At 69.4% G+C, this 57,671-nt stretch carries 51 protein-coding genes, 2 tRNA genes and 1 pseudogene (2 of these 54 running past the window's edge); 34 read left to right on the forward strand and 20 right to left on the reverse strand.

Annotation, left to right across the window (positions count from 1 at the left end; genetic code table 11):
• Positions 1-706 carry the 3' portion of an MATE family efflux transporter gene (locus tag ACGF4C_RS02155; RefSeq protein ID WP_393562534.1) on the forward strand. Its footprint begins 632 nt before the window's first position, so 706 of the gene's 1,338 nt are visible here — the last part of the coding sequence; its start codon lies off the left edge, out of view; the stop codon is at positions 704-706.
• A 74-nt stretch (positions 707-780) separates the two neighbouring features.
• Positions 781-1,614, forward strand: a complete 834-nt coding sequence (locus tag ACGF4C_RS02160) for a trypsin-like serine peptidase (protein ID WP_393562536.1) — start codon at positions 781-783, stop codon at positions 1,612-1,614.
• 92 nt (positions 1,615-1,706) lie between these two features.
• Here the strand turns inward: ACGF4C_RS02160 and rplI are convergent, their stop codons facing one another.
• The 4 genes from rplI to rpsF all read right to left on the reverse strand — a co-directional run bounded on the left by rplI (position 1,707) and on the right by rpsF (position 3,474).
• Positions 1,707-2,153: a 50S ribosomal protein L9 gene (rplI, locus tag ACGF4C_RS02165; protein ID WP_030412253.1), complete on the reverse strand. Its 447-nt coding sequence runs from the start codon at positions 2,151-2,153 to the stop codon at positions 1,707-1,709.
• Between the two features lie 18 nt (positions 2,154-2,171).
• Positions 2,172-2,408 carry a 30S ribosomal protein S18 gene (rpsR, locus tag ACGF4C_RS02170; protein WP_003978893.1) on the reverse strand — a complete coding sequence of 79 codons (237 nt, stop codon included), beginning with the start codon at positions 2,406-2,408 and terminating at the stop codon, positions 2,172-2,174.
• 108 nt (positions 2,409-2,516) lie between these two features.
• Complete coding sequence (locus ACGF4C_RS02175) at positions 2,517-3,101, reverse strand: single-stranded DNA-binding protein (RefSeq protein WP_261956679.1); 585 nt, start codon at positions 3,099-3,101, stop codon at positions 2,517-2,519.
• Between the two features lie 82 nt (positions 3,102-3,183).
• Entirely contained in the window at positions 3,184-3,474 is a 291-nt protein-coding gene (rpsF, locus tag ACGF4C_RS02180) for a 30S ribosomal protein S6 (protein WP_006604399.1), read from the reverse strand.
• A gap of 228 nt (positions 3,475-3,702) precedes the next feature.
• Here rpsF and ACGF4C_RS02185 point away from each other — a divergent pair, with 228 nt between their 5' ends.
• The 3 genes from ACGF4C_RS02185 to ACGF4C_RS02195 all read left to right on the forward strand — a co-directional run bounded on the left by ACGF4C_RS02185 (position 3,703) and on the right by ACGF4C_RS02195 (position 6,375).
• Positions 3,703-4,020: a hypothetical protein gene (locus tag ACGF4C_RS02185; RefSeq protein ID WP_362137719.1), complete on the forward strand. Its 318-nt coding sequence runs from the start codon at positions 3,703-3,705 to the stop codon at positions 4,018-4,020.
• A gap of 139 nt (positions 4,021-4,159) precedes the next feature.
• Positions 4,160-5,278: a peptidoglycan bridge formation glycyltransferase FemA/FemB family protein gene (locus ACGF4C_RS02190; RefSeq protein ID WP_030798344.1), complete on the forward strand. Its 1,119-nt coding sequence runs from the start codon at positions 4,160-4,162 to the stop codon at positions 5,276-5,278.
• A 65-nt stretch (positions 5,279-5,343) separates the two neighbouring features.
• On the forward strand, positions 5,344-6,375 hold the full coding sequence (locus tag ACGF4C_RS02195) for an alanine racemase (RefSeq protein WP_393562539.1): 1,032 nt from the start codon (positions 5,344-5,346) through the stop codon (positions 6,373-6,375).
• Between the two features lie 90 nt (positions 6,376-6,465).
• On the opposite strand, the gene ACGF4C_RS02200 is transcribed toward ACGF4C_RS02195, so the two are convergent.
• Together ACGF4C_RS02200 and ACGF4C_RS02205 are read right to left on the reverse strand one after the other, a co-directional pair.
• Complete coding sequence (locus ACGF4C_RS02200; RefSeq protein ID WP_393562541.1) at positions 6,466-7,947, reverse strand: glycosyltransferase family 87 protein; 1,482 nt, start codon at positions 7,945-7,947, stop codon at positions 6,466-6,468.
• A gap of 131 nt (positions 7,948-8,078) precedes the next feature.
• Positions 8,079-10,736, reverse strand: coding sequence for a transglycosylase domain-containing protein (locus tag ACGF4C_RS02205; RefSeq protein WP_393562543.1), 2,658 nt, complete (start codon positions 10,734-10,736; stop codon positions 8,079-8,081).
• Between the two features lie 361 nt (positions 10,737-11,097).
• On the opposite strand from ACGF4C_RS02205, the gene ACGF4C_RS02210 reads away from it, so the two are divergent.
• The 4 genes from ACGF4C_RS02210 (at position 11,098) to ACGF4C_RS02225 (ending at position 14,927) form a co-directional block, all read left to right on the forward strand.
• Entirely contained in the window at positions 11,098-11,778 is a 681-nt protein-coding gene (locus ACGF4C_RS02210; RefSeq protein ID WP_393562544.1) for a helix-turn-helix transcriptional regulator, read from the forward strand.
• A gap of 46 nt (positions 11,779-11,824) precedes the next feature.
• A complete protein-coding gene (locus tag ACGF4C_RS02215) occupies positions 11,825-12,907 on the forward strand; it encodes an inositol-3-phosphate synthase (RefSeq protein ID WP_201805662.1) in 1,083 nt (360 codons plus the stop codon).
• Positions 12,908-12,984: 77 nt separating this feature from the next.
• A complete protein-coding gene (locus ACGF4C_RS02220; RefSeq protein WP_393562545.1) occupies positions 12,985-14,244 on the forward strand; it encodes an MFS transporter in 1,260 nt (419 codons plus the stop codon).
• A gap of 110 nt (positions 14,245-14,354) precedes the next feature.
• On the forward strand, positions 14,355-14,927 hold the full coding sequence (locus ACGF4C_RS02225) for a hypothetical protein (protein ID WP_199816325.1): 573 nt from the start codon (positions 14,355-14,357) through the stop codon (positions 14,925-14,927).
• Positions 14,928-15,091: 164 nt separating this feature from the next.
• Here the strand turns inward: ACGF4C_RS02225 and ACGF4C_RS02230 are convergent, their stop codons facing one another.
• The gene (locus tag ACGF4C_RS02230) at positions 15,092-16,570 is read right to left on the reverse strand and encodes a CCA tRNA nucleotidyltransferase (RefSeq protein ID WP_393562548.1); all 1,479 of its coding nucleotides are present in this window, start codon (positions 16,568-16,570) and stop codon (positions 15,092-15,094) included.
• A gap of 282 nt (positions 16,571-16,852) precedes the next feature.
• Between ACGF4C_RS02230 and ACGF4C_RS02235 the strand changes: the two genes are divergently transcribed.
• From ACGF4C_RS02235 to trxA, 7 genes are all read left to right on the forward strand, one after another.
• Positions 16,853-19,087, forward strand: a complete 2,235-nt coding sequence (locus ACGF4C_RS02235) for a DUF6049 family protein (RefSeq protein WP_393562550.1) — start codon at positions 16,853-16,855, stop codon at positions 19,085-19,087.
• 46 nt (positions 19,088-19,133) lie between these two features.
• On the forward strand, positions 19,134-21,353 hold the full coding sequence (gene murJ / locus ACGF4C_RS02240; protein ID WP_393562551.1) for a murein biosynthesis integral membrane protein MurJ: 2,220 nt from the start codon (positions 19,134-19,136) through the stop codon (positions 21,351-21,353).
• A gap of 107 nt (positions 21,354-21,460) precedes the next feature.
• The gene (locus ACGF4C_RS02245; RefSeq protein ID WP_393562552.1) at positions 21,461-23,173 is read left to right on the forward strand and encodes a protein kinase family protein; all 1,713 of its coding nucleotides are present in this window, start codon (positions 21,461-21,463) and stop codon (positions 23,171-23,173) included.
• Between the two features lie 125 nt (positions 23,174-23,298).
• The gene (gene sigM / locus ACGF4C_RS02250; RefSeq protein WP_393562553.1) at positions 23,299-23,994 is read left to right on the forward strand and encodes an RNA polymerase sigma factor SigM; all 696 of its coding nucleotides are present in this window, start codon (positions 23,299-23,301) and stop codon (positions 23,992-23,994) included.
• A complete protein-coding gene (locus tag ACGF4C_RS02255) occupies positions 23,991-24,962 on the forward strand; it encodes a zf-HC2 domain-containing protein (protein WP_393562554.1) in 972 nt (323 codons plus the stop codon). The genes sigM and ACGF4C_RS02255 overlap by 4 nt, the downstream gene beginning before the upstream one ends.
• 115 nt (positions 24,963-25,077) lie before the next feature.
• A complete protein-coding gene (gene trxB / locus ACGF4C_RS02260) occupies positions 25,078-26,052 on the forward strand; it encodes a thioredoxin-disulfide reductase (RefSeq protein ID WP_030412270.1) in 975 nt (324 codons plus the stop codon).
• A gap of 46 nt (positions 26,053-26,098) precedes the next feature.
• Entirely contained in the window at positions 26,099-26,425 is a 327-nt protein-coding gene (gene trxA, locus ACGF4C_RS02265; RefSeq protein ID WP_030412271.1) for a thioredoxin, read from the forward strand.
• Positions 26,426-26,533: 108 nt separating this feature from the next.
• Here trxA and ACGF4C_RS02270 read toward each other — a convergent pair whose 3' ends face one another.
• The 9 genes and pseudogenes from ACGF4C_RS02270 to rpmH form a co-directional block, all read right to left on the reverse strand.
• On the reverse strand, positions 26,534-27,151 hold the full coding sequence (locus ACGF4C_RS02270; protein ID WP_393562556.1) for a GNAT family N-acetyltransferase: 618 nt from the start codon (positions 27,149-27,151) through the stop codon (positions 26,534-26,536).
• A 308-nt stretch (positions 27,152-27,459) separates the two neighbouring features.
• Positions 27,460-28,572: a ParB/RepB/Spo0J family partition protein gene (locus tag ACGF4C_RS02275; protein WP_393562558.1), complete on the reverse strand. Its 1,113-nt coding sequence runs from the start codon at positions 28,570-28,572 to the stop codon at positions 27,460-27,462.
• Complete coding sequence (locus ACGF4C_RS02280) at positions 28,569-29,639, reverse strand: AAA family ATPase (protein WP_078871841.1); 1,071 nt, start codon at positions 29,637-29,639, stop codon at positions 28,569-28,571. The genes ACGF4C_RS02275 and ACGF4C_RS02280 overlap by 4 nt, the downstream gene beginning before the upstream one ends.
• 302 nt (positions 29,640-29,941) lie before the next feature.
• Positions 29,942-30,667, reverse strand: a complete 726-nt coding sequence (rsmG, locus tag ACGF4C_RS02285) for a 16S rRNA (guanine(527)-N(7))-methyltransferase RsmG (RefSeq protein ID WP_201805639.1) — start codon at positions 30,665-30,667, stop codon at positions 29,942-29,944.
• A gap of 136 nt (positions 30,668-30,803) precedes the next feature.
• A complete protein-coding gene (locus tag ACGF4C_RS02290; protein ID WP_030412276.1) occupies positions 30,804-31,310 on the reverse strand; it encodes a R3H domain-containing nucleic acid-binding protein in 507 nt (168 codons plus the stop codon).
• A 14-nt stretch (positions 31,311-31,324) separates the two neighbouring features.
• The gene (gene yidC, locus ACGF4C_RS02295; RefSeq protein WP_393562561.1) at positions 31,325-32,491 is read right to left on the reverse strand and encodes a membrane protein insertase YidC; all 1,167 of its coding nucleotides are present in this window, start codon (positions 32,489-32,491) and stop codon (positions 31,325-31,327) included.
• Between the two features lie 3 nt (positions 32,492-32,494).
• On the reverse strand, positions 32,495-32,812 hold the full coding sequence (gene yidD / locus ACGF4C_RS02300; protein ID WP_030412278.1) for a membrane protein insertion efficiency factor YidD: 318 nt from the start codon (positions 32,810-32,812) through the stop codon (positions 32,495-32,497).
• Positions 32,813-32,898: 86 nt separating this feature from the next.
• Positions 32,899-33,267: pseudogene (rnpA, locus tag ACGF4C_RS02305) on the reverse strand (ribonuclease P protein component); the annotation flags it as partial.
• 23 nt (positions 33,268-33,290) lie between these two features.
• Positions 33,291-33,428, reverse strand: coding sequence for a 50S ribosomal protein L34 (gene rpmH / locus ACGF4C_RS02310; protein ID WP_003956500.1), 138 nt, complete (start codon positions 33,426-33,428; stop codon positions 33,291-33,293).
• A gap of 418 nt (positions 33,429-33,846) precedes the next feature.
• On the opposite strand from rpmH, the gene dnaA reads away from it, so the two are divergent.
• The 12 genes from dnaA to ACGF4C_RS02370 all read left to right on the forward strand — a co-directional run bounded on the left by dnaA (position 33,847) and on the right by ACGF4C_RS02370 (position 50,254).
• Entirely contained in the window at positions 33,847-35,691 is a 1,845-nt protein-coding gene (gene dnaA, locus ACGF4C_RS02315; RefSeq protein WP_393562564.1) for a chromosomal replication initiator protein DnaA, read from the forward strand.
• Positions 35,692-36,609: 918 nt separating this feature from the next.
• Complete coding sequence (gene dnaN / locus ACGF4C_RS02320; RefSeq protein WP_030412281.1) at positions 36,610-37,740, forward strand: DNA polymerase III subunit beta; 1,131 nt, start codon at positions 36,610-36,612, stop codon at positions 37,738-37,740.
• 148 nt (positions 37,741-37,888) lie between these two features.
• Positions 37,889-38,767, forward strand: a complete 879-nt coding sequence (gene gnd, locus ACGF4C_RS02325; protein WP_030798389.1) for a phosphogluconate dehydrogenase (NAD(+)-dependent, decarboxylating) — start codon at positions 37,889-37,891, stop codon at positions 38,765-38,767.
• 52 nt (positions 38,768-38,819) lie between these two features.
• A complete protein-coding gene (recF, locus tag ACGF4C_RS02330) occupies positions 38,820-39,956 on the forward strand; it encodes a DNA replication/repair protein RecF (protein ID WP_393562566.1) in 1,137 nt (378 codons plus the stop codon).
• Positions 39,953-40,486, forward strand: coding sequence for a DUF721 domain-containing protein (locus ACGF4C_RS02335; protein WP_030412284.1), 534 nt, complete (start codon positions 39,953-39,955; stop codon positions 40,484-40,486). Before recF ends, ACGF4C_RS02335 begins: the two co-directional genes overlap by 4 nt.
• A 309-nt stretch (positions 40,487-40,795) precedes the next feature.
• Entirely contained in the window at positions 40,796-42,850 is a 2,055-nt protein-coding gene (gyrB, locus tag ACGF4C_RS02340) for a DNA topoisomerase (ATP-hydrolyzing) subunit B (protein ID WP_393562568.1), read from the forward strand.
• 50 nt (positions 42,851-42,900) lie between these two features.
• The gene (gyrA, locus tag ACGF4C_RS02345) at positions 42,901-45,504 is read left to right on the forward strand and encodes a DNA gyrase subunit A (RefSeq protein WP_393562570.1); all 2,604 of its coding nucleotides are present in this window, start codon (positions 42,901-42,903) and stop codon (positions 45,502-45,504) included.
• Positions 45,505-45,519: 15 nt separating this feature from the next.
• Complete coding sequence (locus tag ACGF4C_RS02350) at positions 45,520-46,218, forward strand: DUF3566 domain-containing protein (RefSeq protein ID WP_393562571.1); 699 nt, start codon at positions 45,520-45,522, stop codon at positions 46,216-46,218.
• 88 nt (positions 46,219-46,306) lie between these two features.
• Positions 46,307-46,380: transfer RNA gene (locus ACGF4C_RS02355), tRNA-Ile, on the forward strand.
• A 189-nt stretch (positions 46,381-46,569) separates the two neighbouring features.
• A complete protein-coding gene (locus ACGF4C_RS02360) occupies positions 46,570-46,704 on the forward strand; it encodes a DLW-39 family protein (RefSeq protein WP_003958712.1) in 135 nt (44 codons plus the stop codon).
• A 242-nt stretch (positions 46,705-46,946) separates the two neighbouring features.
• Positions 46,947-48,884, forward strand: coding sequence for a VWA domain-containing protein (locus ACGF4C_RS02365; protein ID WP_393562573.1), 1,938 nt, complete (start codon positions 46,947-46,949; stop codon positions 48,882-48,884).
• Positions 48,885-48,916: 32 nt separating this feature from the next.
• Complete coding sequence (locus ACGF4C_RS02370) at positions 48,917-50,254, forward strand: hypothetical protein (RefSeq protein ID WP_393562574.1); 1,338 nt, start codon at positions 48,917-48,919, stop codon at positions 50,252-50,254.
• Positions 50,255-50,283: 29 nt separating this feature from the next.
• On the opposite strand, the gene ACGF4C_RS02375 is transcribed toward ACGF4C_RS02370, so the two are convergent.
• Both ACGF4C_RS02375 and ACGF4C_RS02380 read right to left on the reverse strand, forming a co-directional pair.
• Entirely contained in the window at positions 50,284-51,693 is a 1,410-nt protein-coding gene (locus tag ACGF4C_RS02375) for a serine/threonine-protein kinase (RefSeq protein WP_393562576.1), read from the reverse strand.
• Positions 51,694-51,734: 41 nt separating this feature from the next.
• Positions 51,735-52,283 (reverse strand): helix-turn-helix domain-containing protein, encoded by a 549-nt coding sequence (locus ACGF4C_RS02380; protein WP_393562577.1) that lies wholly within the window; start codon positions 52,281-52,283, stop codon positions 51,735-51,737.
• A gap of 127 nt (positions 52,284-52,410) precedes the next feature.
• Here ACGF4C_RS02380 and ACGF4C_RS02385 point away from each other — a divergent pair.
• Positions 52,411-52,483 (forward strand) — tRNA-Ala (locus ACGF4C_RS02385).
• A 184-nt stretch (positions 52,484-52,667) separates the two neighbouring features.
• On the opposite strand, the gene ACGF4C_RS02390 is transcribed toward ACGF4C_RS02385, so the two are convergent.
• Complete coding sequence (locus tag ACGF4C_RS02390; protein WP_393562579.1) at positions 52,668-53,393, reverse strand: DUF5324 family protein; 726 nt, start codon at positions 53,391-53,393, stop codon at positions 52,668-52,670.
• Between the two features lie 301 nt (positions 53,394-53,694).
• Between ACGF4C_RS02390 and ACGF4C_RS02395 the strand changes: the two genes are divergently transcribed.
• Together ACGF4C_RS02395 and ACGF4C_RS02400 are read left to right on the forward strand one after the other, a co-directional pair.
• Positions 53,695-54,222, forward strand: a complete 528-nt coding sequence (locus tag ACGF4C_RS02395) for a peptidylprolyl isomerase (RefSeq protein ID WP_030412293.1) — start codon at positions 53,695-53,697, stop codon at positions 54,220-54,222.
• 189 nt (positions 54,223-54,411) lie between these two features.
• Positions 54,412-55,329 carry a rhomboid family intramembrane serine protease gene (locus ACGF4C_RS02400; RefSeq protein ID WP_393562581.1) on the forward strand — a complete coding sequence of 306 codons (918 nt, stop codon included), beginning with the start codon at positions 54,412-54,414 and terminating at the stop codon, positions 55,327-55,329.
• 235 nt (positions 55,330-55,564) lie between these two features.
• On the opposite strand, the gene crgA is transcribed toward ACGF4C_RS02400, so the two are convergent.
• Positions 55,565-55,819 (reverse strand): cell division protein CrgA, encoded by a 255-nt coding sequence (crgA, locus tag ACGF4C_RS02405; protein WP_393562583.1) that lies wholly within the window; start codon positions 55,817-55,819, stop codon positions 55,565-55,567.
• A gap of 121 nt (positions 55,820-55,940) precedes the next feature.
• Between crgA and ACGF4C_RS02410 the strand changes: the two genes are divergently transcribed.
• The 3 genes from ACGF4C_RS02410 to ACGF4C_RS02420 form a co-directional block, all read left to right on the forward strand.
• On the forward strand, positions 55,941-56,711 hold the full coding sequence (locus ACGF4C_RS02410) for a DUF881 domain-containing protein (protein ID WP_362137755.1): 771 nt from the start codon (positions 55,941-55,943) through the stop codon (positions 56,709-56,711).
• A 34-nt stretch (positions 56,712-56,745) separates the two neighbouring features.
• The gene (locus tag ACGF4C_RS02415; protein ID WP_393562586.1) at positions 56,746-57,468 is read left to right on the forward strand and encodes a class E sortase; all 723 of its coding nucleotides are present in this window, start codon (positions 56,746-56,748) and stop codon (positions 57,466-57,468) included.
• Between the two features lie 81 nt (positions 57,469-57,549).
• Positions 57,550-57,671 carry the 5' portion of a hypothetical protein gene (locus ACGF4C_RS02420; RefSeq protein ID WP_030412298.1) on the forward strand. It continues 52 nt past the right edge of the window, so 122 of the gene's 174 nt are visible here — the first part of the coding sequence; the start codon lies at positions 57,550-57,552; its stop codon lies off the right edge, out of view.

Here is a 57,671-nt window from a genome sequence, read left to right on the forward strand (position 1 = left end):
CTACCTCACCGTCGTCGTCCGCGGCGCGCGCCGGCACGGCGCCTCGCTGCGCCCCGACGCGGCGGGCATCCGCGCCTCCGCCCAGGCCGGCGTCCCGCTGCTGGTCCGTACGCTGTCGCTGCGCGCGGTGCTGATGATCGCCACCGCCATCGCCGCCCGGCTGGGCGACGCCGAGGTCGCCGCCCATCAGGTCGTGATCACGCTGTGGAACCTGCTGGCCTTCGCGCTGGACGCGATAGCCATCGCCGGGCAGGCCATCATAGGCCGCCACCTCGGCGCCGGGGACCGGGCCGGCGCCCGGGCCGCCTGCCGCCGCATGGTGCAGTGGGGCATCGCCGCCGGCCTGGTCCTCGGGCTCCTGGTCGTGCTCTCCCGACCACTGTTCATCCCGATGTTCACCTCCGACCCCGCCGTACGGGACCCGCTGCTCACCACGCTCCTGGTGGTGGCCGTGACCCAGCCGGTCTCCGGCGTCGTCTTCATCCTCGACGGCGTCCTGATGGGCGCGGGGGACGGTCCGTATCTCGCCTGGGCGATGGTCCTGACGCTGGCCCTGTTCGCTCCGGCCGCGCTCGCCGTGCCCGCCTTCGGCGGCGGCCTGGTCACCTTGTGGTGGACCATGGCCCTGATGATGACCGTCCGCATGGTCACGCTCTTGCTGCGCACCCGGTCCGGCCGGTGGATTGTGACCGGAGCCTCTCGCTGAGACATCTCCCGCAACACTCCGCGCTTGTCAATAATGACGGGGTGCGCCCGCTTGCCAGGAAGTCCTTGCTGCCCATGACGTTCGTCCTCGTCATGGCAGCTGCCGTGGCGGGATACGCCTCGGACGAGTCGGACACCAGCACCAGAGCCAGCGGGCGGAGCAGCTTCGGCAAGTCCGGCGAGTCCGGCCAGGACCCGCAGGACCAGGATCCCGCCGCGACCGCACCGGCCGATGACGGCAACGCCTACACCCCGCGCCGGACCGAGCAGAACGCCCGGGTCGGTGTGGTCTTCGAGAAGAACGACTCCGGCGACCACTTCTGTACCGCGAGCGTGGTGCAGAGCCCGGGCCGGAACATGCTGATCACGGCCGCGCACTGCGCCTTCGACGCCGAGGCCGGAAGCACGGTCGACGACCTCGTCTTCGCCCCCGACTACCGCGACGGCGACGAGCCCACCGGCCTGTGGAAGGTCAACAAGGTGATCCTCGACGACCGCTGGGCCAAGTCGCAGGACGAGGACCTCGACGTCGCCTTCCTCATCCTGGACAAGAAGGACGGCAAGAACATCCAGGATGTCCTGGGCGGCAATACCCTCGGCATCGACCGCGGCTTCGACAACGAAGTCAAGATCACCGGCTATCCCACCAGCCGCGACACCCCGATCTCCTGCCAGAACCGCACCACGAAGTACAGCGACACCCAGATGCGCATCCAGTGCACCGACTTCGAAGGCGGTACGAGCGGAAGCCCCTGGCTGGCCGACTACGACCCCAAGAGCCACACCGGCACGGTCATCGGTGTCCTCGGCGGCCACGAAGGCGGCGGCGACCAGGACGACGTCTCGTACGCGGCGTACTTCGACGACGACATCGCCGCGCTCTACCGGCGGGCCCAGGACGACGACTGAGCCCGCCCGTCGTCGGCCACGGCGACCGCGGACCGGCACGGCGAAGGGCCGCACCCCAGGACGGGGTGCGGCCCTTCGGCTCGGTGCTGCGATTACGCGGCGACGACCTCGACGCCCAGCTTCGCGACGACCTCGGCGTGCAGACGCACGGAGACCTGGTGCGCGCCCAGGGTCTTGATCGGCGAGCCCAGCTCGACGCGGCGCTTGTCGACGTCCGGACCACCGGCAGCCTTGATCGCCGCAGCGACGTCGGCCGGGGTGACGGAACCGAACAGGCGGCCCGCGTCGCCGGCACGCACGGCCAGCTTCACGTTGACGCCCTCGAGCTGGCCCTTGACCTCGTTGGCCTGCTCGATCGTCGCGATCTCGCGGATCTTGCGACCGCGGCGGATCTGCGCGACGTCCTTCTCGCCACCCTTGGTCCAGCGGATCGCGAAACCACGCGGAACCAGGTAGTTACGGGCGTACCCGTCCTTGACGTCAACGACGTCACCGGCGGTGCCGAGGCCGGAGACCTCGTGGGTGAGGATGATCTTCATTTGTCGGTCACCCTTCCCTTATCGCGCGGTGGACGTGTAGGGCAGCAGCGCCATCTCACGGCTGTTCTTCACGGCCGTGGCGACGTCACGCTGGTGCTGCGTGCAGTTGCCGGTCACTCGACGGGCACGGATCTTGCCGCGGTCGGAGATGAACTTCCGCAGCAGGTTCGTGTCCTTGTAGTCGACGTAGGAGATCTTCTCCTTGCAGAACACGCAAACCTTCTTCTTAGGCTTGCGAGCAGGCGGCTTCGCCATTGTCTCTCTCCAGTGAGTTCAAGAAGTTTGTGCTGACGCCCTCAAGGCCGTCGCCCGTTTCACGGCGCTGTTTCACGTGAAACAACGCAGTGCCGAGCCGATACGGACTTAGAAGGGCGGCTCGTCCGAGTAGCCACCGCCGGAGCCGCCGCCCCAGCCACCGCCGCCGCCACCCTGCTGGCCGCCGCCAGAAGGTCCGCCGGTCGCCCACGGGTCGTCGGCGGGAGCGCCGCCGCCCTGCTGGCCGCCGCCGGGGCCACCGCCCCAGCCGCCGCCACCCTGGCCACCGCCCTGACCGCCACCGAAGCCGCCGCCCTGGCCACCGCGACCGCTGGTCTTGGTGATCTTGGCCGTGGCGTTCTTGAGGCTCGCGCCCACTTCCTCGACGTCGAGCTCGTAGACCGTGCGCTTCACGCCCTCGCGGTCCTCGTACGACCGCTGCTTGAGGCGGCCCTGGACGACCACGCGGGTACCCCGCGTAAGGGACTCGGCGACGTTCTCGGCCGCCTGGCGCCACACCGAGCAGGTCAGGAACAGGCTCTCGCCGTCCTTCCACTCATTGGTCTGACGGTCGAAGGTGCGGGGAGTGGACGCGACGCGGAACTTCGCGACCGCCGCACCGGACGGGGTGAAGCGCAGCTCGGGGTCGTCGACAAGATTGCCGACAACCGTGATGACGGTCTCGCCTGCCATTAGGGGAACCTCTCGGCGGGTGTGCTGCTGGCTGCTGGTGTTGCTGCTACTCGGACCCGGTTACCGCTGGACGCTGACGCGTTCAGTGGGTCTCGGGACGGAGAACCTTGGTCCGGAGGACCGACTCGTTCAGGTTCATCTGACGGTCGAGCTCCTTGACGACCGCAGGCTCGGCCTGCAGGTCGATGACCGAGTAGATGCCCTCGGGCTTCTTCTTGATCTCGTACGAGAGACGACGACGGCCCCAGGTGTCGACCTTCTCGACCTTTCCGTTGCCCTCACGGACGACGGAGAGGAAGTTCTCGATCAGCGGGGAGACAGCGCGCTCCTCGAGATCGGGGTCGAGGATGACCATCACCTCGTAGTGACGCATGGTGAACCCACCTCCTTTGGACTCAGCGGCCACGGTCGTTCCGTGGCAGGAGGGTCATATGCGTTCCGCGCCGAGCCGGGCCGGTCATCGGACAGACATGGGCGCAGACGGTACACAGTACCTGCCTGAAGTCTTCCGGTTGAAATCCGCCCGGTACACCCCCCAATCTGGAACACAACGGGTGTGAGCGGCGTTACAGTGCGCCGCCCCTGTCATCGGAGGTGCCGCATGGCACAGGCAGCCAGGATCCAGCACAGTCTGCTCTCGCTCCTCAACAGCGACGGCAAGGACCATCCCGTAGAGAACACCTTCGCCCTTGTCACCGTGGTGCTCGGCGCGATCGCCGCCTTCACCACTCTCTCTCCCAGTCTGTATCTGGTCAGTTCCTGGGTTGGCCTGGTCGGAATCGGCACCGGCCTGTGGGGTCAGTTCATCTCGTCGACGACGGGTGAGCGCTTCCTGTTGATCATCGGTCTCGGAGCCTCAGGCTTCGGCTTCTACCTCGGCATGGCGCACGGCGGCCTCTTCGGAGGCCTCATCGGATAGCCGCCCGGCCCCGGTGCCACTGCGGCATACGGGGCCCCGGCGCGTATGGCCCAGACGGGGCGCTCCCCGGCCACAGTAGGCTTCGGCGCGAGAGCCGGAGCCCCGAACAAGGGGACACACCTGCCGAGGAGCGCCCCGCATGAGCCTGACCCTGAGGACCATCAGTCGAGAGCAGCATCTGGCATACATCCAGAGCCTGCCCGCGGCGAGCCACATGCAGGTTCCGGCCTGGGCGGATGTGAAGGCCGAATGGCGTTCGGAGAGCCTGGGCTGGTTCGACGCGAGCGGTGAGCTGGTCGGCGCTGGTTTGGTGCTCTACCGCCAGCTGCCCAAGATCAAGCGCTACCTCGCGTACCTGCCCGAGGGGCCGGTCATCAACTGGTACGCGCCGAATCTGGAGGACTGGCTGCAGCCCATGCTCAGCCACCTCAAGCAGCAGGGCGCCTTCTCCGTGAAGATGGGCCCGCCGGTGATCATCCGCCGCTGGGACGCCGCCGCGATCAAGTCGGGCATCCAGAACCCGGACGTCAAGCGGCTCCGCGACGTCGAGGCGACGCACATCGAACCGCGCGCCTTCGAGGTGGCCGACCGGCTGCGGCGCATGGGCTGGCAGCAGGGCGAGGACGGCGGCGCCGGCTTCGGTGACGTCCAGCCCCGCTACGTCTTCCAGGTGCCGCTGGCCGACCGCTCGCTGGAGGAGGTCCACAAGGGCTTCAACCAGCTGTGGCGCCGCAACATCAAGAAGGCCGAGAAGGCCGGCGTCGAGGTCGTCCAGGGCGGCTACGACGACCTGGCCGAATGGCAGCGGCTCTACGAGATCACCGCGGAGCGCGACCGTTTCCGCCCGCGGCCGCTCGGCTACTTCCAGCGCATGTGGACGGCCCTCAACTCCGAGGACCCCAACCGCATGAAGCTGTACTTCGCCCGCCACAACGGCGTGAACCTCTCCGCGGCGACCATGCTCGTCGTCGGCGGGCACGTCTGGTACTCCTACGGCGCCTCGGACAACATCGGCCGCGAGGTCCGGCCCTCCAACGCCATGCAGTGGAAGATGCTGCAGGACTCCTACGCGCTCGGCGCCACGGTCTACGACCTGCGCGGCATCAGCGACTCGCTGGACGAGAACGACCACCTCTTCGGCCTGATCCAGTTCAAGGTCGGCACGGGCGGGCAGGCAGCTGAGTACCTCGGTGAGTGGGACTTCCCGCTCAACAAGCTGCTGCACAAGGCGCTCGACATCTACATGTCGCGCCGCTGACCGCTCCACCGCACCGTCCGTACTCCTGACACACCCCAGCCACGAGAAAGGTTCCGGGCCCGGCCATGGCGCTCACCCTCTACGTCGACACCGCGCGCTGGCGGGCGCATCAGCAGAGCGTTCTCCAGCAGTTCCCCGGGCTGGTCCCGGTCTGCAAAGGCAACGGTTACGGCTTCGGCCATGAGCGGCTCGCCGAGGAGGCCACCCGCCTGGGTGCCGACATTCTCGCGGTCGGGACGACCTACGAAGCGGCCCACATCAAGGACTACTTCAGTGGGGACCTGCTCGTCCTGACGCCGTTCCGGCACGGCGAGGAGCCGGTGCCGCTGCCCGACCGGGCGATCCGCTCGGTCTCCTCGGTCGAGGGCGTGGGCGGGCTGGTCGGCGCCCGGGTCGTGATCGAGGTCATGAGCAGCATGAAGCGGCACGGCGTCCGGCCGGAGGACCTGCCGAAGCTGGCCACGGCCATCGAGGACGTCCGGCTCGAAGGCTTCGCGATCCACCTGCCGCTGGACCGCGCCGACGGGTCCGACGCCGTCGACGAGGTCATCGGCTGGATGGACCGGCTGCGGGCCGCCCGCCTCCCGCTGCACACCATGTTCGTCAGCCATCTCAAGGCCGATGAACTCGCCCGCCTCCAGCAGCAGTTCCCGCAGACCCGGTTCCGCGCCCGGATCGGGACCCGGCTCTGGCTCGGCGACCACGACGCCACCGAGTACCGCGGCTCGGTGCTGGACGTCACCCGGGTCGCCAAGGGCGAGCGCTTCGGCTATCGCCAGCAGAAGGCGGCCTCCGACGGCTACCTGGTCGTGGTGGCCGGCGGCACCTCGCACGGCGTCGGACTGGAAGCGCCCAAGGCGCTGCACGGCGTGATGCCGCGCGCCAAGGGAGTCGCCCGGGCCGGCCTGGCGACCGTCAACCGCAACCTCGCGCCGTACCTCTGGGCCGGCAAGCAGCGGTGGTTCGCCGAGCCGCCGCACATGCAGGTCTCGATCCTGTTCGTGCCGGCCGACGCGCCGCAGCCGCAGGTCGGCGAGGAGCTGGTGGCCCATCTGCGGCACACCACCACGCAGTACGACCGCCTCGTGGACCGCTGAGCCGTACGCGGGCGCCTCGGACGAAGAGAACGGGCCCGGGGCCGCAGATCACCTCTGCGGCCCCGGGCCCGTCGCATGCGGCCGGCCGGTTCAGTCGCGGGCCACACCCCAGCGCACCGGTGGCACCTTCTCGAAGTGCACCGCATGGCGCGGCGGGTGGTACGCCCGCCCGAGCACGAACACATCGGGGCTGCGGTCCAGGACACCGCCCGACGGGTCGTCGTCACCGTCCCTGCGGACCACGTCGCGCTCCGGCATCAGGATGTCCCGGACGACCAGGGCGCACAGGTAGAGGGTGCCCAGGAGGTGCAGCGCGATGGCCAGCTGGTAGCCCTCCGGCGGCAGCCCCTGGTGCTTGTCGCCGTTGCCGGTGTACGCGAGGTACATCCAGATCCCGAGGAAGTACATGACCTCGCAGGCCTGCCAGACCAGGAAGTCGCGCCAGCGCGGCCGGGCCAGCACGGCCAGCGGGGTCAGCCAGAGGACGTACTGCGGGGAGTAGACCTTGTTGGTGAGGATGAACAGCGCCACGACGAGGAAGGCGAGCTGGGCGAAGCGCGGCCGGCGCGGCGCGTAGAGCGTCAACAGGCCGATGGCGCCGCAGCCCAGGATCATCAGCAGCGTGGCGTAGGTGTTGGCGTTCTCCAGCGGGGCCCCGGTGCGCTGGGAGATCAGCAACCAGACGGAACCGAAGTCGATGGGTCGCTGCTGGCTGAAGACGTAGAACTTCGCCCAGCCCTCGCGGATGTGGAAGCCGGTCGCATCGTGCGTGATCATCACCGGCAGGTTCACCACCAGCCATGACGCCACGGCGCCCGCCACCGCCTTGCCGTACGCGCGCCAGGCGCCCGCCCGCCAGCACAGCACCAGCAGCGGCCCCAGCAGGAGCACGGGGTACAGCTTCGCCGCGGTCGCCAGACCGATCAGGACACCGGCGGCCAGCGGGCGGCTGCGGGACCACATCAGCATCCCGGCGGCCGTCAGGGCGATCGCCAGCAGGTCCCAGTTGATGGTGGCGGTGAGCGCGAAGGCGGGCGCCAGCGCCACCAGCAGTCCGTCCCAGGGACGCCGCCGGTGGGTACGTGTCACGCACACCGCGATGACGGCGGCGCAGATCATCAGTATCCCGGCGTTGACCAGCCAGTAGATCTGCTCACGGAACTGAAGGTCCCCGCCGTGCGGCGTCATCCAGGAGGCGACCTCCATGAAGACACCTGTCAGCACGGGGTATTCCAGATACTCCATGTCGCCGGGCAGCCGGTCGAAGTACGGGATCAGCCCGTCGGCGAAGCCACGGCCGGCGTAGAGGTGGGGGATGTCGGAGTAGCAGGCATGGGTGTACTGGCTCGTGGCGCCGAAGAACCAGCCGCCGTTGTAGCAGGGCAGCTTCTGCACCATGCCGAGCGCGAACATCCCGATCGCGACCAGCGCGATGACGCGTACCGGCGTCAGCCAGTTCGTGCCGAGCAGTGCGTGCCGGCCGATAGGCCCTCCGATCAGCTCGCTGCCGGCCGCCGCCACCTCGTCCCGCTTCGTCGGCCGCACCGGCTCGTCCTGTCGCACGCTCGTCATGGGCCCATCCTGCCGTACGAGCAGGGGCAGAACATGGCGAAGCCCCCGCCCGGTCGAGCCGGGCAGGGGCTTCGTCAGCACCTCCGTTTCACGTGAAACATCGCGCTGTTTCACGTGAAACGGTCGCGGGGTCAGCCTTGGGGGCCGCCGAAGATGCCGCCGCCTCCGTTGGCATCCGTGGGATCCGGTGTCGGAGTCGTGCCTCCGGTACTGCCGCCGGGTCCGCCGGTGCCGCCGCCCTTTCCGCCACCGTTGGCGTTACCGCCGGTGTTCCTGCAGGTGGGGTCGAACGGCGAGCAGGTGTCGGTCGGCGACGGGCTCGGGCTGTCGCTCGGGGGAGCGGACTCGGTGGGCTTGTCCGACGGGGTCGCCGACGGGGTGTCGGACGGCGTGGGCGTCGGCGTCGGGGCCGGCATCCCCGCCTCGTCCGCCTTCTGCCCGATGGGTGTCGCCGGGGGGAAGTCCTCCGGGGTGACACCGTTCATCGCCTGCAGCATGTACTCGGTCCACACCTCGGTGGGCAGCGCGCCACCGTGGATCGAGTCGAAGCCGCCGACACCGTTCATGGACAGCTGACGCGGGTTCTGGGCGTCCTCACGGAACATCGTGATGGCCGTCGAGAGTTGCTTGGTGTAGCCGACGAACCAGGCCGACTTGTTCTCGTCGGTGGTACCGGTCTTGCCGGCGGCCGGCATGTTCAGTCGGCGGGCTGCCTTACCCGTGCCGTTCTGAATGACGTTCTTCAGGACCTTGGTGACGTTGTTGGCGATGTTGGAGTCCATCGCCGTCTCCTGCTTGGGCTTCTCGAAGCCCGGCACGTCAATGCCCTGCGAGGTCACCTTGGTCACCGAGTACGGCTCCACCTTGGTGCCCGACTCGGCGAACGTCGCATAGGCATCGGCCATGCGGATCGCACTCGGCGTGGAGGTGCCCAGCGCGAACGACGGGTTGAGGTGCTTGTCGAAGCTGGCATCCGAGATGCCACAGGCCCGCGCCATGTCCCGGACCTTGTCCATACCGACGTCCATGCCCAGCTGGACGAAGGGTGTGTTGACGGACTGTTCCATCGCCTTGACCAGCGAGATGTAGCCCCAGGGATGGTTGCTCTCGTTCTCCTGGTAGAAGGGCGAGTTGTCCCTCTTCAGGACAAAGTTGCCTTGTGCGTCCTTCACCTTGAGGTGATCGTTGCCGTTGTAGAGGCTGTCCGGCGAGAGCCCCTCGGGCCGGGTCTTGGGGACGCCGTACTTCATCGACGCCGCGAGCACGAACGGCTTCCAGGTCGAGCCGACCGGCACACCGAAGGTGTCGGCGTTGTTGCTGAAGTGACCCTTGTCGTAGCCCTCACCGCCGTACAGGGCGACGATCTTGCCGTCTCCCGGCACCACGGATGCGCCACCGAACTGGACGAACTTGTCCTTCTCCCGCTTCTTCGGGTCGATGTAGCGCTTGTCGACCTTCTTGACCGCGGCCTCCAGCTCCCGGGTCTTCTTCTCGTCGAAGGTCGTCCGGATCGTGTAGCCGCCCTTGTCGAACCGGGCCTCGGGGATGTCCGCGTGCCTCAGGACGTACTTCTTGGCGACGTCCATCAGATAGCCGATCTGACCGGTCTTGCTGGCCACCGGCTTCGGCCGAATGGGCTTCGGGAACCGGTCCATCGTGTACTTGGCCCGCTCTGTCTTGGGCATGAGGCCGTTGGCCACCTCGCGGTCCAGGATCCACGACCAGCGGGCCTTGACGCGCTTGGTGTTCTCCGCCGCCGTCGCCCCCGGCCCGGTGCCGCCCGCCGGGTCGTAGAGGTTGGCGCCCTTGAGGACGGCCGCGAGGAACGCCCCCTCGTCCGGCGTCAGCTTCTTCGCGTCCTTGCCGTAGTACGCCTGCGCCGCCGCCTGGATTCCGTACGCGCCGCGGCCGTAGTAGCTGGTGTTCAGGTAGCCCTGCAGGATCTGGGGCTTGCCCATCTTCCAGCCGACCTTGATCGCGATGAACAGCTCCTTGAACTTGCGGTCAAGGGTCTGCTCCTGGCTCAGCATCGCGTTCTTCACGTACTGCTGCGTAATGGTCGAGCCACCCTGGGTCTCACCACCCCTGGCCATGTTCAGCACGGCGCGGGCGATACCCATCGGGTCGACACCGGAGTCCGTCCGGAAGGACGCGTTCTCCGCCGAAATCGCGGCATCCTGCATCGATTTCGGGATCTCGTCTATCGTCACGTTCTGACGGTTCGTCTCACCGTCGCGGGCCATGACCTTGCCGTTGGCCCAGAGATAGACGTTGTTCTGCGACTGGGCCGCTTTGCTCTCATCCGGCACATGGACCATCGCCAGCGCCACACCAGCCGCGCCGACGATCAGGCCCAGGAAGCCCACACACAGACTGGCGACCTGTTTCCAGGACGGGACGAACCGCCGCCAGCCGATCTTGTTGGCACGCGGATAGTCGATGAACCGCTTCTTGGCAGGCGGGCCGCCGCCGTCCCGACCGCGGCCGCGACCGCCCTCGGGGCCACCGCCGCCACCGCCACGACGGCCTCCGCGACCACCGCCACCGGCACCCATCGCGGCAGTGTCGGGCGCCCGTCGGCGGCCGCCGCGCTGGGCGGCCCTGCGGGCTTCGGCACGCCCGCCCGGCCTCGGGTCCTGCCCGGGCGGGCCGGAAGGGGGCGTGGGGCCGGCAGCGGAGCCATGCGGAGGGGCGGCACGACGCCCTGCCCCTGACTGCTGTGCGGCGCGTCGGGCCGCGGCACGTCCGCCACTCTGCGGCTGTGGCGGTTTGCGACGGTGCTCGCTCATGGAACGGATACTCCTCGGGCAGGCGCGCTATCTCGTCGCCTGAAGGCGGCAGTTGTCTTCAGGTCCCCCCGATGCGCGGCCCGTCCCTGAGGCGCGAGCCGCACTACACCGAGGACGGGGACGTCTGATATCGGCCCGCGGTTCCCGGCAGTCTGCATGCCGCACAGACTACGCACGGCCAAAACCTGCCCAGTGTTGAAATTCACTCCAAATCAGTCAGGTTGGATGGCACGAATCAGTGATGTGACGCCGTTCACCGTCCCCCCTCTTGTTCCGCCCCAGGGCCCGTTCTATCGTCTGGATGTATCGAGTCGATACATCAGGACGGCATAAAGAACGCACCGGGCCGAGGAGGCGGAGGATGAGCAGACGTTCCGGCATCCTTGAGTTCGCCGTCCTCGGCCTGCTCCGTGAATCCCCGATGCACGGCTATGAGCTGCGTAAACGGCTCAATACGTCGCTCGGGGTGTTCCGTGCGTTCAGCTATGGCACCCTCTACCCCTGCCTCAAGGCGCTGGTCGCGAACGGCTGGCTCACCGAAGAGACGGACGGTGGCGCGGAGGGTGTTCCCGCCGCGGCGCTGACCGGGCGGCGGGCCAAGATCGTCTACCGATTGACCGCAGAGGGCAAAGAACACTTCGAAGAACTGCTCGCCCACTCCGGTCCGGATGCGTGGGAGGACGAGCACTTCGGCGTCCGCTTCGCATTTTTCGGCCAGACGTCGCGGGACGTACGGATGCGTGTGCTGGAAGGCCGCCGCAGCCGGCTGGAGGAACGCCTCGAAAAGATGCGGACGTCCTTGGCCCGGTCCCACGAGCGGCTGGACGACTACACCCTCGAGCTGCAACGCCACGGCATGGAGTCCGTGGAGCGTGAGGTCCGTTGGCTGAACGGACTGATCGAGAGTGAGCGTGCCGGGCGCGACCAGCGCGCACCGGACCCCGCAGCGCAGAACAAGAAGAACCAGTCAGGAGATGCGGGCGGCCTGCCCCGGCACCGGGGTGGATCCCGGCCGGATCCGTCCGATGACACCACCACATGAGGCACTGCGGTGCAGTGCCTCATCGAGAACACAGGGAGCAACCGGAATGGGTTCGGTTCGCGTAGCCATCGTCGGCGTGGGCAACTGCGCCGCCTCGCTGGTACAAGGCGTCGAGTACTACAAGGACGCCGACCCGGACAGCCGCGTGCCCGGCCTCATGCACGTGCAGTTCGGCGACTACCACGTACGTGACATCGAGTTCGTGGCCGCCTTCGACGTCGACGCCAAGAAGGTCGGCCTCGACCTCGCGGACGCCATCGGCGCGAGCGAGAACAACACCATCAAGATCTGCGACGTGCCGAACGCCGGCGTGCAGGTCCAGCGCGGCCACACCCTCGACGGCCTGGGCAAGTACTACCGCCAGACCATCGAGGAGTCCGCCGAGGCTCCGGTGGACATCGTCCAGGTCCTCAAGGACACCCAGGCGGACGTGCTGGTCTGCTACCTCCCGGTGGGCTCCGAGGACGCCGCGAAGTACTACGCCCAGTGCGCCATCGACGCCAAGGTCGCCTTCGTCAACGCCCTCCCGGTCTTCATCGCCGGCACCAAGGAGTGGGCTGACAAGTTCACCGAGGCCGGTGTCCCGATCGTCGGTGACGACATCAAGTCGCAGGTCGGCGCCACCATCACGCACCGTGTGATGGCCAAGCTCTTCGAGGACCGGGGCGTCATCCTGGACCGCACGATGCAGCTGAACGTCGGCGGCAACATGGACTTCAAGAACATGCTGGAGCGGGAGCGGCTGGAGTCCAAGAAGATCTCCAAGACCCAGGCCGTCACCTCCCAGATCCGCGACCGCGAAATGGGCGAGGACAACGTCCACATCGGCCCCTCGGACTTCGTGGCCTGGCTGGACGACCGCAAGTGGGCCTACGTCCGTCTCGAAGGCCGCGCCTTCGGCGACGTTCCGCTCAACCTGGAGTACAAGCTCGAGGTCTGGGACTCCCCGAACTCCGCGGGCGTCATCATCGACGCGCTGCGTGCCGCGAAGATCGCCAAGGACCGCGGCATCGGCGGCCCGATCCTCTCCGCCTCCTCGTACTTCATGAAGTCCCCGCCGGTCCAGTACTTCGACGACGAGGCCCGCGAGAACGTCGAGAAGTTCATCAAGGGTGAGGTCGAGCGCTGAGGCGCCGGTCGCAACCGCCGTTCGCAGGCCCCGGGTATTCCACCCGGGGGCCTGCGGGCTGTGTGAGGCTGTGCCTCATGCATGCTGTGCGCGCCCTCCGCGTATTACTCCGGCTACGCGACTTCCGCTCGCTGCTCGCCGCACGGCTGCTCTCCCAAGCGGCCGACGGCGTGTACCAGGTCGCACTCGCCACCTACGTCGTCTTCTCACCGGAGAAGCAGGCCTCGCCGGCGGCCATCGCCTCCGCCATGGCCATCCTGCTGCTCCCGTACTCGCTCCTCGGGCCGTTCACCGGTGTGCTGCTCGACCGCTGGCGACGCCGTCAGGTCCTGCTGTACGGGAACCTGCTGCGGACGCTGCTCGCCATGGCCACCGCAGCGCTGATCGTGTCGAAGGTCCCCGACTGGCTCTTCTACGCCTCGGCCCTGTCGGTGACGGCGGTCAACCGCTTCGTCCTGGCCGGGCTCTCGGCCGCGCTGCCCCGCGTGGTCGACGGTGAACAGCAACTGGTCATGGCCAACTCGCTCGCCCCGACGGCCGGTACGCTCGCCGCGACGGCCGGCGGCGGGCTGGCCTTCGCGGTCCGGCTGGCCGGCCCCGACGTGGATGCGTACGTCGTGCTGCTCGCCGCGGCCTTCTATTTCCTTTCGGCGCTCACCGCCCTACGTATGACGCCGCAGTTGCTGGGCCCCGACCCGGTGCAGCTCCAACCGGGCCTGGGCGAGGCCCTGTTGAGCACCGTGCGCGGCCTTGCGGCGGGCCTGCGCCATCTCGCCCAGCGGCGTGTGCCGGCCCGGGCCCTGGCCGCGATGACCCTGGTCCGCTTCTGCTACGGGGCGCTGACGGTCATGGTGCTGATGCTGTGCCGGTATTCCTGGTCGGACACCGAGTCCGAGGGACTGGCGCTGCTCGGCATCGCCGTCGTGGTGTCGGGGGCGGGATTCTTCACCGCCGCCCTCGTCACTCCCTGGGCGGTGGGACGGCTCACCGCGTTCGGCTGGATCGCCTGCTGTGCCCTCGGGGGTGCGGTGCTGGTGCCGGCGTTGGGCCTCTTCTTCACCCCTGGGCCGATGCTGGCCGCCGCGTTCGTGCTCGGTCTCGGCACCCAGGGCACGAAGATTTCCACGGACACGGTCGTCCAGTCCTCGGTCGACGACGCCTTCCGCGGGCGCATCTTCGCCCTGTACGACGTGCTCTTCAACGTCGCCTTCGTCGGCGCCGCCGCGGTCGCGGCCCTCATGCTGCCGCCGGACGGCAGATCGGCCGCACTCATCGGGATGGTGACGGTCCTCTACGCCCTGGTCGCCGCGGCGATGGCCCGCTTTCGGCACAGTTAGGCACCGCCCTCCCCGGCCCGCAGGGAACCGTGCCTGCGGCGGTGCGCCGGGACCCGGTACCTTACGGGCGTCCCACACAAGCCTGTACACAACAAAATCGGGGGAGTTCCATGACCATGCCGCCGCCGGGGCCCAATCCATACGGCCAGGCGCCGTACGGGCAGCAGCCTTACGGCCAGAACCCGTATCCGCAGGCACCACCGGCTCCCCAGGCCCCGTACGGCCAGCCTCAGGGCGGGTACGCCTATCCCCAGCAGCCGCAGGCGCCCTATGGACAGCCTCAGCCCGGGTACCCGGCACAGCCGCAGCAGCCCTACGTCCAGCCCGGCGCACCCATACCGCCGCCCCGCCCCGGCAAGACCCGTTCCGCCAAGTCGATTCTTCGGGGCATCGGGATCGTCTTCGTCCTGGTGGCCTTCGCGTTCTTCTGGTTCACCAGCCGGGACGACGCCAGCAACGCCGAGGCCGGCGACTGCGTGAAGAAGTCCAGCAGTTCGCTCGACGACGGGCTCGCCGTGGTCGACTGCAGCAGCGGGGAGGCCCAGTACAAGGTGTCCAAGGTGCACGACGGCACCTCGGACCCGACCGTGTGCTCCGCCGGTGAGGACGCCTACATCAAGACGGTGCACCGCCGTCGGCGGGCCGACACCGCCATGGTGCTCTGCCTGACCCCCACGAAGTAGCGCACTCCGTCTCCTGAAGACGGCTCTGGGGCGGTGTTTCACGTGAAACACCGCCCCAGTCGTCTACGCCACGTTTCACGTGAAACATGGCAGCGGGCCACCGTCCGCCTCGTTTCACGTGAAACATCGCATCGGCCCACCGCCGGGCCGTTTCACGTGAAACATCAGCCCTGCTGTGTAGCCCACCAGTCCTTCAGCGCCGCGATCGCCGCATCGCGCTCCATGGGCCCGTGCTCCAGCCGGAACTCCAGCATCTGCTTGTATGCCCTGCCGACCTCGGGCCCCGGCTGCAGACCCAGGATCTCCATGATGTCGTTGCCGTCCAGGTCCGGACGGATCGCATCGAGCTCTTCCTGCTCCTGCAGCCGCGCGATGCGCTCCTCCAGCCCGTCGTAGGCGCGGGACAGCGCACCGGCCTTGCGCTTGTTACGGGTCGTGCAGTCCGAACGCGTCAGCTTGTGCAGCCGCTCCAGCTGCGGCCCGGCGTCCCGGACATAGCGGCGGACCGCCGAGTCGGTCCATTCGCCCGTCCCGTAGCCGTGGAAGCGCAGATGTAGCTCCACCAGCCGCGAGACGTCCTTGATCATGTCGTTGGAGTACTTCAGCGCGGTCATCCGCTTCTTGGTCATCTTCGCGCCCACCACCTCGTGGTGGTGGAAGGAGACCCGGCCGTCCTTCTCGAAGCGGCGCGTCCGCGGCTTGCCGATGTCGTGCAGCAGGGCCGACAGGCGCAGCACCAGATCGGGACCGTCCTCTTCGAGGTCGATCGCCTGCTCCAGCACCGTGAGCGAGTGTTCGTAGACGTCCTTGTGACGGTGATGCTCGTCACTTTCCAGGCGCAGCGCGGGCAGCTCGGGCAGGATCCGGTCCGCGAGGCCGGAGTCGACGAGCAGCCGCAGTCCCTTGCGCGGGTGCGGCGCGAGGATCAGCTTGTTCAGCTCGTCCCGGACCCGCTCCGCGGAGACGATGTCGATGCGGTCGGACATCGCCTTCATCGCGGCGACGACCTCGGGCGCGACCTCGAAGTCCAGCTGGGCGGCGAACCGGGCCGCCCGCATCATCCGCAGCGGATCGTCCGAGAACGAGTCCTCCGGCGCACCCGGCGTCCGCAGCACACGGGCGGCCAGGTCCTCCAGGCCGTTGTGCGGGTCGACGAACTCCTTCTGCGGCAGGAAGACCGCCATCGCGTTCACTGTGAAGTCCCGGCGCACCAGGTCGTCCTCGATGGAGTCGCCGTAGGACACCTCGGGCTTGCGGGAGGTGCGGTCGTACGCCTCGGAGCGGTAGGTCGTGACCTCGATGTCGAACGAGTCCTTCTTGCAGCCGACCGTGCCGAAGGCGATCCCGACCTCCCAGAGCGCGTCCGCCCACGGCCGGACGATCTTCAGGACGTCCTCGGGGCGTGCGTCGGTGGTGAAGTCCAGGTCGTTGCCGAGCCGGCCGAGCAGTGCGTCCCGGACCGAGCCGCCGACCAGGGCAAGTGTGAACCCGGCCTCCTGGAATCGGCGGGCCAGGTCATCCGCGACGGGGGACACCCGCAGCAGCTCGCTCACGGCGCGGCGCTGCACGTGATTCAACGCATTCGTCGACTGCGGGGTCCGCTCGGCGTGCGGGGCAGGGAGGTCATTGTTGGCGTTCGGCACAACAGAACAGGGTACGTGGCCGGACCGCGCGAAGCGCCACGTAATAAAGGCGCAGGTAATAAAGGGGACAGGCCGGCCGGGCGGCCGTCCGCTCCGCGATCATGTGGAGCAGTCCGCGGCACTCGCGCCCGGCGGGTCTCGTTACCATTCGTGGACGCACATTCCGACGACCACTGACGACGACGAGGGACGGGCGAGCGCGTGGCCGAGGCGGCAGGGTTCCAGGGGACTGAACGGCCGCGTGGTCGATGGCTGCGCAGGACCGTGACACTCGTCACTGGAGTGCCCCTGCTCGTGGGCCTGCTCCAGACCCCGCACGCCCCCTCCGCCCAGGCCGCCCCGGCCGGGTCGCACACCGTCGACGTGTCCATCGACGCCATGTCGCCGTCGGCCCCCGGCAAGGGCGACACCGTCACCGTCTCCGGCACCCTGACCAACGACAGCAGCAGCACGATCACCGACGCGCACGTCGGCATGCACCGCGGCGATGCGCTGGGCAACCGCAGTTCGATCGAGGCAGCCTCCCGTCGCACCGGCTATCTGCCCAGCGTGGACGGCGAGGAGATCAAGGGCCACACGGAGAAGATCGCCAAGCTGGAGGCCGGTGCCAGCCGACCCTTCAGCCTCAGCGTCCCGGTCAAGGACCTCGATCTCAACGATGACGGCGTGTACCAGATCGGTGTCTCTCTGTCCGGGCACTCCCAGACCTCGCCGTACGACCAGCTCCTGGGTATCGACCGGACCTTCCTGCCCTGGCAGTCCGCGGACGCCGACAAGAAGACGCAGCTCACCTACATGTGGCCGCTGATCTCGTCCACGCACCTCACCGCGGAGACCGACGCCGACACCCAGCAGACCCCGGTCTTCCGCAATGACGATCTCGCCGCCGAGCTCGCCCCCGGCGGCCGGCTGCAGCAGATGGTCGCGCTCGGCAAGAACCTCCCGGTGACCTTCGTCATCGACCCCGACCTGCTCGCGACCGTCGACGCGATGACCAAGTCGTACCGCGTGAACGGCCCGGACGGCCCCATGGGGAAGAACCAGGCGGTCGCCAAGCAGTGGCTCCACCAGCTCGAAGAGGCGGTCAAGTCGCACCAGGTGGTCGCGCTGCCCTTCGCCGACCCCGACCTGGCCTCGCTGGCCCACCACGGCAAGGGCGTGCCGAGTGCGCTCAGCCACCTCGGGCCGGCCACCGACCTCGCCGACAAGACCGTGGACACGATCCTCGGGGTCAAGCCGCGTACGGACTTCGCCTGGCCCGTCGACGGCGCCCTCGACCGCTCGATCGTCGATGTCGCGACCTCGGCCGGCGCGCACAACGTGATCACCCGCAGCGACAGCCTCCGGGACGCCGGCCGGCTGTCCTACACCCCGACGGCGGCCCGTCCCATCGGCGGCGGCAACACCGCCATCGTGGCGGACACACAGCTCTCCCGGGCCTTCGAGGGCGACATGTCGAAGGCGACGAACGCGACGCACGCGGTCCAGGAATTCCTCGCCCAGACCCAGATGATCGGCCTCCAGGACCCGGAGCGGCAGCGCAGCGTCGTCGTCGCACCGCAGCGGATGCCGTCGGCCAGCCAGGCGCATGCCATGGCCACCGCCCTGCGTGAGCTGGACGAGTCCGGCCGCTGGACCCAGGCACAGAACCTCGGCGCCGCGGCCAAGGCCAAGCCCGACCCCGCGGCCACCCGCCAGGTGCCGAGCGTCACCTCCTACCCGTCCTCGCTGCGCCGGCAGGAGCTCCCCACCGATGCGTTCCGGCAGATCCAGGGCACGCAGTCGGCGCTGGAGGACTTCCAGCCGATCCTGGCCCAGCCGGAGCGGGTGGTGACCCCGTTCGGCAACGCGATAATGCGGGAGATGTCGACGCAGTGGCGCGGCGACCGCTCCGGTGCCGCCGGCTTCCGTCACTCCGTGCGCAACTACCTCGACGGCCTGACCACGAAGGTGCACCTGATCCAGAAGTCGGGGGCCACGCTTTCCGGGCGCAGCGCCACGATTCCGGTGACGGTCCAGAACAACCTCTTCCAGGGCGTCAAGGACATGACGCTGCGGCTCACGTCCTCCCAGCCCAACCGGCTCGACGTGGGTAAATCGCAGCAGATCTCGGTGGACGGCGGGCACAGCCAGTCGTTCAAGTTCGACACCACCGCCAACGCCAACGGCCGGGCCTGGGTGACCGCCCAGCTCTACACCTCGGACGGCAAGCCCTACGGTGAGCCCATGACGTTCCAGGTGAACGTCACGGAGATCACCGCCACGGTGATGCTCGTCATCGCGGGCGGCGTGCTGCTGCTCGTGCTCGCCGGCGTACGGATCTACCTCCAGCGCAAGCGGGCGGGCAGCCGGCCCGAGGAGGACGGCCCCGATGACGGCTCCGAAGGCACGGCGGGCACGGACGGCAACGACGGCGGCACGGACGGGGACGAGCCCGAGCAGCCGAGTGACCCCGCGCCGGACACCGGTTCGGAAAAGTCCGAGCCCTCCGGCTCAGGTGAGAAAGTGGACCGTTGATAGATGGCGGGGCCGGATGGCCGGCGACTGATGAGGTGGGGCAGCGATGAATGCGCCGTACGACGGTGACCGGAGCCGGGGCGCCAATGGCGACCCCATGGGGCCGGTCCCTCCGACGCCCCCGTTCCCCGCGGACCAGGACTCGTACGTCCGGGACGCCTACCGCAACGACCCCCACCACGCCCAGGACCCGATGGCCCAGGATCCGGTGACCGACGCGCGCTACGACCGCGCCGCGCACCCGCCGCCGTCCCCGGGGCAGCCCACCCAGCCGCTCTATCCGCAGCCCGCACCCGGGCGGCAGGCGCCTGACCCACAGGCCTGGGCCGCACCCCGGACGCCCGCCCCGCAGCGCCCGGACCGGGCCGCTCCGTACGGTGACGACGCCGCGACGACGCAGTTCATGGGTGTCGATCCCCTGGCCAACCAGGCCGGCAGCGAGCGTCCGGAGTCCGACGCCTTCGCGCACCTCTACCGGGACCAGCATCCCTACGAGCCCCAGCGCTCCGCCCCGGCCGGCCCGCCTGTCGGGGCGCCGGTGACCAGCGCGGTGCCCGGGCCTGAGGCCGTTCCGCAGCAGGCCGCGCCGGAGCCGGAGCCCGCTCCCGTGCCGGCGGCCGGCAAGCCCTCCGGCGGGCGGGCCTCCGGCCTGCTCAAGTCCAGTGCGGTGATGGCCGCCGGCACGATGGTGTCCCGGCTGACGGGCTTCGTCCGCTCGGCCCTGATCGTCGCCGCGCTCGGCGGTGCGGTGCTCGGTGACTCCTGGCAGGTCGCCTACCAGCTCCCGACGATGATCTTCATCCTGACCATCGGCGGCGGTCTGAACTCCGTCTTCGTGCCGCAGCTGGTGCGCGCGATGAAGGAGGACGACGACGGTGGCGAGGCCTATGCCAACCGGCTGCTGACCCTGGTCATCGTGGTGCTCGGGGTGCTGACGGTGCTGGCGGTGGTCGCGGCGCCCCTCCTGGTGAAACTGGTCTCGTTCGACATCTCCCGGGACCCGGCGGCCAACGAGGTCGCGGTGGCGTTCACCCGCTACTGCGTCCCCACGATCTTCTTCATGGGCCTGCACGTGGTCATGGGGCAGATCCTCAACGCCCGCGGCCGCTTCGGCGCGATGATGTGGACCCCGGTCCTCAACAACATCGTCATGATCGCCACCTTCGGCCTCTTCATCTGGGTCTACGGCACGGCGAAGACCTCGCACATCGGCGTCACGACCATCCCCGACGAGGGCATCCGCCTGCTCGGCATCGGTACCCTCCTCGGGCTCGTCGTGCAGGCGCTGGCGATGATCCCGTACCTGCGCGACGCCGATTTCAAGCTCCGGCTGCGGTTCGACTGGCGCGGTCACGGCCTGGGCAAGGCCGCCAAGCTCGCCAAGTGGACCGTGCTCTTCGTGCTCGCCAACCAGGCCGGTGTGCTCGTCGTCACCCAGCTCTCCACCTGGGCCGGCAACACCGCAGACCAGCAGGGGCACCCGGGCACCGGCTTCATCTCCTACGCCAGCGCCCAGCTGATCTGGAACATGCCGCAGGCGATCATCACCGTCTCCGTCATGGCGGCGCTGCTGCCGCGGCTGGCCCGGTCCGCACACGACGGCGACACCGGCGCCGTCCGGGACGACATGTCGCAGGGCCTGCGCACCTCCGCCGTCGCCATCGTCCCGATCGCGTTCGGCTTCCTGTCCCTCGGCGTCCCGCTGTGCACCCTGGTCTACGGCTCGTCCGGCGCCGGCGTCCCGATGGGCTACATGCTGATGGGCTTCGGCATCGGCCTGATCCCGTTCTCGGTGCAGTACGTCGTCCTGCGCGCCTTCTACGCGTACGAGGACACCCGCACCCCCTTCTACAACACGGTGATCGTCGCTGCCGTCAACGCCGCCGCCTCCGGGCTCTGCTTCCTGGTCCTGCCGGCCCGCTGGGCCGTGGTGGGTATGGCGGCCTCCTACGGCCTGGCGTACATCATCGGCGTCGGGGTGGCCTGGCAGCGGCTGAGCAGGCGGATGGACGGTGACCTCGACACGGCGCACGTCGTGCGGACCTACGCGCGGCTGGCCGGCGCCAGCATCCCGGCCACGATCGTCTCCGGCGCCTTGGTGTACGCGATCATGCAGACGCTGGGCAGCGGGTTCATCGGCTCCCTGGCCGCGCTGATCGCCGGCGCCGCCGCCCTTCTGGGCGTGTTCTACGTCGCCGCACGCAAAATGCGCATCGAGGAAATGAACGCCCTGGTCGGCATGGTCCGGTCAAAGCTTGGGCGTTGATTGAGCACAACCATCGACTGCCACCGTGTGTCGTGCATAGTGGCGGACTGTGGGCACAATTGTCTTGGCTCATTGAGCCTGCAACGGATGGGGAGGCAGGAACGACGGTGGCGGAACGGAGCACGGCTGCCGTCGACGTGGCCGACACGAGCGGCGAAGAGCCGCTGACCGCCAAGGCGGGCAAGGCCACGGACGACGGTGCTAAGGCCGAGAAGGTATCCGGCAGGGACACGGACGTCGCACGCACCGACGAGACGCGTGCGGCGGACGAGGCCCAGCCACCGGAACTGCACAGCGGCCACAAGCTCGCCAGACGCTACCGCCTCGAAGAGTGCGTCACCCGTCTGGACGGATTCAGCAGCTGGCGTGCGGTCGACGAGAAGCTGCGCCGCGCCGTCGGCGTACACATCCTGCCCGCCGACCATCCGAGGGCCCGGCCGGTGCTCTCCGCGGCCCGTTCCTCGGCGCTGCTCGGCGACCCCCGGTTCGTCCAGGTCCTGGACGCCGTCGAGGAGAACGACCTCGTCTACGTCGTCCACGAGTGGCTTCCGGACGCCACCGAGCTGGCCACCCACCTCGCCAACGGCCCCCTGGAGCCGCACGAGGCGTACCAGCTCGTCAGCCAGGTCTCCCAGGCCATGGCCGCCGCACACCGCGAGGGCCTGGCCCACCTCCGCATCACCCCCAGCTCGGTGCTGCGGACGGAATCCGGGCAGTACCGCATCCGCGGCCTGGCCGTCATGGCCGCGCTCCGCGGCATCACCTGCGAGCACCCGCAGCGCACGGACACCGAGGCGATCGGGGCGCTGCTGTACGCCGCGCTCACCCAGCGCTGGCCGTACGAGAACGACGCGCACGGCCTGACCGGGCTGCCGAAGGGCGTCGGCCTGATCGCGCCCGATCAGGTGCGCGCCGGTGTCCACCGCGGCCTCTCCGAACTCGCCATGCGCGCGCTGATCAACGACGGCGCCACGGCCTCCCGCCAGGAGCAGCCGTGCACCACGCCCGAGGAGCTGTCCAAGGCGGTCGCGGCAATGCCCCGCATCCGGCCCCCGGAGACCGCGTTCGCCACGCCCCCGCCGTACCAGCGCACGGGCTACCAGCAGGGCAGCTACCGGCAGGCGGCATCCCACAACGCCCAGCCCGGCCGGCCAACCCAAGCGATCCCCACGCCGCCGCCCCCGCTCCAGAGCCGTACCGGCCGGGCCCTGAAGTGGTCCGTCTCCGCGCTGCTCATCGCGGCGCTGGGCCTGGGCAGCTGGCAGCTCGCGGACACCCTGCTGAAGCGCGAGAAGGACCAGGAGGGTCCGGGGAACTCGCAGTCGCAGGGCGGCAGCAAGAAGAAGAAGCCTTCGGGTCCCCTGGCGATCCAAAGTGCCACGGAGTTCTCTCCGCTGGCATCTGCGTTCTCCGGAAATCAAGCGTCGAACGCGACGGACGGCAATCCCTCGACGGCGTGGGTGACCGGCCGTTTCCAGGGCTGGGCAAATTTCGGGAACCTGCCGGCTCGTAAGGACGGCAGCGGCATCGTCATAGACCTCGGAAGCGCCAAGGACGTCTCCGGCGTAGAGGTCACCATGTACCGTCCGGGCCAGACGGTGGAGGTTCTGGCAGCGGAACCGTCCGCGTCGGACCCGACGGCGCTCAGTGACTTTTCGCGGCGACTCTCCAAGCCGGCGAAGGCCGGTGAGAAGCTGACGGTGAAGCTGGACAAGGCCGTCAAGGCACGCTACGTGCTGGTACACATCACCGAGCTGCCGAGCGACGGCGTCTCGGACTGGTTCCGCGGCGGAATCTCCGAGATCAAGGTGACGGGCTGAACAGCAGCGGGCGAGCGGCCGAAACGGGGCGCTCGCCCGCTGATCAACGCCCCTCGGCACATTTACTTTCCCCATCCGGCGGGCTTCAATGGGACCGTGATCAGGCAGCTACGGCCGGGGGGCCCGTGTCCACCGACAGCGACAAGGCTTCGACACCAACCGACGCCGATCTCCTTGCGCTGCATGTGAAGGGCGACCCCGATGCGTTCGGGGAGATCGTCCGACGCCATCGCGACCGGCTCTGGGCGGTGGCGCTGCGCACTCTCGGTGATCGTGAGGAAGCCGCGGACGCCGTACAGGACGCCCTGGTCTCCGCCTACCGTGCGGCCCACACCTTTCGAGGTCAGTCCGCCGTGACGACCTGGCTGCACCGCATCACGGTCAACGCCTGCCTGGACCGGGCCCGCAAAGCCGCCTCCCGGCGCACCTCACCGGTCGCCGACACCGAGCGGCTGGAGCAGCTCCTCGAACCCGAGGAGTCCGCCGCGATCCCCGCCGAGCGCCAGGACCTCTACCGCGAGCTGCTCCGCGCCCTGCGCACCCTCCCCGAGGAACAGCGCGCCGCCCTGGTCCTCGTCGACATGCAGGGCTACCCCGTCGCCGAGGCAGCCGCGATCCTCGACATCCCGACCGGAACGGTGAAGAGCCGCTGCGCACGCGGCCGTGCCCGCCTCCTCCCCTTGGTCACCCATCTGCGGGCTGACGGCGGGGGTAGCAACCCGGCGAGCGGGGGAAGGAACCGGGCGCAGGGGACATCCGTCCCACCGACGGCAGGACCGAAGGACACAGGTGCCGTGAAGGGCGGAGGTGGGCGAGCGTGACGTCGACGACCGGCACAGGTGAGCACCCGGAGGTCTCCGAGATCTCCGACCTCACGGACGGGCTGCTCTCTCCCTCGCGCAGCGCCGATCTGCGCGCCCACCTTGCCGGCTGCGCGCTGTGCGAGGACGTCTACGTCTCCCTGGAGGAGATCCGCCGGATGCTCGGCCGGCTCCCCGGCCCGACGTGCATGCCGACTGAGGTAGCAGGGCGTATCGATGCCGCCCTCGCGGCCGAGGCACTTCTCAATGCCACCGTTCCGGGCTCCGCGACGCATGTTTCACGTGAAACAGCGACCCGTGAAACGGCGGGCCGTGCCACAACCCGGGAATCGACCGCCCGCCCCGCTTCTGTTTCACGTGAAACAGAGCCCGAAGTACCTACCCTCAGCACACCGATCAGCCGCCCCGCCGGGCGTCCCGCTGGTTCCTCCGGGCCGGGCCGACCCACACGCGGCGGCCGGGCCTCCCGGGCACGTCGCTGGCCGCGGGTGCTGCTCGGCACCGCGGCGGCCGCGGCCGTCCTCAGCGTCGGCGGACTGCTCCTGCAGAACGCCGCCATGGACGGTACGCAGGCCGGGCCCAGCCGGACCACGGCCACCCCCGAGAAGGGGGCGGGCGCTACGGCCGGCCTGACCGCCACCAATCTCGGCTCCCACGTCCACGCCCTGCTGGCGACCAAGGGCTCGCACAAATCGCCGGACATCGGTGCCCGCAGCTCTCCCGAGACCCCACTGCGGGGCAGCGCCGACACCATCCCGTCCTGCGTCCGCCACGGCATCGGCCGCCCGGAGGCCCCGATCGCCTCCAGCCACACCCGCTACCAGGGTAAGGACGCCTTTCTGGTCGTTCTGCCGGACCCGGCGGACGCCAAGCGTGTCTCGGCGTACGTGGTCTCGTCCTCCTGTGTCTCCGCCACGCCGCCGGCGCCCGGAAAGGTCCTGCTGGCGCACTCGTACCCGCGAGATTGAAACGACGAGTAGTGCGCTGTGACACTCCGGGAATGCACGCCCCGTAGGATCCGTTGGGTGGGGTGAGAGTTCCGAGAGCCCCAGCAAGCAGTCGGCAGAGACAAGGAAGACACCCGTGAGCGACGTCCGCAACGTGATCATCATCGGCTCCGGGCCCGCGGGCTACACCGCAGCGCTCTACACCGCCCGCGCGTCCCTGAAGCCGCTGGTCTTCGAAGGTGCCGTCACCGCCGGAGGCGCGCTGATGAACACCACCGACGTGGAGAACTTCCCCGGTTTCCGCGACGGCATCATGGGGCCGGACCTCATGGACAACATGCGCGCCCAGGCCGAGCGCTTCGGCGCCGAGCTCGTGCCCGACGACATCGTCTCGGTCGACCTCAGCGAGGACATCAAGACGGTCACCGACACCGCCGGCAATGTGCACCGCGCGAAGGCGGTCATCGTCAGCACCGGCTCGCAGCACCGCAAGCTCGGCCTGCCCCGTGAGGACGAGCTCTCCGGTCGTGGCGTGTCCTGGTGCGCCACCTGTGACGGGTTCTTCTTCAAGGACCAGGACATCGCCGTCATCGGCGGCGGCGACACCGCGATGGAGGAGGCCACCTTCCTCTCGCGGTTCGCCAAGTCGGTCACGGTCGTCCACCGCCGCGACACCCTTCGGGCCAGCAAGGCGATGCAGGAGCGTGCCTTCGCCGACCCGAAGATCAAGTTCGTCTGGGACAGCGAGGTCGCCGAGATCCACGGCGAGAGCAAGCTCTCCGGCCTGACTCTGCGCAACCTCAAGAGCGGCGAGACCTCGGAGCTCCCCGTCACCGGTCTCTTCATCGCGATCGGTCACGACCCGCGCACCGAGCTCTTCAAGGGCCAGCTGAACCTCGACGACGAGGGCTACCTCAAGGTCGACGCGCCCAGCACCCGCACCAACCTGACGGGCGTCTTCGCCGCCGGCGACGTGGTCGACCACACCTACCGCCAGGCGATCACCGCAGCCGGCACGGGCTGCTCCGCCGCCCTCGACGCCGAGCGGTACCTCGCGGCGCTGGCGGACGGGGAGTCGACCCCCGAGCCCGAGAAGACCCCCGCCGCCTGACCCGCGGCCCCCGCTTTCCCACCACCCACCCAATAAGGAGATTGCCATGGCCGGCGCCACGGTGACCGTCACGGACGCCAACTTCGAAGAGGTCGTCCTCAAGAGCGACAAGCCCGTCCTCGTGGACTTCTGGGCCACCTGGTGCGGCCCGTGCCGCCAGGTCGCCCCGTCCCTGGAGGCCATTGCCGCGGAGCACGACGAGATCGTCATCGCCAAGCTGAACACCGACGAGAACCCGGCGACCACCGCCAAGTACGGCGTCATGTCGATCCCGACGATGAACGTCTACAAGGACGGCGAGGTTGTGAAGACCATCGTCGGCGCCAAGCCGAAGGCCGCGATCGAGCGCGACCTGGCGGACTACCTCGCCTGAGTCAGCTCATCGTCTGTTTCACGTGAAACGGGCCCGTTCCTCACCGAGGACGGGCCCGTTCTCTGTTTCACGTGAAACAGAGCTCGGTTTCACGTGAAACATCGTGCGCTACAACGGCCGCAGGGCGGGCTCCTTCTGGACGGCGCCCAGCAGGCGGTCGAGCGCCATCTCCACGTCTTCCTTCCACGAGATCGTGGTCCTCAGCTCAAGGCGCAGCCGAGGAAAGCGGGGATGGGGTCGTACGGTCTTGAAGCCCACCGCGAGGAGATGGTTGGCGGGGAGCACACAGGCCGGCTCGGTCCAGCGGGCATCGCCGAACGCCTCGATCGCCTTGAACCCTCTCCGGGTGAGGTCCTTGGCGACCGTTTGGACCATCACGCGCCCCAGTCCCTGGCCCTGGTATCCGGGCGTCAGCCATGCGGTGAGCAGCTGCACCGCGTCCGGCGATACGGGACTGGTCGGGAAGGCGGTCGAGCGCGGCACATAGGCCGGCGGGGCGTACATCACGAACCCCACCGGCACCTCATCGACATAGGCGACCCGCCCGCAGGATCCCCACTCCAGCAGTACCGCCGAGATCCAGGCTTCCTTCTCCAGCTCGGGACGTCCCGCCTTTACCGCGGCCTCGCCGCTGACGGGGTCGAGCTCCCAGAAGACACAGGAGCGGCAGCGCTTGGGGATATCCGGAAGGTTGTCCAGCGTGAGCGGTACGAGCCGACGGCCCATGGAACCAGGTCCTCACTTCTCTCGCCTGCCGCACCACGCAGTGCCGTCAGCACGGCCGGCTCCCTGAGCAGACCTCCAACGAACCCTCCGACGGCTGCCAGGCCGAAGCCCGCTGCCAGCAGTCCGGTGCGGCTCACCGATCGCATGGCCCTCTCCTCGATGTGAGGCGTCTCCACGTGGATGCGTGCCATACCCGAACGCATCGTATCCACCCTTTACGGGCACGGGTAGCGCGAGAGAGCAAAGGGCGGACCGTGTTCCGGTATGGGCTCCGGAACACGGCCCGCCCTGGAGCCGTAGGTATCAGCTCACTGCTTTTCGCCGGTCTCCTCGTCGTTCTCCTCGGCCAGGGACTGGCCCAGGACGGGACCTTCGCCCGGGGCGAGGGTCCCGAGGATGCGCTCCAGATCGTCCATCGAGGCGAACTCGACGACGATCTTTCCCTTCTTCTGGCCCAGGTCGACCTTCACCCGGGTTTCGAAGCGGTCGGAGAGCCGGGAGGCGAGTCCGGTGAGCGCAGGGGAGACCCGAGTGCCCGCGCGGGGGCCCTTCGCCTTGCTCGGGCTCGTGGGGGTCGACCCCATGAGCGTCACGATCTCCTCGACCGAACGCACCGAGAGCCCCTCGGCGACGATGCGGCGCGCAAGATGGTCCTGCTCCTCCGAGTCCTCCACGGAGAGCAACGCCCGGGCGTGACCCGCCGAGAGCACCCCTGCGGCCAGCCGCTTCTGCACGGACGGGGAGAGCTTCAGCAGGCGCAGCGTGTTGGACACCTGCGGACGCGAGCGCCCGATCCGGTCGGCCAGCTCGTCATGCGTGCACTGGAAGTCCTTGAGCAGCTGGTCATAGGCGGCTGCCTCTTCCAGCGGGTTGAGCTGAGCCCGGTGCAGGTTCTCCAGCAGCGCGTCGAGGAGGAGCTTCTCGTCCTCCGTCGCCCGCACGATCGCCGGAATCTTCTCCAGCCCCGCCGCCCGGCAGGCACGCCAGCGGCGCTCCCCCATGATGAGCTCGTACCGTCCGGGCTCGGTCTGACGGACCACCACCGGCTGGAGCAGGCCCACCTCCTTGATGGAAGTGATCAGTTCGGCGAGGGCGTCCTCGTCGAAGACCTCTCTCGGCTGGCGTGGGTTCGGGGTGATGGCATCGAGCGGCACCTCCGCGAAGTGCGCACCCGCTACCTCCGATACACCGTCCGCCGACGGCTCCGCCGCTACCGGTGCTTCCGTTTCACGTGAAACACCGTGCGTCGGCAGCGAGGTCACCTTGGCGGCGGCCACCCCTCGCTCCGGCGTCAGGACCGGTACGGACGAGGGTGATGTCGCTCCCTGCCCCACCGCGGGCCCGGCATGGTCCGTGCTCTGCGGTGCCGCGGGGATCAGCGCCCCGAGCCCACGGCCCAGGCCTCTACGTCGTTCGCTCACTGAGTCCCCTCCGAGATGCTGTGCTGTCCTTCATAGGTGACGCTGAGGCCCTGGCCCCCGGTCTGCGGGGCCCCACGCAGCGCGATCTCCCGAGCCGCTTCGAGATACGAAAGCGAACCACTGGATCCGGGATCATAGGTGAGCACTGTCTGCCCATAGCTGGGTGCCTCGGAGATCCGCACGGAGCGGGGGATGCTGGTACGGAGCACCTCGTGGCCGAAGTGGTTACGGACCTCGTCGGCGACCTGGGAGGCCAGCCGGGTGCGTCCGTCGTACATGGTCAGCAGAATCGTCGAGACATGGAGCTGCGGGTTGAGGTGGCCCCGCACCAGGTCGACGTTCCGCAGCAGCTGCCCCAGACCCTCCAGTGCGTAGTACTCGCACTGAATCGGGATCAGCACCTCGGCCCCTGCGACCAACGCATTGACCGTCAGCAGGCCGAGCGAGGGCGGGCAGTCGATGAAGATGTAATCGAGCGGCTGCTCATAGGCCTTGATGGCACGGTCCAGCCGGCTTTCCCGGGCCACCAGCGAGACCAGCTCGATCTCGGCGCCGGCCAGGTCGATCGTGGCGGGCGCACAGAACAGCCCCTCCACATCCACGACCGGCTGCACCACATCGGAGAGTGGCTTGCTGTCCACCAGCACGTCATAGATGGACGGCACTTCGGCATGATGGTCGATCCCCAGCGCCGTCGACGCATTGCCCTGGGGGTCGAGGTCGATGACCAGAACACGTGCCCCATGCAGGGCCAGGGAGGCCGCCAGGTTCACGGTGGTCGTGGTCTTACCGACCCCGCCCTTCTGGTTGGCAACGACCATGACCCGGGTCTGTTCGGGCCGGGGAAGCCCCTCGCCCGCGCGGCCGAGTGCCTCTACCGCCAGCTGAGCTGCACGACCGATCGGGGTGTCGTCCATCGGGGGCGGCGTTTCACGTGAAACGTCGTCCCCGAACGACTCGCTACGGGGACCGGGGACCGGATCGGTCATCGGTCCCGCGATGTTGGCGTCGGACCGCAAGGATTCACTCTCCTCGACATCAGGCTCGCAATGGTCAGAGCCTGCCATGCTTTCGGCGTCGTGAACCAGTGAGGTCCGTTCTCCTGTGGACAAACCCACGTCTGTGGATACTTCCGTTACCCGTGTGGGTCTACGGTCGCGCGGCGCGGCAGCCGCACGACCACGGCCGATGATCCCTTGCAGCAGAGAGCGACGTTTCACGTGAAACACGATGCCAGCGTCGCGTCCGAATAAGCCGCGACACTCCGTCTTGTGCCGTTTTGATGGGGTTTATTGAAATACCGCGTCGCCTATTTCGCGGAACGGGATTCCCTCCCCATCTGCCGGTCTCCACGGCTCCGGCTCATGCCTCAGCGCCGGCGCCCCCTCGTCGGACGGCTGGCCCGCGCCGCCTTCGCCCGCTTCGCCGCGAAGCGCACGCCACCAGGGCTCTCGCCCACCTCGACCCGCACCACCGTCGTCGGCGGATCCACAATGCCCTCACCGACCTGCACCACCGAAGTGTCGACCACACCGAGCTTGCTCAGCGCGGCCCGGGCGCCCTTGAGCTCCTCCTCCGCGGCATCGCCCTTGAGCGCCAGCATCGCGCCGTACGGACGCAGCAGCGGAACTCCCCATCCGGCCAGCCGGTCCAGCGGAGCCACCGCACGCGCGGTCACCACATGCACCTGCGGAAGCTTGCCCATGACCTCTTCGGCCCGTCCCCGCACGACCGTCACATGGTCGAGGCCGAGCAGCTCGACGACTTCCTGAAGGAAATTCGTCCGCCGCAGCAGCGGCTCCAGCAGCGTGATCTTCAGGTCCGGCCGCACCAGAGCCAGCGGGATGCCGGGCAGCCCGGCCCCCGAGCCCACGTCACAGACCGAGACGCCCTCGGGCACGACCTCGGAGAGGACCGCACAGTTCAGCAGATGCCGCTCCCACAGCCGCGGCACCTCGCGCGGCCCGATCAGCCCTCGCGTCACCCCCGCGTCGGCGAGCAGTTCGCCGTACCGCACGGCCTCCGGAAAGCGCTCACCGAATACCTCCTGTGCCGCCTTCGGCGCAGGAGGGAGCTCCGCTGCTGCCTCCGTCACGGGAACCGCCCTTCCTCTGGACTGCTTTTCCTGCCGGGAACCCGGGTCACCCACCCGGAATAACACAGAACGCTGACAACTTTTGGCCCCGCCTGCGAGCAGACGGGGCCAAAGAAAAAACGGCTGCGCTCAGCGGTCAGGCCGGGAGGACAACCACTCGGCGCTGCGGCTCCTCGCCCTCGGACTCACTACGCAGGCCGGCCGCCGCCACCGCGTCATGCACGACCTTGCGCTCGAACGGCGTCATCGGGTCCAGCTTCACCGGCTCACCGGTACCGCGGGCCTCCTCCGCTGCCTTCGCACCGATCGCCGTGAGCTGCTCGCGCTTACGCGCCCGGAAGCCGGCGATGTCCAGCATCAGACGGCTGCGGTCACCGGTCTCCCGGTGCACGGCCAGCCGGGTCAGTTCCTGCAGCGCCTCCAGCACCTCACCGTCGCGGCCCACCAGCTTCTGCAGGTCGCGGCTGGTCGAGTCGCTGATGATCGACACCGCGGCGCGGTCGGCCTCGACGTCCATGTCGATGTCACCGTCGAGGTCGGCGATGTCCAGCAGACCCTCGAGGTAGTCGGCCGCGATCTCGCCTTCCTGCTCCAGGCGGGTCAGGGTGTCGGTGCCCTCGGCGGCAGGGGTCGTGTCCGTCACGAAAGGACTCCTTCTTACTTCTTCGACGGGTGCTTGGGGCGCTGCTGGCCCTTGCGCTGGCCGGACTTCGCGGAGCGGGACCCGGACGAGCCGCTCTGCGCGGTGCCGTCCTGCGCGGTCTTCTTCTCCAGCGACTGCTTCTTCGCTCCGCCCTGGCCGGAGTCCGCCGAGCCGTTCGCCGTGCCCGCCGAGCCGGCCCGCGTACGGTTCTGCGTCCGGGCCTGGGCACCGGCACCGCCGGTGGGCGCACCGCCGGTCTGCCGCTTGGCCTTCGTCTGGCGCTTGGGCTGCTGACGGTTCTGGCGCGCTTCCTCGACGGCCTTCTTCGCCGCGACCTCGGCCGGGCTCTCGACCAGCTTGCCCTGGGCCCGCAGCCGCTCCTGGCGCTCGGCGAACGCCTTGCTGCCCGGGGTCGGGTTACGACGGATGACGAACATCTGCTGGCCCATGGTCCACACGTTGGTGGTCAGCCAGTAGACGAGGACACCGACGGGGAAGTTGATGCCGAAGACGGCGAACATGACCGGGAAGACGTACATCAGCATCTTCTGCTGCTGCATGAACGGCGTCTTCACCGTGAGGTCGACGTTCTTGGTCATCAGCTGGCGCTGCGTGTAGAACTGCGACGCCGACATCAGGACGATCATGATGACCGTGACCACGCGGACGTTGGTGACCGAGGCACCGAGGCTCTCGATCTTCGCCGCGCTGTCCATGAACTTCGCCGCCAGCGGGGCACCGAAGATGTGTGCCTTCTGCGCGCTCTGCAGCAGCGTCTGGTCGATGAAGCCGACCGTCTTGCCGTTCGCGATGTGGCTGAGGACCTGGTACAGCGAGATGAAGAACGGCGACTGGGCCAGAATCGGGAGACAGCTCGAGAGCGGGTTGGTGCCCGTCTCCTTGTAGAGCTTCATCATCTCTTCGGACTGGCGCTGCTTGTCGCTCTTGTAGCGCTCCTGGATCGCCTTCATCTTCGGCTGGAGCGCCTGCATGTTCCGCGTCGACTTGATCTGCTTCACGAAGAGCGGGATCAGGCAGATACGGATCAGCACCACCAGCGAGACGATGGACAGACCCCACGCCGCGCCACTGTTCGGATCAAAGATCAGGCTGTAGAACGAGTGGAACTGGACGATGATCCAGGAAACGGCGTAATAGAGAGGATTCAGGATCGTGTCCACGAATCAGGCTCCTTGGGCGTTGGGCTGAGTCTCGGGCTGGGCGGCGGGTTCATGGACGGCAGTCCCGCCCAGACGGCTCCTCAGCCGCTGGTGCCAGACCGGACGCTTCCGGGGAGGGACGTGGTCGACGCCACCGAGCGACCACGGGTTGCAGCGCAGAATGCGCCAAGCTGTCAGCGCAGTCCCTTTCACCGCGCCGTGCCGGTCGATGGCCGTGTAGCCATAGTGCGAGCACGACGGGTAGTACTTGCAGACCGGCCCCAGCAGGGGGCTGATGGTCCACTGGTAGATCTTGATCAAAAGCAGCAGCGGGTACTTCACTGTGCGCTCCCTCCCGGGCCCCGGCCGGGGTTCCGGGGGTCCGCGGCGCGACCACTGCCGGTCGCGGCCCCCGTGGGGTTGGAGCCTCTCGGCGCCCCTCCCAGCAGCCGCTCCAGGGCGGCGTCCAGGTCGCGGGCCAGTTCGTCGTGGTCCGCGGTGCCCGCGCCGGGCAGGGCCCGTACGACAACCAGGCTACCGGCGGGAAGCCGGTCCAGCCGGTCGCGCAGGAGATGGCGAAGCCGTCGCTTGACCTTGTTGCGGACGACCGCGATGCCAACTGCCTTGCTCACGACGAAACCCGCACGCGTCGGGGGAACACATTCCCCCGCTGCGTGCGGGTCCGTTGAACCGCTACGACAATGCACGACAAGGAGCGGGCGCCCGGCCCTGCGTCCCCGGCGTACCGCGGTCGCGAAGTCCTCGCGCCGCCTCAGCCGATTTTCGGTAGGCAGCACGTCATGGACCTAGGTCGGGCTGCTCAGGCCGACAGGCGGGCGCGACCCTTGCTGCGGCGCGACGCGAGAATCGCGCGGCCGGCACGCGTCCGCATGCGCAGACGGAAGCCGTGGGTCTTCGCGCGGCGGCGGTTGTTCGGCTGGAAGGTGCGCTTGCTCACTCGGGGGCTCCAGGAATGCTTGTTGTCTCAAGGAGAGACAGATGTGGGGCGTCGTTGGCTGTCACCGTGCGCCCACGAGTAGCTCGCAACGCCTAAGTGCACCGCTACACGATCACCAGAGCGCGATCTTTGCCCATCGGAGGCAGGCGGCAGCAGCCATCGACAACTCGACCTGGTCACGGTACGCGCGGCTACGCCATCCGGTCAAACCGGCTCCATGTGAGCCCGCGCGGTCCGTTGTCAGGACACACTATGCACAGCCTGTGGACAACAACTTGAATCCCCAGGCCCGCCCTGACTACCGTGGCTGAACTCCGATTCCTTCCCGCCCGTCCTGAGAATCACACATTCGTGGGACTGTGAGAGAGCGTGCCCTGTGGCTGATGTACCTGCCGATCTTGCCGCAGTGTGGCCGCGCGTGCTCGATCACCTCCTCCGGGCAGAGGCCGACGGCCTCAAGCCGAAGGATCAGGACTGGCTCAAGCGGACCCAGCCGCTGGCGCTGGTGGCCGACACCGCGCTGCTCGCCGTGCCCAACGAATTCGCCAAGGGCGTGCTCGAAGGCCGGCTGGCGCCGCTGATCGGGGAGGCCCTCAGCCATGAGTGCGGCCGCCCGATCCGGATCGCGATCACCGTCGACGACTCCTCCGAAGAGCCGCCGGCGCCCTCCGCGCCCGTACAGCACCAGTCGCCCCAGCAGCAGCCGCATCACCAGCAGCACCCGGCGCCGCAGCAGCACGAGGCGTACGACTACGAACCCCGGCACGACAGCCGCCAGGGGTACGGGCACCAGGGCGACGACCTGCCCGGCGTGCGCCCCGCCTACCCGGACTACCAGCAGCCGCGGCACGAACCCGGCGCCTGGCCCCAGCACCTCGCCCCCGGCGGCCCCGGCCCGCGTGAGGACTACGGCTGGCAGCAGCAGCACCTCGGCGGCTTCCCCGAGCGCGAGACGTCCGCGGAGCAGTGGCGCGAGCCGTACCCGTCGGCGCCCCACGTACCGCAGCACCAGCAGGCGCAGCCCGACTACCGCGGCCAGGACCGCGGCCTCCCCCCGCAGCACTCCGACGGTGCGCGCTCCCCGTACGACGCGCAGCGCCGCGACCTTCCCGAGCACCAGCCCGGTGGCCACAACGGCCGCTCCGGGCCCGGTGCCGCGCTGCCGGCGCCCAGCGGCGCCCCGGGCCCGCTCGCCGCGCAGCCCGCGCCGGCCACCGGCCCGGGTGAGCCGACCGCCCGGCTGAACCCGAAGTACCTCTTCGACACCTTCGTCATCGGTGCCTCCAACCGCTTCGCGCACGCCGCCGCGGTCGCCGTTGCCGAGGCCCCGGCCAAGGCGTACAACCCGCTGTTCATCTACGGGGAGTCGGGTCTGGGTAAGACCCACCTGCTGCACGCGATCGGGCACTACGCGCGCAGCCTCTACCCGGGCACCCGTGTGCGGTACGTGAGCTCGGAGGAGTTCACCAACGAGTTCATCAACTCCATCCGCGACGGCAAGGCGGACGCGTTCCGCAAGCGCTACCGCGACATGGACATCCTGCTGGTCGACGACATCCAGTTCCTGGCGAGCAAGGAGTCGACGCAGGAGGAGTTCTTCCACACCTTCAACACGCTGCACAACGCCAACAAGCAGATCGTGCTCTCCAGTGACCGGCCGCCCAAGCAGCTGGTCACCCTGGAGGACCGGCTGCGCAACCGCTTCGAGTGGGGCCTGATCACCGACGTCCAGCCGCCCGAGCTGGAGACCCGGATCGCGATCCTCCGTAAGAAGGCGGTGCAGGAGCAGCTGAACGCCCCGCCGGAGGTGCTGGAGTTCATCGCGTCCCGGATCTCGCGCAACATCCGTGAGCTGGAGGGCGCCCTGATCCGGGTCACCGCGTTCGCCTCGCTCAACCGGCAGCCGGTGGACCTGGGGCTCACCGAGATCGTGCTGAAGGACCTGATCCCCGGCGGTGAGGACGCCGCTCCGGAGATCACCGCCACCGCGATCATGGCCTCGACCGCCGACTACTTCGGCCTGACCATCGACGACCTCTGCGGCTCGTCCCGCAGCCGGGTGCTGGTCACCGCCCGGCAGATCGCCATGTATCTGTGCCGCGAGCTGACGGACCTGTCGCTGCCGAAGATCGGCGCGCAGTTCGGCGGCCGGGACCATACGACCGTGATGCACGCCGACCGCAAGATCCGTGCGCTGATGGCCGAGCGGCGGTCGATCTACAACCAGGTCACCGAGCTGACCAACCGCATCAAGAACGGCTGAGACCGCGGCCGACGCGCCGCCTCGGACCGACCGCGCCCAGGGCGCCCGGGACCCGCTCCCGGGCGCCCTTCGCCGTTTCCGGGCCGCCCGGCGCCGTGTACGGCGCGGTGCACGACGGTGTACGACGCACTGCGCGGCCGTCCCGGGCTGTGGAGCGCTGCCGGCCGTGTTCGATTCCCGGCCTGGTCACGGCCTCTCTCCACAGATTGGGCAAGAATCTTCCGTCCACACCCTGGGGAGAGGAAAGTTATCCCTGTGGGATCCACAGCCGGGCTCTCCGAAGGAAGATCGTAGGAGGTCAGCCGGGTGTGGATTTGTGGCCAAGCGCTCTCCACAGGGTGTGGACAAAGATTCCGTCCACAGGGCGGTGGATCTCTTGTCCACCGCCCGCCCACAGGTGAGCCGCCGTTGTCCCCAGCGATCCCCAGCTTCTCCACACCCCTGTCCACTGTTCGGCAACACAACACCCCCTCTCACCGTGCTGAGTGAAAGCCGTCACACCAAGGTGATGGGTTGGGCTGTGGGGAACGTGGGTAAAGCTGGGGATGGCACTGGGGAGAACTGCCCGTCCCCTGTGCATCGGGTGTGCAGAACTTTCCGCGGTCCACAGCACGGGCCGTTTATCCACGGCCCCCGCCCACAGCCGCGGTGGACAAAAAACCGGCGTTGACCTGCGTAGACGCAGTTGTCCACGGTTTCCACAGGGCCTACTACTACGACCACGGATATCTACCGGGGAACTCGTTCGGAAACGGGGCCTGTGCACAACTCGGCGGCCCGGCGTCCGGCGTCGCCCGAGTCGACTTGACCCCGAGCCGCACCGACTGTCGGTGGCGTGCGTCAGACTGGTCTCCGGCAACTGAGCCGACGACGAAGGCCAGCAGGGCGTAAGCCAGCAACAGCAGGAGGCGGTTTCCGGTGAAGATCCGGGTGGAGCGCGATGTACTCGCGGAGGCAGTGGCCTGGGCGGCCAAGAGCCTCCCGGCCCGTCCGCCGGTGCCCGTCCTCGCGGGCCTGCTGCTGAAGGCCGAGGACGGCGCACTGAGCCTCTCCGGCTTCGACTACGAAGTCTCCGCACGCGTCTCGGTGGAGGCCGAGGTCGAGGAGGAGGGCACGGTCCTCGTCTCCGGCCGGCTGCTCGCCGACATCTGCCGCGCCCTCCCCAACCGCCCGGTGGAGATTTCCACCGACGGTGTACGGGTGACCGTGGTCTGCGGCTCCTCGCGGTTCACCCTCCACACCCTTCCTGTGGAGGAGTACCCGTCCCTGCCGGCGATGCCCACCGCCACCGGCACGGTCCCCGGCGAGGTCTTCGCCGCGGCCGCCGCCCAGGTGGCCATCGCGGCCGGCCGTGACGACACCCTCCCGGTGCTCACCGGCGTCCGCATCGAGATCGAGGGCGACACGGTCACCCTGGCCTCCACCGACCGCTACCGCTTCGCGGTCCGCGAGTTCCTGTGGAAGCCGGAGAGCCCGGACGCCTCCGCGGTCGCGCTGGTCCCGGCCAAGACGCTGCTGGACACCGCCAAGTCCCTGAGCAGCGGCGACACGGTCACGCTGGCGCTGTCCGGCTCCGGCCAGGGCGAGGGCCTGATCGGCTTCGAGGGCGCCGGGCGGCGGACGACGACCCGTCTGCTGGAAGGCGACCTGCCCAAGTACCGCACGCTCTTCCCGACCGAGTTCAATTCGGTCGCGGTGATCGAGACCGCTCCGTTCGTCGAGGCCGTCAAGCGCGTGGCGCTGGTGGCCGAGCGCAACACCCCGGTCCGGCTGAGCTTCGAGCAGGGCGTGCTGATCCTGGAGGCCGGCTCCAGCGACGATGCACAGGCTGTGGAGAGGGTCGACGCCGATCTGGACGGCGACGACATCTCGATCGCGTTCAACCCGGGCTTCCTGCTGGAGGGCCTGTCGGCGATCGACTCCCCCGTGGCGCAGCTGTCGTTCACGACGTCCACCAAGCCGGCGCTGCTGAGCGGTCGCCCCGCCAAGGACGCCGAGGCGGACGACGCCTACAAGTACCTGATCATGCCGGTGCGGCTGTCGGGCTGACGGCCGGGAGCGTGCCCATGGCGGGGCCCTTGCGGCGACCGGCTGAAGGGCCCTGATGAGCGGCTGAGCCCACAGGTGTGCGCGGACCTGCGGGCGTAGGCTCGGACCCGGGTACTACAGCAACGACTACGTGCAAAGAGGGTCTCTGATGGAGCTCGGTCTCGTCGGTCTCGGCAAGATGGGCGGCAACATGCGCGAGCGCATCCGCCGCGCCGGCCACACCGTCGTCGGATACGACCGCAACCCGGACCTGGCGGATGTGAACAGCCTCCAGGAGCTTGTGGACAAGCTGAAGGGTCCGCGGGTGGTCTGGGTCATGGTGCCGGCCGGCGCCGCCACCCAGTCCACGATCGACGAGCTGGCCGAGCTGCTCTCGCCCGGCGACATCGTCGTGGACGGTGGCAACTCCCGCTGGACCGACGACGAGAAGCACGCCGAGGAGCTGAAGGCCAAGGGCATCGGCTTCGTCGACTGCGGTGTCTCGGGCGGCGTCTGGGGCCTGGAGAACGGCTACGCGCTGATGTACGGCGGCGAGAAGGACGACGTCGCCAAGGTGCAGCCGATCTTCGACGCCCTCAAGCCGGAGGGCGAGTTCGGCTCGGTGCACGCCGGCAAGGTCGGCGCCGGCCACTTCGCGAAGATGGTCCACAACGGCATCGAGTACGCGATGATGCAGGCCTTCGCCGAGGGCTGGGAGCTGCTGGAGAAGGTCGACTCCGTCACGGACGTGCGCGAGGTCTTCCGCTCCTGGCAGGAGGGCACGGTCATCCGCTCCTGGCTGCTCGACCTGGCCGTCAACGCCCTCGACGACGATGAGCACCTGGACAAGCTGCGCGGTTATGCACAGGACTCCGGCGAGGGCCGGTGGACTGTGGAAGCCGCCATCGACAACGCCGTTCCGCTGCCCGCGATCACGGCCTCGCTCTTCGCCCGCTTCGCGTCCCGCCAGGACGACTCCCCGCAGATGAAGATGATCGCCGCGCTGCGCAACCAGTTCGGTGGCCACGCGGTCGAGAACAAGAAGTAACCACCAGCAGTACTGGCACCACCACGCAGCCGGGGGAGGTCGGCGCACCGCCATGCACGTGACGCATCTGTCGCTCGCCGACTTCCGCTCGTACGCCCGGGTCGAGGTCCCGCTCGATCCGGGCGTCACGGCGTTCGTGGGCCCCAACGGGCAGGGCAAGACCAATCTCGTCGAGGCGATCGGCTATCTGGCCACGCTCGGCAGCCACCGGGTCTCCTCGGACGCGCCGCTGGTGCGGATGGGCGCCGAGCGGGCGGTCGTCCGGGCCGCCGTCACGCAGGGCGAGCGGCAGCAGCTGATCGAGCTGGAGCTGAATCCCGGCAAGGCCAACCGCGCCCGTATCAACCGGTCCTCGCAGGTCAAACCGCGTGATGTGCTGGGCATCGTGCGGACGGTGCTGTTCGCGCCGGAGGACCTGGCGCTGGTCAAGGGCGACCCCGGCGAGCGCCGGCGGTTCCTGGACGAGCTGATCACCGCGCGCTCGCCCCGGATGGCCGGGGTGCGCGCCGACTACGACCGCGTCCTCAAGCAGCGCAACACCCTGCTCAAGACCGCGGCGCTGGCCCGGCGGCACGGTGGCCGCCAGATGGACCTGTCGACGCTGGACGTCTGGGACCAGCATCTGGCCCGGGCCGGCGCCGAGCTGCTGGCGCAGCGGCTCGACCTGATCGCCGCGCTGCATCCGCTCGCCGACAAGGCGTACGAGCAACTCGCCCCGGGCGGCGGCCCGTTGGCGATGGAGTACCGCCCCTCGGCCGGTGAGGCGATGGCCGGCGCGACCTCCCGCGAGGAGCTGTACGGCGTGCTGCTGGCCGCGCTCGGCGAGGCCCGCAAGCAGGAGATCGAGCGCGGCGTGACGCTGGTCGGCCCGCACCGCGACGACCTGGTGCTGAAGCTCGGCCAGCTGCCGGCCAAGGGCTACGCCAGCCACGGCGAGTCCTGGTCGTACGCGCTGGCGCTGCGGCTGGCCTCGTACGACCTGCTGCGTGCCGAGGGCAACGAACCGGTGCTGGTGCTGGACGACGTCTTCGCCGAGCTCGACGCGCGGCGCCGGGAGCGGCTGGCGGAGCTGGTGGCCCCGGGCGAGCAGGTGCTGGTGACGGCGGCGGTCGACGACGACGTGCCCGGGGTGCTGGCCGGGGCGCGCTACGCGGTCTTCGACGGCGCGGTCGAGAAGGTGACCCCGTGAGCGAGCAGCAGTCCGACCGGCCCGAGCCCCCGGCGCTGTCCGGCGTGGACCTGGCCCGGCAGGCGCTGGTGGCCGCGAAGGAGCAGGCGCGGGCGCGGGGCGCGGCCGCGCAGCAGAAGAAGCAGGCCCGGCGCGGGGGCCTGCGCTCCGGCGCGCGGGCGGACGGCCGCGATCCGCTGCCGCTGGGCGCGGCGATCAACCGGCTGATCACGGAGCGCGGCTGGGAGACCCCGGCGGCGGTCGGCGGGGTGATGGGCCGCTGGCCGCAGCTGGTCGGCCCCGAGGTGGCGCAGCACTGTGAGCCGCAGCGCTACGACGAGGACGCCCGGGTGCTGACCGTGGCGTGCGACTCCACGGCGTGGGCGACCCAGCTGCGCCTGCTGGCCCCGCAGCTGGTGGCCCGGCTCAACGAGGACCTGGGCCACGGCACGGTCAAGATGCTCAAGGTGCTGGGTCCGGGCGGCCCCGCCCGCCGGTACGGAGCGCTGCGCGCGCCCGGTAGCAAGGGCCCCGGCGACACCTACGGATAGGCCGCAGGACACCGGTTCACCAGTGGTGCGGGTGAGACTCCGCTCACGGTAGCCGCCGGTTGACAGCCGGAAGCGCTGAGTGCCCGTTTGAGCGTCCTGGGGCCCCTTCTCGGATATGGGGAGTCGGCGGACGGCGGTTCAGGGCGGCACATGACGACTCAGGTGCCTGCAAACCCCCATGAGTGTCGGCGCCACCGGTACACTGGTAGCAATCTCGCGCGTCTTGCGGGATACGTCGACAAGCACTGAACGACGCAGCCGCTCCCGCCTGTTTTCCCGGGGTGACCCGCTCAGGCGCGGAAGGGGCTTGTGCTGTGCCAGAAAGGGCGCTTCGTGGCCGACTCCGGCGACCTCAACGAGAACAACACGGCTTCTACTGAAGAGGGGGTTCCTGCCGGCGCCATGGGCGACTCCTCGGTGGAGACGTCGTACGACGCCAGCGCGATCACCGTCCTCGAAGGCCTGGACGCGGTCCGTAAGCGCCCCGGCATGTACATCGGCTCGACGGGCGAGCGCGGTCTGCACCATCTCGTGCAGGAGGTCGTCGACAACTCCGTCGACGAGGCGCTGGCCGGCCACGCCGACACCATCGACGTCACGATCCTGGCCGACGGCGGTGTGCGGGTCGTGGACAACGGCCGCGGTATCCCCGTCGGCATCGTCCCGTCCGAGAACAAGCCGGCCGTCGAGGTCGTGCTGACGGTGCTGCACGCCGGCGGCAAGTTCGGCGGCGGCGGTTACGCGGTCTCCGGTGGTCTGCACGGCGTCGGTGTCTCCGTGGTGAACGCGCTGTCGACCCGGGTCGCGGTGGAGATCCGCACGGACGGCTACCGCTGGACCCAGGAGTACAAGCAGGGTGTGCCGACCGCCCCGCTGGCCAAGCACGAGGCCACCGACGAGACCGGCACCTCGGTCACCTTCTGGGCCGACGGCGAGATCTTCGAGACCACCACCTACAGCTTCGAGACGCTGTCCCGGCGCTTCCAGGAGATGGCGTTCCTCAACAAGGGGCTGACCATCTCGCTCAAGGACGAGCGCCCGGACCACGTGGACGAGGACGGCTCGCCGCTCTCGGTCCGGTACTACTACGAGGGCGGCATCGTCGACTTCGTGAAGTACCTCAACTCCCGCAAGGGCGAGCTGGTCCACCCGACGGTCGTCTCGGTGGAGGCCGAGGACAAGGAGCGGAACCTCTCCGTCGACCTCGCGATGCAGTGGAACACCCAGTACAGCGAGGGTGTCTACAGCTTCGCGAACATCATCCACACCCATGAGGGCGGTACCCACGAAGAGGGCTTCCGCGCCGCGCTGACGGGTCTGATCAACCGCTATGCGCGCGACAAGAAGCTGCTCCGCGAGAAGGACGACAACCTCACGGGTGAGGACATCCGCGAGGGTCTGACGGCGATCATCTCGGTCAAGCTCTCCGAGCCGCAGTTCGAGGGCCAGACCAAGACCAAGCTGGGCAACACCGAGGTCAAGACCTTCGTCCAGAAGGTGGTCCACGAGCACCTCAACGACTGGCTGGACCGCAACCCCAACGAGGCCGCGGACATCATCCGCAAGGGCATCCAGGCGGCGACCGCCCGCGTGGCCGCCCGTAAGGCGCGCGATCTGACCCGCCGCAAGGGCCTGCTGGAGACCGCGTCGCTGCCCGGCAAGCTGAGCGACTGCCAGTCCAACGACCCGACCAAGTGCGAGATCTTCATCGTCGAGGGTGACTCCGCCGGCGGCTCGGCCAAGTCCGGCCGGAACCCGGAGTACCAGGCGATCCTGCCGATCCGCGGCAAGATCCTGAACGTCGAGAAGGCCAGGGTCGACAAGATCCTGCAGAACAACGAGGTCCAGGCGCTGATCTCGGCCTTCGGCACGGGCGTGCACGAGGACTTCGACATCAGCAAGCTCCGCTACCACAAGATCATCTTGATGGCGGACGCCGACGTCGACGGCCAGCACATCAACACCCTGCTGCTGACCTTCCTGTTCCGCTTCATGCGCCCGCTGGTCGAGGCCGGTCACGTCTACCTCTCCCGCCCGCCGCTGTACAAGATCAAGTGGGGCCGGGACGACTTCGAGTACGCCTACTCCGACTCGGAGCGGGACGCGCTGGTCGAGCTCGGCAAGCAGAACGGCAAGCGGATCCGTGAGGACTCGATCCAGCGGTTCAAGGGTCTCGGCGAGATGAACGCCGAGGAGCTGCGGGTGACGACCATGGACATCGACCACCGTGTGCTCGGTCAGGTGTCGCTGGACGACGCGGCCCGCGCCGACGACCTGTTCTCGGTGCTCATGGGCGAGGACGTCGAGGCACGCCGCTCGTTCATCCAGCGCAACGCCAAGGACGTCCGCTTCCTCGACATCTGAGCCCTGTCGGCCCGAACAACAGCCGCAGCTCGAAAGGACTTTGAACCACCATGGCCGACGAGAACCCCCCTGTGACCCCGGACGGCGTGACCGCCGAGGGCGCGCCCGCCGCCATCGAAGGCGTCGGGATGCGCGTCGAGCCCGTCGGGCTCGAAACGGAGATGCAGCGCTCCTACCTCGACTACGCGATGTCCGTCATCGTCTCGCGTGCGCTGCCGGACGTCCGGGACGGCCTCAAGCCCGTCCACCGCCGCGTCCTGTACGCGATGTACGACGGCGGGTACCGCCCCGAGAAGGGCTTCTACAAGTGCGCCCGCGTCGTCGGTGACGTCATGGGTACGTACCACCCGCACGGCGACACCTCCATCTACGACGCGCTGGTGCGTCTGGCGCAGCCGTGGTCGATGCGGATGCCGCTGGTCGACTCCAACGGCAACTTCGGCTCCCCGGGCAACGACCCGGCCGCGGCCATGCGGTACACCGAGTGCAAGATGGCGCCGCTGTCGATGGAGATGCTCCGGGACATCGACGAGGAGACCGTCGACTTCCAGGACAACTACGACGGCCGCAACCAGGAGCCGACGGTCCTGCCGTCCCGCTTCCCCAACCTGCTGATCAACGGCTCGGCCGGTATCGCGGTCGGTATGGCCACGAACATCCCGCCGCACAACCTCCGAGAGGTGGCCGCCGGTGCCCAGTGGGCGCTGGAGCACCCGGAGGCCTCCCACGAGGAGCTGCTGGACGCGCTGATCGAGCGGGTCAAGGGCCCGGACTTCCCCACCGGCGCGCTGGTGGTGGGCCGCAAGGGCATCGAGGAGGCCTACCGCACCGGCCGCGGCTCGATCACCATGCGTGCGGTCGTCGAGGTCGAGGAGATCCAGAACCGCCAGTGTCTGGTGGTCACCGAGCTGCCCTACCAGGTCAACCCGGACAACCTCGCCCAGAAGATCGCCGACCTGGTGAAGGACGGCAAGATCGGCGGCATCGCGGACGTCCGTGACGAGACCTCCTCGCGCACCGGCCAGCGCCTGGTGATCGTCCTCAAGCGGGACGCGGTCGCCAAGGTCGTCCTCAACAACCTCTACAAGCACACCGATCTGCAGACCAACTTCGGTGCGAACATGCTCGCCCTGGTGGACGGCGTGCCGCGCACGCTCTCCCTGGACGCGTTCATCCGCAACTGGGTCACGCACCAGATCGAGGTCATTGTCCGCCGGACGAAGTTCCGGCTGCGCAAGGCCGAGGAGCGGGCGCACATCCTGCGCGGTCTGCTCAAGGCCCTGGACGCCATCGACGAGGTCATCGCGCTGATCCGGCGCAGTGAGACGGTCGAGGTCGCGCGCGAGGGCCTGATGGGCCTGCTGGAGATCGACGAGATCCAGGCGAACGCGATCCTGGAGATGCAGCTGCGCCGGCTGGCCGCCCTGGAGCGCCAGAAGATCACCGCCGAGCACGACGAGCTGCAGCGCAAGATCAGCGAGTACAACGCGATCCTGGCCTCCCCGGAGCGCCAGCGCCAGATCATCAGCGAGGAACTCGCCGCGATCGTCGAGAAGTTCGGCGACGACCGGCGCTCCAAGCTGGTGCCCTTCGAGGGTGACATGTCCATCGAGGACCTGATCGCCGAGGAGGACATCGTCGTCACGATCACCCGTGGCGGCTATGTGAAGCGCACGAAGACGGACGACTACCGCTCGCAGAAGCGCGGCGGCAAGGGCGTCCGGGGCACGAAGCTCAAGGAAGACGACATCGTCGACCACTTCTTCGTCTCCACCACCCACCACTGGCTGCTGTTCTTCACGAACAAGGGCCGGGTCTACCGCGCCAAGGCCTACGAGCTGCCGGACGCCGGGCGTGACGCCCGCGGCCAGCACGTGGCCAACCTGCTGGCCTTCCAGCCGGACGAGCAGATCGCGCAGATCCTGGCGATCCGCGACTACGAGGCCGCGCCGTATCTGGTGCTCGCCACCAAGGCCGGCCTGGTGAAGAAGACGCCGCTGAAGGACTACGACTCGCCGCGGTCCGGTGGTGTCATCGCGATCAACCTGCGTGAGCGGGACAACGACGCCGAAGGCACTTCCGACGAGCTGATCGGTGCCGAGCTGGTCTCGGAGGCCGACGACCTGCTGCTGATCAGCAAGAAGGCCCAGTCGATCCGCTTCACCGCGTCCGACGATGCGCTGCGGCCGATGGGCCGGGCCACCTCGGGCGTGAAGGGCATGAGCTTCCGCGAGGGCGACGAACTGCTCTCGATGAACGTGGTCCGTGCGAACACCTACGTCTTCACGGCCACGGACGGCGGGTACGCCAAGCGCACCGCGGTCGACGAGTACCGCGTCCAGGGCCGCGGCGGTCTGGGCATCAAGGCCGCCAAGATCGTCGAGGACCGGGGTTCGCTGGTCGGCGCGCTGGTCGTCGAGGAGACCGATGAGATCCTGGCCATCACGCTCGGCGGTGGCGTGATCCGTACGCGGGTCAACGAAGTCCGGGAGACCGGCCGTGACACCATGGGCGTCCAACTGATCAACCTGGGCAAGCGCGATGCCGTCGTGGGCATCGCACGGAACGCCGAGGCCGGCCGGGAAGCCGAAGAGGTCGACGGGGACGAGCCCGGGACCGAGGCGGCAGAGGTGACCGAGCCCCCGGCGGAGTAGCACGAGGAGTAGGTCATGAGTGGAGCCACGGGCGCTGCGGCGGGTGGACCGGGAGTCAGGAAGGACTCCCCGTCCGGACCCGCGACCGTGAAGGAGGACAGCGCCCGTGGCTCCGCCATTTCTGCCGACGGCCCCCGACACGAGGGCGCGCACCAGGGGGGACCCGTGAGCGACACCCGCCAGCCACAGCCGCAACCGCAGCGGCCGCAGGACCCGGCCCCGCAGGCCGCAGAGGGCCCGCAAACGCCGTACCAGCCGCCCCAGGCGTATTCCACCGCCGGCGGACCGGGCGGCGGCTCCCAAGCGGTCCGCAAGCCCCGTACGGGCGCCGCCACGGCCCCGCGGACGCGCAAGGCCCGGCTCCGGGTCGCGCGCGCCGATCCGTGGTCGGTGATGAAGGTCAGCTTCCTGCTCTCGATCGCGCTGGGCATCTGCACGGTCGTGGCCGTCTCGGTGCTGTGGATGGTCATGAACGCGATGGGCGTCTTCTCCACGGTCGGCGGGACGATCAGCGAGGCCACCGGCTCCGGCGACGGCGGCGGCTTTGATCTGCAGTCGTTCCTGTCGCTGCCGCGGGTGCTGCTGTTCACCGGGATCATCGCGGTGATCGACGTGGTGCTGGCGACCGCCCTGGCCACCCTCGGCGCCTTCATCTACAACCTCTCGGCCGGGTTCGTCGGGGGCGTGGAGCTGACCCTCGCCGAGGACGAATGAGGCCCGGACGGGAGGGCGTCCGGGGGGCTCCCGGAACCGATTTTGGGAACGCCTCTGAAGTGCGCTAATCTTTCGGTGCAGCGAACGCGCGGCTATAGCTCAGACGGTTAGAGCGCTTCCCTGATAAGGAAGAGGCCCCAGGTTCAAGTCCTGGTAGCCGCACTGCACCATCGGCCCGGCCGGGGAACTCCCCGCCGGGCCGATTCGTTGTTCCGGTGCGGAAGTTGGCTCGCGGCGGGCGCCCGCGGACGAGGTGTTGCCGACCGCGAGCTAGGTAACCGATCGGTATCGGCCGGTGTGTATCATCGGCCGACATAGGTCCCCTACGTCAACGAAAGACGAGGTCGCGCGGTGAAGAAGCTTCTCCTGGTCGCACTGGCCGCCATCGGCGGGCTCCTCGTGTACCGCCAGATCCAGGCGGATCGCGCCGAGCAGGATCTGTGGACGGAGGCGACCGACTCCGTGCCCGCAGGTTCGGGTGTCTGAGACCCACCTACGTACAGCAAGCTCGTACGAACCCCGATTGCCCGGTGGCAGTCGGGGTTTCGTATGTCCGGGGACGGGCGGGGCGGTGTGCGGTGGGGTGGCGGGGAGCGGGCCGGGGTGGCTGATTGTCGTTGCGGGACCGTGACGGTGATCCCCTTGAGTTTGCTATCGCACACCATTAGCTTGCATAAGCAAAGTTTCTGTCTGTGATGTGACCAGCAGGACTCTAGGGGGGTCAAGGCATGGCACACCGACCACGCAGAGGGGCGGTGGCGTTGCTCGGCGGGCTGATGCTGGCCCTGGCCGCCGTGGCCGCACCGTTTCCGGCCACCGCCGCGGGGATGCCAGAAGCCGCGCCGGCCGCGGCGGGCAGCGGCATGGTGATGGTGCTCGACTCCTCGGGCTCGATGAGCGGGAGCGACGGGGCCGGCAGCACCCGGATCGCCGCCGCCCGTAAGGCCGTGGGTGCCGTGGTGGACTCCCTGCCCGACGGCTACCCGACCGGTCTGCGGGTCTACGGCGCCGACAAGCCCAAGGGCTGCGACGACACCCGGCTCGTCCAGCCGGTCGCCGCGCTCGCCCGGGCGGGGCTGAAGCGGGCCGTCGCGGGCGTCCGGCCGAAGGGCGACACCCCCATCGGGCTGTCGCTGCGCAAGGCGGCCGGTGACCTTCCCCGGCCGGCCGGCGGCTCGGGCGGCAAGCGCACGATCCTGCTGATCTCCGACGGTGAGGACAACTGCCAGGCACCGCCGCCGTGCAAGGTCGCGGCTCAACTCGCCGCGTCCGGCGTCGATCTGCACATCGACGCCATCGGTTTCCAGGTGGCCGGCAAGGCCCGCGCACAGCTGGAATGCATCGCCAAGGCCGGCAACGGCCGCTACTACGACGCCCCGGATGCCCGGGCGCTCGCCCGTCAGCTCCAGCGGGCCGGCCAACTCTCCGCGGACGGCTACCGGTTCAAGGGGAAGCCGGCCCGCGGCACGGCGACGAGGAGCGGCGCCCCGCACCTCGTTCCCGGCCAGTACCTGGACTCCATCGGGCCCAACGAGGAGCGCTGGTACGCGGTCGATCTGGACGCCGGGTCGACGGCCGACTTCTCGGCGACCGTGGTGCCGCAGTCCGGAGCCACCGTCGGCCTCCTCGACACCCTCAACACCCGGATCGCGTACGGCACCGACAGTGCCTGCGATTCCAGTACCGCGCTGTTCGGGCAGTCGGAGGGCGCCACGCCACTGACGTCCGGCGTCAGCCGGGTCCCCTCGCAGACCGGCACCGGCACCTGCGACAAGGCGGGCCGGTACTGGCTGGTCGTCCATCGCAAGGCCCCCAAGGGCTCGGACGCAGCGCGCTGGCCGATGGAGCTGACGTTTCACGTGGAACCACCGCTGACGAAGGGCGTCACCCCCGCGCAGTCGGAGCCCGAGTACGGCGCGGGCGGGAAGGATGCGGCCCTGCCCACTACCGCGCCCCGGGACGTCACCGGCGGCACGGGCTTCAACGACGCACGCCCCCTGCACCCCGGCGTCTGGCGGGACAGGATCCTTCCGGCGCAGACCCTTTGGTACAAGGTGCCGGTCGGCTGGGGCCAGCAGCTGCGCTACGACGTGGAGTTCGCCAACGAACCCACGGTCAGGGGCCACAGCGCCACCATCTCCTCCGGCGGCACCCAGGTCTACACGCCGTTCCGTATCCCGGTCGGCAGCGGCACGGGTGAGTTCGACCCCTCGGTCCCGTACGACGGCCGGCCGGCCGCACTCAAGATGGGCACGGTCCCGGTCGCCTGGACCAACCGCTACGAGGGCCACCCCAACGTCATTCCCGTGCACGAGAAGGGCGACTTCTACATCGCCGTGACGCTGGGCGCCAAGGCCGCCGAGATCGCCCAGAACCCGCGTATCGGAGTGGTGCTGAGGATCGCGGTGCTGGGCAAGGAGAAGGCCGGCCCCGAGGCGAGCGCGGCCACGGTCACCGGTGCTGCCGCCGGGCGAACTCCCGGGGCCCGGGCGGACGGTGCGCCACAGGACGGTGGAGGATGGTCCACCGGACGCATGGTGGCCGTAGCCGTCGGTGCGGTAGGGGTCCTGATGCTGGCCGGTCTGGCACTGGCCTACGTACGGGCCCGCCGGAAGCCGGCGGTGCGCGGCGGGGATTCGGATCCGAGGAGGGGTGGCTCGTGGTGACCGGACGCACGGCGAGGCGGACCGTGTTTCACGTGAAACATGGCGGACGGGCGGTCGCGGCGCTGACGGCGCTGGTCGGGGTGGCCGTACTTCCCGGGACGGTGGGCGTGGCCTCGGCCACGACCCTGCCCGGCTACCGGGTGGCGGACGACGCCACGGCGGTCAAGGGCACCGCCAGCCGCGCGGACGCCCCCGCGCTCAAGCCCGGGCTGCACACCGACTCCCTCCGGCGCGGACAGCAGAAGTACTACGCGGTCACCCTCGACGCCACGACCAACGCCTACTTCTCGGTGGTGGCCGCGCCCCGGCCTGGCACCAAGATCGAGGACTACAAGGACCAGTTCACCGTCAGCGTCCAGGACAGCAGCGGCCAGCCCTGCAGCACGGATGCGACACCGTCCTTCCACGGCGGCGGAATGGCCTATCCGATCGCCGACTACGCCACCCGCCGGATCGGCAGCGACCGCACCCAGTGCCAGGAGCCCGGACCGTACTTCGTCGTCCTCACCCGGGAGGGATCGCAGACCTCAGGGCCCGACGCCTGGCCGGTCGAGCTGGATTACCTGCAGGAGCCTGCGATCAAGGGCAGTGCCCCCGCCCGCCCGGAGCCGGGCTCCTGGTCCACCGCCACGCCCCCTGCGCGTACCGACGCCACCAAGCGCCGGGCCAAGGGCGGCACCAGCTTCAACGACGCGGGCTCGGTCGCCACCGGGGTGTGGAAGGACCACATCGAGCCGGGCGAGACCCGCTTCTACCGCGTTCCGGTGGACTGGGGCCAGCGGCTCAACCTCAGCGCGGAGCTGCCCAACTCGACCACCGGAAAACCGCGTTTCCTCGCCAACGCGCTCGGGCTGAGCGTCTACAACCCGGCCCGTGGTGCGGTCGGCAACGACAGTTTCGTCGCGTACGACAACGGGGCCGCCGCGAAGAAGTTCACCGCACCCGTTGATTACGGCAACCGCTTCAACCCGACCGACGCGGTCAGCGCGATGCGCTTCGCCGGCTGGTACTACCTGGAAGTGAGCCTCAACCCCAACACCGCCCCGTACTTCGCCAAGGGCGCCGACCTCACGCTCCGGGTGGACGTCCGCCAGAGCCCCAAGCCGGGCCCCACGTACGCCTCCCCCAGCAAGGACTTCTCCGTCACCCCCGACGACCGGGAGGCGGCGCGGAACGGCCGCACCGCCACGGAGGACTCGGCGCGGAGCGGCACCCTGATGACGGTCGCGTACGCCGGGATCGGCACGGGCGTGGTGCTGCTGACCGGGCTCGGGGCGTGGACGCTGGTGGCCCGGCGGTCCGCGGCGGCCGGGCCGCCGGCCCGACGGACGCCGGAGGGCCGGCGGTTCGGGCCACCGGGGGGCCGGTAGGCCGGGGCGGCCGGCGGGCGGGGCGAGGCTCAGGCAGTGAGCAGCGCCCAGACGCCGACCGCGATGCACAGCAGCGCCACGATCAGCACCGGGACCGCGACCTTCGGGGGCGGTCCCGGCTTGCGGTACGGGGCGGGCGGCGCCACGGCCGGAGCGGCGACCGGCATACCGGCCGGCGGCCGCCCGGGGACCGGGTGCGGGCCCGCCGTGTAGGGACGGGTGGCGGCCGCCTCGGGGCGGACCGCGGCGGTGGGTTCGTACGCCGGCACCGGAGGCGGCGGGGGCACCGCGGGGACCGGCTGGGGCAGGGGAGCGGGCGTCGGCGGGGTGGACGGCTCCGGCGGGGTGCGCGGCTCCGGCGGGGCGAGCGGGAAGCTGTCGGTGCCGATGGGGGAGCCACGCCCGGCCGTCGCGGAACCGGCCGTCCCGGGGTCGGTGACGGAGCCGCGCCCAGCAGTCCCGGCACTGGCCGCCCCGGCACCGGCCGTCGCGGAACCGGCCGTCCCGGTGCCGGCCGCCGCGGGCCCGCCGTCCTGCGTGGGCTCGTCCGGCCCGCCGGTCGTCAGTGGCCCGTCCGGTCCGAACCCGGCCGGGAGCGGCCCGATGTGGTCGAAGACCTCGACGATCTCGTCCTCGACCGTCGCCTCCGGCAGCAGCTCGACCACCGACAGGATCGCCTTGCGCGCCCCCGTGGCCGTCTTGAACCGGGCGTCCGGGTTCGGGTGCACCAGGGACGCCAGCACCTGCCACAGCGGCTCGGGTACGCCCTCGGGCGCGCTCGGGATCCCGTCGGCGAAGTGCCCGATCAGCGCCTCGGGATCCGGTTTGACGCCGGTGAGCAGGTAGATCGCGACCAGCCCGACGGCGAACAGGTCGCCGGGGAAGTCCGGTTCGGCGCCGAGCAGTTGCTCCGGCGCGAAGTAACCGGGCGTCCCCACCACGTAGTTGGCCTCGGTGAGCCGGGGCTCGCCCTTGCGCATCGCGATGCCGAAGTCCGACAGCCGCAGATGCGGGCGGCCGGTGCCGGTGGCCTCCAGCAGGATGTTCGCCGGCTTGATGTCCCGGTGCACCACGCCCTCCGCGTGCACAGCGGTCAGCCCGGCCAGCAGCTGGTCCAGCAGCGTGCACACGAACCGCGCCGGCAGGGGCCCGTAATCGCCGGTCAGATGGGCCAGCGAGCCGCCGCTCACCAGGTCCATGGTGAACAGCACCTTGTCGTCGTCCGCCGCCCAGCTCGCCGGGGCCAGCACGTGCGGATGGTCGATCCGCATGGCCTGTTCGCGGACGAAGCGCAGCAGCGTGTGCGCATCGCTCTGCTGGAGCACCTTCGCCGCCACGTACCGCCGCCGCCGGTGGTCCCAGGCGCGCCAGACCGCGCCCACCCCGCCGCGCCCGATCGGGTCGATCAGCTCGTACCGGCCGGCGAAGATCTCACCCATTGCGCCCCGTCCGCTTCTTGGACCCGCGAAGTCCCCTGTGGCTAACTCTGGTGCGCCTCATAGTGGGCGACCGCGTCCGCGGTGCGACCGGCACCGTAGACCCGGAGGAACTCTGCCAGTTCGGGGTGAGTGGGGGCGAGAGTGTTCGCCGCATCGATGATGTCCCCGGCGTCGGAGACCGAGCGCAGCAGCGACTGGATCTCGCGGACCACCCGGCGGACCGTGGTCGCCCCCGTCGACGACGTCTGCTGCGTGGTGTTGTTCAGCACCGAGCCGCCGGCCGTCTTCTTGATCTCGTCCATGCGGTCGGTGGCCTCGGCGGCGCTGACGCTGCCGTCCGCGACCTGGCCCGACAGCTCCTGCAGCGCCTGGACCCGCTGGACCACGGCCGGGTTGCCTATCTTCGCCCGCTGTCCGCTCATCAGCTGGGAGAGCATCGGGGCCGAGAGCCCGAGCACGGCGGCGAGCCGGGCCTGGTTGAGACCGAGGTCGTCGATGAGTCGGCGGAACAGCGCGCCCAGAGGCTCCCCGTACCAACTGCGCTGCAGCTCCCGGGCCCGCGCGGTGGCTTCCTGCTGTGCTGCGTCCATACCGTCTCCCCTGTCTCCCCGATCGCTTCGCTGCCGCGAATCTCGCGAAGCATCCTACGGAGAGCGACGGTGTGCGGCGATACCCGGTCGGGAAAGCGCCCGGACACCGGGTACCCTGGTGCGCGAAGGGGCCTTAGCTCAGTTGGTAGAGCGCTGTCTTTGCATGGCAGATGTCAGGGGTTCGACTCCCCTAGGCTCCACTCCCCAAGCCCTTCCGGTCGGCGTCACCGCTGGTCAGAAGGGCTTTTTGCTGCCCTGGGAGGCTGACGGGCCATCACCTTGTCCGCGTGCGGGGCCGCGGGCGCCGGCAGGCGAACGGGCCGCGCCCGCCACCCCGCGGACGGGGTGGGGACGCGGCCCGGTGTGCTGCGGCGGTGCCCGGCGTCAGGCCGTGCCGCCGCCGCCTCGCTCATCGGCCTCCTCCTGCTTGGCCTGGACCTCCGGATCGAGCGCGGCGCCCTCGCTGCCGTCGACCGCGCTCAGCCGGCCGCGGTCGCCGACCTCGGTGGGGGCCGGCGGCTCGACCAGCCAGTCCGGGTTGGCCTGCTTGTCCCACCACTTCCATGCGGCGACCGCACCGGCGGCCAGGATGCCCAGCACCGCGAAGCGCTTGACGGCCTTGCCCCGACGGGCACGGCGGCGGTGCTTCTTCTGCAGCCTGGCGATCTCCTTGGCGGTCACCTGGCCGCGCAGTGCGGCGAGCGCGGCGGTACCGCGGGCCACGGCTTCCTCGCGTACCGGATCGGCCGCCGCGCGGGCACTGCTCACGGCGTGTTCCAGCCGGGGCGCGGTGTAGTCGGCGGCCTGGCGGGCCGCCTTGCGGGTCCGGCGCGCCGCCCGGTTCGCCGCCGCGTCCACCTTGGGCGGCAGGGCGCCGCGGGCGTGCTCGATACGCGGATGCAGATGGGCGTCGTACTGCACACGGGCCTGGTGGGCGGCCTGGTGGGCGGCCTCGGCCACCTTGGGGGCCATGCGCGTACGGGCCTCGTGCGCGTAGTGCACGGCGGCGTCCTTGGCCGTACCGGCATACGGAGCCACCGCCTCCGCGGCGTGCCGCACGCTGTCCCTGGCCGAACTGGTCGCGGTGCGCACGCTGTCCTTGCGGGTCACGGGATCCTCCTCCTCGGTGGCGTGTCCGGGGGCTCGGGGGGTCGGTTCCCCTTGTCTGCTATGTCGCCTGTCCACCCGTTGGAAGATCATGCCCGCTCGCGCGACATACGGCATGCGCGAGGTGGCATACGGGTCAATACCGGACACTTCCGGAGCTCTGTGGACGACGATGCCACGCTTTGCCGCCTGCCGCGCCCGAAATCAGTGCGAAGCCCGGTAAGAGGTGGTGGTCCGGCGACGGGAGGGGCACTTCGTGCGAGGATCGGGGGCCCCGTCAGCAAAGACTCATGGAAGGTTGATCGTGGCTGAGCAGCTGTACGCCACCCTGAAGACGAACCAGGGCGACATCGAGATTCGGCTCCTGCCGAACCACGCACCCAAGACGGTCAAGAACTTCGTCGAGCTCGCCAAGGGTGAGCGGGAGTGGACGAACCCGGAGACCGGGGAGAAGACCACCGCTCCGCTGTACGACGGCACCGTCTTCCACCGGGTGATCAGCGGCTTCATGATCCAGGGCGGCGACCCGCTGGGCAACGGCACCGGCGGTCCGGGCTACGAGTTCGGCGACGAGTTCCACCCCGACCTGGCCTTCGACAAGCCGTACCTGCTGGCCATGGCCAACGCCGGCCCGGGCACCAACGGCTCCCAGTTCTTCGTCACGGTCTCCCCGACCGCCTGGCTGACCGGCAAGCACACCATCTTCGGTGAGGTCAGCAACGAGGCGAGCAAGAAGGTGGTGGACGCCATCGCCACCACCCAGACCAACCCGCGCACCGACCGTCCGGTCAAGGACGTGGTGATCGAGTCGGTGGTCGTCGAGACCCGCTGACCCGCGGTGCGCCCGGACGCGGCCCGGGAACCATTGCGCCCCGGTGCCGTCTGGGGAACCATTGCGCCCCGCCTGGACGTAAATCAAGCGGGGCGCGCAGCCCGTCCGGGGGTGGTGGTCGGGCGACGGGCGGGAGGGGCGGTGTGTTTCGATGCCGCCCGGCGGATGTGGAAGAGGACGAGGGGACCGATGGACCAGGTGCCAGGCAGCCCGCAGGAGCCGCAGGACGCGCGGGGCGATGACGGCCTGCCCGGCTGCTACCGCCATCCGGACCGCCCGAGCGGCATCCGCTGTACCCGCTGCGACCGCCCGATCTGCCCCGAGTGCATGGTCAGTGCCTCGGTCGGGTTCCAGTGCCCGGACTGCGTACGCGGCGGCAGCGGCACCGGCCACTCCCCGCGGGCGACCGCCCCGCGCACGCTCGCGGGCGGCGCGGTCGCGGCCGACCGGCGACTGGTCACCAAGATCCTTCTGGGGCTGAACGCCGCGGTGTTCGTGGCCGTGCTGGCAACCGGCGGCCAGACCAGCCCGCTGCCCGACCGGCTCGACCTGCTGGGCCTGGCTGCCGACCCGACCCGCTACCAGCTCGTCGGGGTCGCCGCGGGCGAGTGGTACCGCCTGCTGACCGCGATGTTCCTGCACCAGCAGGTCGCGCACATCGCGTTCAACATGCTCTCGCTGTGGTGGCTGGGCCCGCCGCTGGAGGCGGCGCTCGGCCGGCTGCGGTTCACCGCGCTGTACCTGCTCTCCGGTCTGGGCGGCAGCGCGCTGTCGTACCTCCTCGCCGCCCAGAACCAGCCCTCGCTGGGGGCGTCCGGCGCGATCTTCGGCCTGCTGGGGGCGACCGCGGTGCTGATGCGCCGGCTCAATTACGACATGAAGCCGGTGCTGATCCTGCTCGCCCTCAACCTGGGCTTCACGTTCCTGTGGCCGCACATCGCATGGCAGGCGCACGTCGGCGGGCTGATCGTGGGCGCCGCGGTGGCGTTCGGGATGGTGCACGCACCGCGTGACCGGCGGAACGCGGTGCATGTGGCGACGTGCGCGGTGGCGGTGCTGGCGATCGCCGCGGTGGTGTGGGTACGGACCCTCCAGCTGCTGGGCTGAGGGGTCGTTCCCACACGTTGTCCACAGTGCGTGGCCGATCTTGTGCAAGCTGTGCGGAACTCTGCTTCCGGACCGCTCTGACCTGTGTTTCCGCAGGAAGAACCGGGGAGGGAGCGGCCGGGCGAAGGGCCCGGCCGATCACACCGGCGTCAACCGCCGGAGGGTTATCCACAGATCTTCTGAAGTTTTCCCCGGCTGTGGATAACCGTGTGGATGGCCTTGGGCAGGGCTTGCGCTACTTCCACTGGGTGGATACGCCGAAGCCCACCGCGATGAAGCCGAAACCGCAGACGATGTTCCAGTTGCCCATGGCCGCGACCGGCAGATCGCCCTCGGACACGTAGAACAGCACGATCCACACAAGACCGATCAGGAACATCGCCAGCATCACAGGCGCCACCCAGCCCCGACCGGAGTTCATCTTCAGGTTGGTGGTCTTCGCCGGCGGCGGCGTGAAATCGTCCTTCTTGCGGATCCGTGACTTCGGCACGAGGAACTCTCCTGTCGATGCGCTGCGGGGTGCGCCGGGCGCGGACGCGGTGGGGTCGGATTCCTTTCCCGGGCGTCCGTTAGCGTAGTGCTTCCGCGGCGTCGTAAGGAGTAAGGGTACGTTGAGCAATCCCGCCGACCCCTCAGGCCTTCCCCGCCGTGCCCGTCTGCGGCCCGTCCGGCTGCTGACCCTCGTGGTCTTCGCCCTCGCCGGGCTGCTGTTCTGGCTGAGCTTCGACACCGCGCGGGGCACCAATCTGCGCTCCGACGATTCCATGCTGCGCCTCTCCGACCTCATCCAGGAACGCAGCCACAAGAACGGCGTCCAGGACGACCGCAACGCCACCCTGCGCGGGGAGGTCGACGCCCTCGCCCGGCGTGACAACGGCAGCTCCGCCGCCGAGGACGCCAAGCTCCGGGCTCTGGAGAAGAGCGCCGGCACCAAGCCGGTGTCCGGGCAGGGCGTGACGGTCACGCTCATGGACGCCCCGCCGAACGCCACCGCCAAGATCCCCGGCGTCCCCGAGCCGCAGCCCAACGACCTGGTCATCCACCAGCAGGACCTCCAGGCCGTGGTCAACGCCCTGTGGCACGGCGGCGCCAAGGGCATCAAGGTCATGGACCAGCGGCTGATCTCCACCAGCGCGGTCCGCTGCGTCGGCAACACCCTGATCCTCCAGGGGCGGGTCTACTCCCCGCCGTACAAGATCACCGCGGTCGGCGACCGCGAGGCGCTCAACAACGCGCTGACCGCTTCCCCCGCCATCCAGAACTACCTGCAGTACGTCAACGCCTACGGCCTCGGCTGGAAAGTCGACCAGCGCGAGGCGGTGACTCTGCCCGGCTACTCCGGCACAGTGGATCTCCACCACGCACAGCCTGTGAAGCCGTAAGCCGTGCCCGCGGGCCGGCGGGAGGGCGGGCCGGATGACACTGCGGAGCCGGACGGCGGCGCGATGGGTCGTACGGACGCTCAGCGAGATCTGCCTCACCGCCGGCGCACTGATCGTCCTCTTCGTGGTCTACCTGCTCTTCTGGACCGGCGTACGGGCCGACAGCGCCATGGACGGCGAGATCGGCAAGCTCCACGACCGGTGGTCGTCCGGCGCGGCGGCCGCCCCCGACCGCACGCCGCCGCCCGGTGAGAGCCCCACCGCGGCCCCGCCGCCCCGCCGTTACCGGTCGGGCGACTCCTTCGCCGTGATGTACGTCCCGCGCTTCGGCGCCGACTGGGCCAAGCCCGTCCTGGAAGGCACCGCGACCGGCACCCTCCAGCGCGGCCTCGGCCACTACGCCCGCACCGCGCGCCTCGGCGACCTCGGCAACTTCGCCGTCGCCGGCCACCGCCGCACGTACGGCGACCCCTTCAAGGACTTCCCCGAGCTGCGGCCCGGGGACGCCGTGGTCCTGTCCGACGGCACGACCTGGTTCACCTACCGCATCGACAACCGCCCCTACACGACGCTGCCGGGCGACATCGGCGTGATCGACCCGGTGCCGCGGAAGTCCGGCTTCAACGGCCCGGGCCGCTACCTCACGCTGACCACCTGCGAACCGGAGTGGGGGCACAGCCACCGGCTGATCGCCTGGGCCCACCTCGATGCCACCCAACCCGTCGCCCAGGGAAGGCCGTCGGCTTTGACCGGCTGACCCACCCGCCCCCGCCCTCGCCCCTTACTCTGGTGTCGCAATCGACATCGTCATCGGCATCGGCAAGGGGACAGCGACAGCATGTACGGCTGGATCTGGCGGCATCTGCCGGGCAACACATGGGTCAAGGCGCTGATTTCCGTGGTGCTCGTACTGGCGGTCGTCTTCGTACTCTTCCAGTACGTCTTTCCGTGGGCGGAGCC

The organism is Streptomyces sp. NPDC048197, from assembly GCF_043202395.1.
In the GTDB taxonomy this organism is placed as follows: Bacteria; Actinomycetota; Actinomycetes; order Streptomycetales; family Streptomycetaceae; genus Streptomyces; species Streptomyces siderophoricus.

What these genes read in the sequence shown, in the direction of transcription:
- ACGF4C_RS02220 (WP_393562545.1), top strand. Translation starts at nt 12,985, where the DNA reads ATGCATGCTGTGCGCGCCCTCCGCGTATTACTCCGGCTACGCGACTTC.
- ACGF4C_RS02160 (WP_393562536.1), top strand. Translation starts at nt 781, where the DNA reads ATGACGTTCGTCCTCGTCATGGCAGCTGCCGTGGCGGGATACGCCTCG.
- ACGF4C_RS02210 (WP_393562544.1), top strand. Translation starts at nt 11,098, where the DNA reads ATGAGCAGACGTTCCGGCATCCTTGAGTTCGCCGTCCTCGGCCTGCTC.
- ACGF4C_RS02270 (WP_393562556.1), bottom strand. Translation starts at nt 27,151, where the DNA reads ATGGGCCGTCGGCTCGTACCGCTCACGCTGGACAACCTTCCGGATATC.
- ACGF4C_RS02185 (WP_362137719.1), top strand. Translation starts at nt 3,703, where the DNA reads ATGGCACAGGCAGCCAGGATCCAGCACAGTCTGCTCTCGCTCCTCAAC.
- ACGF4C_RS02400 (WP_393562581.1), top strand. Translation starts at nt 54,412, where the DNA reads ATGGACCAGGTGCCAGGCAGCCCGCAGGAGCCGCAGGACGCGCGGGGC.
- rplI (WP_030412253.1), bottom strand. Translation starts at nt 2,153, where the DNA reads ATGAAGATCATCCTCACCCACGAGGTCTCCGGCCTCGGCACCGCCGGT.
- ACGF4C_RS02200 (WP_393562541.1), bottom strand. Translation starts at nt 7,947, where the DNA reads ATGACGAGCGTGCGACAGGACGAGCCGGTGCGGCCGACGAAGCGGGAC.
- ACGF4C_RS02205 (WP_393562543.1), bottom strand. Translation starts at nt 10,736, where the DNA reads ATGAGCGAGCACCGTCGCAAACCGCCACAGCCGCAGAGTGGCGGACGT.
- gnd (WP_030798389.1), top strand. Translation starts at nt 37,889, where the DNA reads ATGGAGCTCGGTCTCGTCGGTCTCGGCAAGATGGGCGGCAACATGCGC.
- ACGF4C_RS02175 (WP_261956679.1), bottom strand. Translation starts at nt 3,101, where the DNA reads ATGGCAGGCGAGACCGTCATCACGGTTGTCGGCAATCTTGTCGACGAC.
- gyrA (WP_393562570.1), top strand. Translation starts at nt 42,901, where the DNA reads ATGGCCGACGAGAACCCCCCTGTGACCCCGGACGGCGTGACCGCCGAG.
- ACGF4C_RS02225 (WP_199816325.1), top strand. Translation starts at nt 14,355, where the DNA reads ATGACCATGCCGCCGCCGGGGCCCAATCCATACGGCCAGGCGCCGTAC.
- rpsR (WP_003978893.1), bottom strand. Translation starts at nt 2,408, where the DNA reads ATGGCGAAGCCGCCTGCTCGCAAGCCTAAGAAGAAGGTTTGCGTGTTC.
- recF (WP_393562566.1), top strand. Translation starts at nt 38,820, where the DNA reads ATGCACGTGACGCATCTGTCGCTCGCCGACTTCCGCTCGTACGCCCGG.
- ACGF4C_RS02280 (WP_078871841.1), bottom strand. Translation starts at nt 29,639, where the DNA reads ATGGCAGGCTCTGACCATTGCGAGCCTGATGTCGAGGAGAGTGAATCC.
- ACGF4C_RS02350 (WP_393562571.1), top strand. Translation starts at nt 45,520, where the DNA reads ATGAGTGGAGCCACGGGCGCTGCGGCGGGTGGACCGGGAGTCAGGAAG.
- ACGF4C_RS02195 (WP_393562539.1), top strand. Translation starts at nt 5,344, where the DNA reads ATGGCGCTCACCCTCTACGTCGACACCGCGCGCTGGCGGGCGCATCAG.
- ACGF4C_RS02215 (WP_201805662.1), top strand. Translation starts at nt 11,825, where the DNA reads ATGGGTTCGGTTCGCGTAGCCATCGTCGGCGTGGGCAACTGCGCCGCC.
- trxA (WP_030412271.1), top strand. Translation starts at nt 26,099, where the DNA reads ATGGCCGGCGCCACGGTGACCGTCACGGACGCCAACTTCGAAGAGGTC.
- ACGF4C_RS02415 (WP_393562586.1), top strand. Translation starts at nt 56,746, where the DNA reads ATGACACTGCGGAGCCGGACGGCGGCGCGATGGGTCGTACGGACGCTC.
- ACGF4C_RS02190 (WP_030798344.1), top strand. Translation starts at nt 4,160, where the DNA reads ATGAGCCTGACCCTGAGGACCATCAGTCGAGAGCAGCATCTGGCATAC.
- ACGF4C_RS02375 (WP_393562576.1), bottom strand. Translation starts at nt 51,693, where the DNA reads ATGGGTGAGATCTTCGCCGGCCGGTACGAGCTGATCGACCCGATCGGG.
- ACGF4C_RS02365 (WP_393562573.1), top strand. Translation starts at nt 46,947, where the DNA reads ATGGCACACCGACCACGCAGAGGGGCGGTGGCGTTGCTCGGCGGGCTG.
- murJ (WP_393562551.1), top strand. Translation starts at nt 19,134, where the DNA reads ATGAATGCGCCGTACGACGGTGACCGGAGCCGGGGCGCCAATGGCGAC.
- ACGF4C_RS02380 (WP_393562577.1), bottom strand. Translation starts at nt 52,283, where the DNA reads ATGGACGCAGCACAGCAGGAAGCCACCGCGCGGGCCCGGGAGCTGCAG.
- rpsF (WP_006604399.1), bottom strand. Translation starts at nt 3,474, where the DNA reads ATGCGTCACTACGAGGTGATGGTCATCCTCGACCCCGATCTCGAGGAG.